Origin of the sequence: Calothrix sp. UHCC 0171 (assembly GCF_034931845.1) — a bacterium.
Taxonomy (GTDB): Bacteria; Cyanobacteriota; Cyanobacteriia; order Cyanobacteriales; family Nostocaceae; genus Brunnivagina.
The window spans coordinates 57672-99544 of sequence record NZ_JAYGHN010000025.1; the positions used below are offsets into that span (position 1 = coordinate 57672).

General features: G+C 39.5%; 29 protein-coding genes and 1 pseudogene (1 of these 30 only partly in view). 13 read left to right on the top strand and 17 right to left on the bottom strand.

Annotated features, from left to right (window positions below; translation table 11 throughout):
* Window positions 1–538, top strand: the 3' portion of a protein-coding gene (locus VB733_RS18250; protein WP_323341485.1) for a CAP domain-containing protein. It extends 233 nt beyond the left edge of the window; the window shows 538 of its 771 coding nt (coding positions 234–771); its start codon lies beyond the left edge, outside the window; its stop codon occupies window positions 536–538.
* 350 nt (window positions 539–888) lie between these two features.
* On the opposite strand, the gene VB733_RS18255 is transcribed toward VB733_RS18250, so the two are convergent.
* The 4 genes from VB733_RS18255 to VB733_RS18270 form a co-directional block, all read right to left on the bottom strand.
* Window positions 889–1866 (bottom strand): XDD3 family exosortase-dependent surface protein, encoded by a 978-nt coding sequence (locus VB733_RS18255; protein WP_323341486.1) that lies wholly within the window; start codon window positions 1864–1866, stop codon window positions 889–891.
* A 411-nt stretch (window positions 1867–2277) separates the two neighbouring features.
* On the bottom strand, window positions 2278–5043 hold the full coding sequence (locus VB733_RS18260; protein ID WP_323341487.1) for a CHAT domain-containing protein: 2766 nt from the start codon (window positions 5041–5043) through the stop codon (window positions 2278–2280).
* Window positions 5044–5158: 115 nt separating this feature from the next.
* On the bottom strand, window positions 5159–8116 hold the full coding sequence (locus tag VB733_RS18265) for an S-layer family protein (RefSeq protein WP_323341488.1): 2958 nt from the start codon (window positions 8114–8116) through the stop codon (window positions 5159–5161).
* Between the two features lie 154 nt (window positions 8117–8270).
* Entirely contained in the window at window positions 8271–8513 is a 243-nt protein-coding gene (locus tag VB733_RS18270) for a helix-turn-helix transcriptional regulator (RefSeq protein ID WP_323341489.1), read from the bottom strand.
* On the opposite strand from VB733_RS18270, the gene VB733_RS18275 reads away from it, so the two are divergent.
* Complete coding sequence (locus VB733_RS18275) at window positions 8512–8649, top strand: hypothetical protein (protein WP_323341490.1); 138 nt, start codon at window positions 8512–8514, stop codon at window positions 8647–8649. The two genes, VB733_RS18270 and VB733_RS18275, sit on opposite strands and share 2 nt — an antisense overlap.
* 287 nt (window positions 8650–8936) lie before the next feature.
* Here the strand turns inward: VB733_RS18275 and xisF (VB733_RS18280) are convergent, their stop codons facing one another.
* Window positions 8937–10283 (bottom strand): fdxN element excision recombinase XisF, encoded by a 1347-nt coding sequence (gene xisF / locus VB733_RS18280; RefSeq protein WP_323341491.1) that lies wholly within the window; start codon window positions 10281–10283, stop codon window positions 8937–8939.
* A gap of 36 nt (window positions 10284–10319) precedes the next feature.
* Here xisF (VB733_RS18280) and nifH point away from each other — a divergent pair.
* The 3 genes and pseudogenes from nifH to VB733_RS18295 form a co-directional block, all read left to right on the top strand.
* Window positions 10320–10595 (top strand): annotated as a pseudogene (gene nifH, locus VB733_RS18285) (nitrogenase reductase); the annotation flags it as partial.
* 36 nt (window positions 10596–10631) lie between these two features.
* Complete coding sequence (gene xisF / locus VB733_RS18290; protein ID WP_323341492.1) at window positions 10632–12068, top strand: fdxN element excision recombinase XisF; 1437 nt, start codon at window positions 10632–10634, stop codon at window positions 12066–12068.
* 550 nt (window positions 12069–12618) lie between these two features.
* On the top strand, window positions 12619–13323 hold the full coding sequence (locus VB733_RS18295) for a DUF6714 family protein (protein ID WP_323341493.1): 705 nt from the start codon (window positions 12619–12621) through the stop codon (window positions 13321–13323).
* Window positions 13324–13355: 32 nt separating this feature from the next.
* Here VB733_RS18295 and VB733_RS18300 read toward each other — a convergent pair whose 3' ends face one another.
* Complete coding sequence (locus tag VB733_RS18300) at window positions 13356–14816, bottom strand: 2-polyprenyl-6-methoxyphenol hydroxylase-like oxidoreductase (protein WP_323341494.1); 1461 nt, start codon at window positions 14814–14816, stop codon at window positions 13356–13358.
* 99 nt (window positions 14817–14915) lie between these two features.
* Between VB733_RS18300 and VB733_RS18305 the strand changes: the two genes are divergently transcribed.
* Together VB733_RS18305 and VB733_RS18310 are read left to right on the top strand one after the other, a co-directional pair.
* Complete coding sequence (locus tag VB733_RS18305; protein ID WP_323341495.1) at window positions 14916–15896, top strand: ATP-binding cassette domain-containing protein; 981 nt, start codon at window positions 14916–14918, stop codon at window positions 15894–15896.
* Between the two features lie 78 nt (window positions 15897–15974).
* Complete coding sequence (locus VB733_RS18310) at window positions 15975–16757, top strand: ABC transporter permease (protein ID WP_323341496.1); 783 nt, start codon at window positions 15975–15977, stop codon at window positions 16755–16757.
* 334 nt (window positions 16758–17091) lie between these two features.
* Here the strand turns inward: VB733_RS18310 and VB733_RS18315 are convergent, their stop codons facing one another.
* A complete protein-coding gene (locus VB733_RS18315) occupies window positions 17092–18243 on the bottom strand; it encodes an alanine--glyoxylate aminotransferase family protein (RefSeq protein WP_323341497.1) in 1152 nt (383 codons plus the stop codon).
* A 228-nt stretch (window positions 18244–18471) separates the two neighbouring features.
* Here VB733_RS18315 and VB733_RS18320 point away from each other — a divergent pair, with 228 nt between their 5' ends.
* Window positions 18472–19368, top strand: a complete 897-nt coding sequence (locus VB733_RS18320) for a type IV pilin-like G/H family protein (RefSeq protein ID WP_323341498.1) — start codon at window positions 18472–18474, stop codon at window positions 19366–19368.
* A gap of 7 nt (window positions 19369–19375) precedes the next feature.
* On the opposite strand, the gene glcD is transcribed toward VB733_RS18320, so the two are convergent.
* On the bottom strand, window positions 19376–20866 hold the full coding sequence (gene glcD, locus VB733_RS18325) for a glycolate oxidase subunit GlcD (protein WP_323341499.1): 1491 nt from the start codon (window positions 20864–20866) through the stop codon (window positions 19376–19378).
* A 712-nt stretch (window positions 20867–21578) separates the two neighbouring features.
* On the opposite strand from glcD, the gene VB733_RS18330 reads away from it, so the two are divergent.
* Window positions 21579–21782 (top strand): hypothetical protein, encoded by a 204-nt coding sequence (locus tag VB733_RS18330; RefSeq protein ID WP_323341500.1) that lies wholly within the window; start codon window positions 21579–21581, stop codon window positions 21780–21782.
* A 351-nt stretch (window positions 21783–22133) separates the two neighbouring features.
* On the opposite strand, the gene VB733_RS18335 is transcribed toward VB733_RS18330, so the two are convergent.
* Complete coding sequence (locus VB733_RS18335) at window positions 22134–22856, bottom strand: rhomboid family intramembrane serine protease (protein ID WP_323341501.1); 723 nt, start codon at window positions 22854–22856, stop codon at window positions 22134–22136.
* Window positions 22857–23122: 266 nt separating this feature from the next.
* Between VB733_RS18335 and VB733_RS18340 the strand changes: the two genes are divergently transcribed.
* Window positions 23123–23821: a Uma2 family endonuclease gene (locus tag VB733_RS18340; RefSeq protein ID WP_323341502.1), complete on the top strand. Its 699-nt coding sequence runs from the start codon at window positions 23123–23125 to the stop codon at window positions 23819–23821.
* 309 nt (window positions 23822–24130) lie between these two features.
* Here the strand turns inward: VB733_RS18340 and VB733_RS18345 are convergent, their stop codons facing one another.
* The 3 genes from VB733_RS18345 to VB733_RS18355 form a co-directional block, all read right to left on the bottom strand.
* Window positions 24131–24844, bottom strand: a complete 714-nt coding sequence (locus VB733_RS18345) for a pirin family protein (protein WP_323341503.1) — start codon at window positions 24842–24844, stop codon at window positions 24131–24133.
* 326 nt (window positions 24845–25170) lie between these two features.
* On the bottom strand, window positions 25171–26163 hold the full coding sequence (locus VB733_RS18350) for an AraC family transcriptional regulator (RefSeq protein ID WP_323341504.1): 993 nt from the start codon (window positions 26161–26163) through the stop codon (window positions 25171–25173).
* Window positions 26164–26665: 502 nt separating this feature from the next.
* Window positions 26666–27271 (bottom strand): hypothetical protein, encoded by a 606-nt coding sequence (locus VB733_RS18355; protein ID WP_323341505.1) that lies wholly within the window; start codon window positions 27269–27271, stop codon window positions 26666–26668.
* Between the two features lie 124 nt (window positions 27272–27395).
* Here VB733_RS18355 and VB733_RS18360 point away from each other — a divergent pair, with 124 nt between their 5' ends.
* Complete coding sequence (locus VB733_RS18360) at window positions 27396–28751, top strand: D-alanyl-D-alanine carboxypeptidase (RefSeq protein WP_323341506.1); 1356 nt, start codon at window positions 27396–27398, stop codon at window positions 28749–28751.
* A 64-nt stretch (window positions 28752–28815) separates the two neighbouring features.
* Here the strand turns inward: VB733_RS18360 and VB733_RS18365 are convergent, their stop codons facing one another.
* Window positions 28816–29883, bottom strand: coding sequence for a sigma-70 family RNA polymerase sigma factor (locus VB733_RS18365; protein WP_323341507.1), 1068 nt, complete (start codon window positions 29881–29883; stop codon window positions 28816–28818).
* 286 nt (window positions 29884–30169) lie between these two features.
* Here VB733_RS18365 and VB733_RS18370 point away from each other — a divergent pair, with 286 nt between their 5' ends.
* Entirely contained in the window at window positions 30170–30466 is a 297-nt protein-coding gene (locus VB733_RS18370; protein ID WP_323341508.1) for a hypothetical protein, read from the top strand.
* A gap of 156 nt (window positions 30467–30622) precedes the next feature.
* Here VB733_RS18370 and VB733_RS18375 read toward each other — a convergent pair whose 3' ends face one another.
* Window positions 30623–30793: a hypothetical protein gene (locus tag VB733_RS18375; RefSeq protein ID WP_323341509.1), complete on the bottom strand. Its 171-nt coding sequence runs from the start codon at window positions 30791–30793 to the stop codon at window positions 30623–30625.
* A 244-nt stretch (window positions 30794–31037) separates the two neighbouring features.
* Here VB733_RS18375 and VB733_RS18380 point away from each other — a divergent pair, with 244 nt between their 5' ends.
* Entirely contained in the window at window positions 31038–31805 is a 768-nt protein-coding gene (locus VB733_RS18380) for a hypothetical protein (RefSeq protein WP_323341510.1), read from the top strand.
* Window positions 31806–32156: 351 nt separating this feature from the next.
* Here VB733_RS18380 and VB733_RS18385 read toward each other — a convergent pair whose 3' ends face one another.
* The 3 genes from VB733_RS18385 to VB733_RS18395 all read right to left on the bottom strand — a co-directional run.
* Window positions 32157–33104 (bottom strand): hypothetical protein, encoded by a 948-nt coding sequence (locus VB733_RS18385; protein ID WP_323341511.1) that lies wholly within the window; start codon window positions 33102–33104, stop codon window positions 32157–32159.
* A gap of 446 nt (window positions 33105–33550) precedes the next feature.
* The gene (locus VB733_RS18390; protein WP_323341512.1) at window positions 33551–39538 is read right to left on the bottom strand and encodes an AAA family ATPase; all 5988 of its coding nucleotides are present in this window, start codon (window positions 39536–39538) and stop codon (window positions 33551–33553) included.
* Between the two features lie 72 nt (window positions 39539–39610).
* The coding region (locus VB733_RS18395; protein ID WP_323341513.1) for an ATP-binding protein at window positions 39611–41873 on the bottom strand (2263 nt) is incomplete at its 5' end.

The window sequence follows — 41873 nt, forward strand, 5'->3', positions numbered from 1 at the left end:
CCCGAACTCCTATATTCCACTCATGGAAGAGTATAAAACACGCTTCCAAGGAAATAGGGTTCGAGTTGGCAAACGTCAAGTCATGATAACAAAAGAAGGTATCGCTGTTGTTAACGAAGCGATTGAATTTTTGAAACAACAAGCTCCAGTTAGTGAACTTTCTCCTTCACAAGGAATGTCTTTAGGAGCGAGAGACCATGCAAAAGACCAAGGTGAAAACGGCTTATTCGGTCATTATGGAAGCGATAAAAGTGACCCTTTTATTCGCATTGGACGCTATGGAAAGTGGAGAGCGATCGCAGGAGAAAATATAGCCTATGGTTACACCACGGCAGACAGTATCGTCATGCAACTGATAATTGATGATGGTGTACCTCATCGCGGTCACAGAAAAACTATGTTCAATCCTGATTTTAAGATTGCAGGAGTTGCGATCGGCGACCATTCGGTATACAGAACTGTCTGCGTAATTACCTATGCAGGTGGATATGAGGAAGGTGTAAAATCTCAAGAGCAATCTTTACAAACCGAATTTTGAAAACAATAATTTTTAACTTTCATTGGGAGGTCTAATTCCCCTGCAACTATCGTTTCAGCGTGTTTTGTGTCGGGGTTAAATCCCCGTTACAAAACATAATTGCGTAGCATGATCACTCGCAGGGTACTGCGAATTGCGAATTGTTTTAATGTTACATTCTGAAAATTTCAAATCATTGCAAATGCTAAACTCTGCCCATAATGGTCATGTGTAATTAATTTTCAACAACCACTTAGTCGGTAGTGTGAACGCTCCACATCAAGAGTAGGATTATCTAATTAAAATTGAAATAGTAGGGTAGATATTATGTCTACCCTACTATAAATTTGGCTGAATTGAGTTACTTATAATTAAATACGTTTTAATCGCAAAACTCGCTTTCCTCCAAGCAATGCAACCATTATCAAACCAGCGATCGCAGATGGTTCAGGTACAGATTCAATTGGTGGTAATGTGACTGGAGGCTGTGGAGGTGTCACAATTTTAGGTATAGGAACATCAAAGCGACCTCGTAGCGCGATCGCATCATTTAAACACTCTTCAAATAAGCTAGCTATAAAATTACCGCTTGGCAAAAGAGATCGAGAGAACTTAAAGCCAAATAGCTGAGAACCTTGGAACAGACCTTGACCAAACCCTGCTGCATATAGCGAGTTGCTATCTAAAAGCTCAACATCACCAATGCGATCGCCTAAAGCAATAACATTAGGGACTGCTTCTCTATTCCCAGAATATGTGTAGCGACTACCCCAGTAGGAGTCATTCCAAGCTAAATCTCCAACATTAGTTGTTTGCTTTTGCTGTTGAGTTGGTAGGGAATTGTAGTGACGACCAAAATTCAGATAACCTGCGTTTTGACCCTGAACTCCAACACCATACACATTGTTGTAAATACCAAGTCCAACTTTGGAATCATTTCCAGGTGCAAATCTCACACCAAATAGCTGCCGATTATCGTTAGAAGTACCAAATTCACGATTACCAGAAAAGTCGAAGAATAAGTCACCCCAACCGATATTACCATTTGATATGTTATAACATTGCCCTCCACTACAGATTCTTTGGGAAACATTGTAACCATCTCGACTCATATTGGAGTTGATACCAACAAATACATTATCACCATCATCTTTAATCCCAATTCCGAAAATGTCATAATCACGAGCAGTACTCGAACTCAGATAATCGCCTACAGCATCACGAGCATACATCCAATCAGCAGCAAAAGAAGCTTTTTGTCCAGCTAATATAAATGCTAAAGGTAGTATGAAAAAAAGTGAATTTATTAATTGCTTTGACTTGGTTTGATGATTGCAGTTTATAGGCATAGTAGATAGATCAAACTCTTTGATAAGTGATTTTAAGTCCAGATAAATTCAGGCAAATTGTTTTCAAATTTCGAGAAGATTCATTGTTGCCCGATAAGTCAAAGTTAATTGATTTTTACAAATTTTGCAATTGAAAAAATGTGAATTCCAATGAAGAGTTTTTAAAGATGAATTGATGCTTTATAAGTTTAAATTCACATTCATATTTGAGTAGATATCTATGAATTTATAGCCTTTTTTTTAAGTCTGACTTTCACTACCCTCATATTTCACTTAAAGTGTTCCCAATGTATTCCTAATGTTGATATTTAATGCCAGTCTATTAATATCTTTAAGTGCAGCGGATGGGGAGGTGAAAATTAATAATTTTAGTGAGTTAAATCCTAATTCTATAGAACCATAATTTATGACTCAAAACCAATTCCCGACTAATGTATAAGCTGCCCAAAAATATGGGTTTTGATATTCTGGTTGCGCCATCAGTGCCTTTTGGGCGCGATGTAATGCTTCAGCTTTACTAACTCCGCTTTTCTTCAACTCAGTATAAAATTGCACCATGAGCTTAGAGGCTGAATCGTCGTTTACTTGCCACAATGTTGACAAGGTACTGTTAGCACCTGCTCGTAATGCCAACCCCGCAAAGCCTAAGACGGCGCGATTGTCGCCTTCTGCTGTTTTACAGGCACTCAGTACCAGTAATTTAATAGTGTTGGAATTGACTTGATTATTCCGCAGCAAGTTATCTAAATCTCTGGCTTTAATTAGTTGTTTGTAGGCAAGTAGATATGTTTCTTCGGGGTTGGAACTGAAGTTTCCGTGGGTAGCAATGTGAACTACCGAAAATTCTCCGGTTCGCATTTGCTTAGATAGATTATCTTGGGTGAATTGCTCGTTTATTAGCAATTTACTTGGTACTAGTTTGGCAATTTGTTGCAGTTCGTCGATGTTGAGTTGGTTAAAAATGCCTGTGGTTTCAGCTATATTCTCTTGTTTTTCGCTGATTCCTGCGGCTAAAACTCTGAATTTCCCAGTGGTTTGAGGATTTAGGTTAAATAATTGGGAGTTGGGAAGTAATGCGATCGCATAATCTTTCTGAACTAAATATTCGTTTTTGGTTTTGTCATATAATAATCCCATTGGGATGTTACGTAACTCGCCATCTAAGGTAAATACTAAGCTTTTAATATTAGTTTTAATATCAGCTTGTTGTTGGAGATATGGTTCTAGGGGTGCGATTAACCAACTATATAGCTCCTGGGATTTTTCGCGAATTTTGCTGACGTTGCGGCTAAATATTGCGCTTCGCAGATGTTGGATTGTTTGTTGAACTTCTCTACGTTTGATTTGCTGGGTATGGTGTTCTAAGCGTTCTCCTGGCAATTTATAGATAACTTCTAATCTATCTTCGAGGATGATGGGATAGATAAATGCGGTGTTGGTATCTATATTTTTGTTGGGATTATTGTTTGTTTTCCGCGAAATTGGTAATAATTGCCCCAGATTACATTTTAAAAAATTCTGCAATTCGGCAAGCTGGAGTGCGTCAATGTTCTCTATTGCTTGGGTAAGATTATCGTTGGATGCTTGGGCTGGAAAACGTAAAAGTAAATCAACCAACCCTCGATATACGGGTTCGACGTTATCACGGTAGGAAAATTGGACATCTGAGTTGATTGATAATAAATCACTGCGGACAATATTCAGGCTTTCTACAGCAGCTTTATAATATTTCACCGCTTCTTTGTTGTTTCCCTGTGCTGCAAAAATTCTCCCCATTTGCCATTCCCATTGGTAAGCAATGTCTGGTGCAGTGATGCTTTGGGTGAGGAGTAATGCTTTTTGTGTCAGCTTTTGGCTGGTTTGGAGATATGGGGAGTTTCTCTGTTGAGTAGCTAAATATTCATAGAATCCAGCACGATTCCCAATTGCGTAAGCCAAAGCACGGGTATCGTGGAGTTGGTTAGCATTTTCAATTGCTGATATGAGTAAGTTATCAATAGAGTTGGTAAAATTTTCTTCTTGCTGCTGATTTGGGAAATTTTGAGCAATACAAGCTAGATTTTTGGCAATATTGATATGTGCATATACCGACTGACGACTATTTGGCAATTCGGAAAGTTTGATTTTCTGCCAGAATTCCTGCGCTGTCGAAAATTCACCAGTTTTTACCAATAAGCTCAAGTAATTAACCTGTGTTTGCAGATGTGTTGATGGTGACGATGGTGTAGCTGCTAATACCTGCTGATATTTTATCGCTGCATCTCCGTATGATTTTAATGCTGTGTTGGGAAGTTGTTGTTGGCATTGCCAAGGAGTGTTACCATAATCACGTTCCTTTTCACTAATGCGGTAAGCGGAGCTATCCCGCAGGGAATCGCGCTCTAAGTTTCCTTTCACCACCAGGGTATTGGCTAAACTTAGCAGTGTGGCATTTTTGATATTATGATTAATAGTTGATGGTGGTAAATTGTCAGCCAATGCTAAACTCTGACTTAAGACAGAGTGCGATCGCTTCAAATCACCAATTGCACGCAGCACACTACCCAAACTCAAATATCCTTGAATTTTCACGGTTGAGTCGGAAATTGTCGACAATTTTTGCTGAATTTGTTCGATTTGTTTATATGCTTGTTGCTGCAATCCCAATGCTTGTAGGACTTGGACTTGGTTGATGGTATTGGCAATTTTTCCGACTTCATCTCCTAAATTTGTATAGATGGCTGCGGATTGTTGTAGGCTTTTTAATGCAGTTTCTGGTTTCCCATGCATATACCAGAGACGACTTTGAATATCTAAAGATTGGGCATATATTTTAGAAGATTGGGAGTTTTCTAAAAGTTTCAAACTCGCTGCAATCTGCTTTTGTGCTGTTTCCCAATCACCAAGTTGCTGATAGGCTAAAGATAAATTACTCAAAATCACAGATTGAGTGGGCTTGTCATAATTGTTGGCAGTCAACTTGAAACCTTGCTCTAATAAATTAACAGCTTCCTGATAACGCCCTAAATTATATGCCTCACGTCCTTGATTTACTAAACTTTGAATATCTGATGTAACTTGATTGCTTCGTCGTGGAAGTGTTTGGGCAAATACCTGGGATGTCGTAAATGCAAACAGTATGACTATGAGGATAAATCTGATAAACTTTTTTTTCCCTCCTCTGTGTAAGATTTTCATTCAGCAGATACCCTTTCTGATTGAAGCATTAATTAAGCATTTGTATAATAGTTGACAACGGTAAGAAAAGCTCTAGGAATTGGCAAAATGGCACCGAAAACTAACTGTTCTTAACTTATCTCCCTTGACAATTCTGATTTTTGCTCTCCACGTCTTTGCGTCTTCCGCTTACTTTTAGAGTTTCCGTAGGGTAACTTGCCGGAAAAATAAATCTCTCAGCAAGTTCTCTTTGCATAAAACTCTCATCTAGGAGATTCGAGTTCAACTTATTTTCTCCATCCAAATCAACCCAACCTGCAATAAATATTTCCGGATTCAGAGGTTCTTCTGGACGCGATACAACTCCTCCATGCCCTCTATTGACAAATCGCACATTTTCCCCATTTATTGAACTTGCTTGACAACCTTCACTAATTCCAACGCTACGGGGAACGCTTGGTAAATTCATCAATCCTTGAGTTGGATCAATCTCTAGTGTATTAATTTCAATCACACCATTTAACAAAGGATTCGTTTGGGAAAATGCCGTAATATCACTTTTGGGAGTGAGTTGTGCGTTCTTGGTAAACCCAAAAACTCCAAAAGTATTAATATCAATAAAACCACCCTTGCCCTCAAAAGCATTAGCAATAATATCGTTATTTTCTTGAGAGACTGCAACAATAAAGCCATTTCTCGCATCAACTTTGATGTTGCCACCATTTCCAGGAGCCTGTCCAGTCCCCGCAGTGGTGGATATCAAACTATTTTGACGCATCAAAAGTAAATCCTGTACCTGTAATTGAATATTTCCCCCATTAGCAGATCGCGTTTCTGCGGCGATCGCACCTTCATTTTGCAGACTAATATTATTGGCTGAAACTTGAATATTACCTGCAATACCAGAACCTTGACTACTAACGCTAATCGAAGACTTATCTTTTATAAATAAATTCGGTGTCGTGACATATATATTACCTCCATTTCCTGTTGCTTTCGTATCTGTGCTTGCGAGTAGTCCACTAGCGGCACCTTGATTTGTAATAATATCTACACCAAGTTTCAAAATTCCTAACGCACGCTGATTAAATATAGGGTCACTACCCGAAAGAGTAACTTGATTTGAGAGGTTAAGTTTAATATCACCAGCATTACCTTGGTTACGTGTAGCGGTAACTATTTGTCCTCCAGTCGCTATTTCTAAATTAGCAGCATTAACATTAACAGTGCCTCCGTTATAGGCATTTTCCGTGATGACATTAATGACTGCTCCATCTTGGATTTTGAGATTACCGGTATTAACTGTAATTACTCCACCTTTACCAGTTGACGCTGGTTCGGTATTACTATAGAGTCCACTTGAATATCCATGAACGCCATAACCAGCTAAAGTCACTGTGTCTACCGCATTAATTAAAATATCTCCTCCATCTCCTTGTCCGCGAGTCGTTACATGAACGACTGCTCCCCTACCCAAAGTTAGAGTATTTGTGTTGATTGTAATACCTTTACTATTCCCTTGTCCTCTTCTTCTAACATTGCTATACGCACCACTGGATGCAGAGAATCCAAATCCTGGTGTACTGTTATATTTACCTTCACCGTCAAAGACAATATCATGAGCCTTAATATTGACATTTCCCGCATTTCCCTTCGCGTCGGTACTAGTGGTAATTAGTCCACCATTAGTAGCTTTGAGGGTTGTGGCAACGATATTTATGTTCCCAGAATTTCCTACTGAACCAGGCTCGGCTCGACTGTATGCACCACTGGAAAAGATAAAACTTTGAACTTTTCTTAAATCTGGAGCATCTCCATCAAATATCACCGTATCGCTACGAACGTTAATATTACCTGCATCTCCTTTCCCATAGGTGCTAGCTTCTAATTGGGCACCGTTAGTCACGGTAAGCGATTTTGCGACAATATTGAGATTACCCGCTTTCCCAGTGCCATTAGTTTCAACACGATTAAAAGCGCCACTATTGAAACCACTATCCGAGACTCCATCAAACAAGATGCGATCGCTAACATTGATATTCACATTGCCCACATCCCCTTCACCGTAAGTCGCAGCAAATACAGAACCACCTCGATCGACAATCAACGAACCAGCTTGAATATTAATATCACCAGCTTTCCCCCTGGCATTAGCCATTACTGAATTGGAAATAAAACTATCACCACCACTTATAGTTATTTCCCCTGTTGCGTCAACATCAATATTTCCCGCTTTACTATTAACAGAGCCAAGTCCAGATGCAATCCCTGCCCTAAACCTACTGTCCCCCAAAATATTCAAATTTCTGGTATTGACAATAATATCTCCACCTCTCGTGGCTCGCACATTCACCTCAGAACCATCATTCAGGGAAACATCACCCCGTTGTATACCTAAAGGATATTGAAAACTACCATTAGGTTCGATGGCTACTATACCAGCTTTCTGTAATCCACCCAACTCTACACGACCACCAGATGCAATTATCGTTGCACCATCCAAGCTGACATTGCCACCCACTAGAGCTAAATTTTTACCTGGTAGCATTTGCAACCGAGCATTTTGTAAACTAATTGCTCCTGGTATATCCTCAAATTGCAAGCCAATTGGAATTTTAATCGTTAATAAAGGTGGTGCTTGCGGGTTAACAGCACTAAATGTGATTCCGTCTGCAAAGATGATACCACTTGCTGTACTCGCTACAAACGAACCATTAACATCCAACTTCGCATTTGCCCCAAAAACAATTCCATTGGGATTAATCAAAAACAAATTAGCGTTTCCCGATACACCCAAGATTCCAAATATCTGCGAAGAATTTCTTCCCGTGACTCGGTTAATAATATTCTCAATTCCAGCCGGATTGGTAAAATAAGCTCCTCGTCCTTCACCAATATTAAATTCTGTAAAACTGTGGAAAAGATTAACACCGCGAATCGCTCCACCATCAATCTTGTCAACTTGAGGATTTAATGGTTGGATTTGCGAGCTTTCAATACCAAGAGTGGTATCTGGGGTAATATTGTCGGGGGTAACTTGAGCGATACCTTCGGCAAGGTTCGCTAACGCACCCTTCCCCGCAAAAATTAACATCCCACTTAACACTACAAAAATTATTGTTCTCAATTTCCAGTACCAATAATTGCTAGCATCGACTGATTGCAAGGGTTAACACCAAAAAACAGCGTGTGATTGATAATCACATTATTTAAAACTAATATCCGCAAAAGCACTTCCGTATAATTACTTAAAAAACTGATGGATTTTCATAAGCAAGTGATGAAGATCGATAATTTTTTGGTGTTTGTCCTGTCCAACGTTTGAAAGCACTCGGTTCGGAAAAACCCAGGAGAAATGCAACATCATGAATCGATATTTCCAGATTATTTAAATACTGTAGGGCTAGTTCCTTGCGAGTTTTATCCAGAATTTGCTGGTAGGATGTATTCTCGGCTTGCAATTCCCTTTGGAGTTGGCGGATACTGACCATGAGACTACGTGCGATCGCCTCAATTATTGGTACTTCCCCCTGTAAATTTTGGGCGTTTCTGAATCAAAGCATGAATCATGCGATCGCTTCAAAATTGCGAATGTGTAGTGTCCATAGCGCCTCTGAACCGTACTGAAAACAATAAATTGTGAGTTTCGGAACAAAGAAAAGCGATCGCTGCTAACAGAAATTCTCAGGCGACCAATTAACCTGGAATCAGAACGCCACAGAAATATGATGCAGCAAGAAACAGTACCCCAAATCCTTTTGAGAACCGCGCTACGATTTCATCAAATTAAGGACTTGTCATCTCCTGAGATTAAGGAATTGATGCCATTAAGTGAGGTTGAATTTCAGAAACGCCTGGGAGAACTTTGTTCACAAGATAGTTCCCCCAGGGCATCGAGTTCTCAAATTTCCAAGTCAGACCCGCAAAAAAATGGTCAAAATCTTCCCGTTAGCAACGATAACCTTTTCCACCAACTCTAAATACACCTTGCGCTTGTCGGAGTTGGGCAAATTTTCCCAATATTTGAGATCGGCAAAAGTTGCCGTGAGTGAATCCACCAAATCGGCATCGAACGCTGTTTGGGTGGCTTGTTGCTGTCTGAGTCGTTCGATTTCCGTGGTTGTTTGGGCGATCGCAGCCTTGATAATTTCATTTTCAGGCATAGATTTGAGATTTTGCAATTGTTGCCTCAAGTCGATAACCTCTGGAAGTTCCCGCTCGTTTTCAACTGCGGCAGTTGCCAGAATGGCTATTTCCTGCATCCGCTTGGTCAGAGCATCATCCACCGATGCCATAATATCTGGTAAGTATGTAGCTTGAGCATTGGCACAAAAAGAATTGCCTTGGATGTCATGTTGCTTGCATCGTACCCGGTAAGTTGCCCATTGGCGTTTGAGAATAAAGCATTTATAACCGCAACAACCGCAGATTAATTGTCCCTGGAGGGGTAATGGTTCTTTGACCTCTTTATTTACCCCATATGCAAATCGCGTTCTATTTTCTTGCAAACGTCGCTGTATATTTCGATATGTCGCCTCGGAAATCATCGGGGTATGGGTGTTGTGGTGAATTTCCCATTTTTCGGGATGATGGAGATTTTCTCGCATTCCGTAGGCAGTGTGTCCTCGCAATACAGGGTTGCTCATCCAGTAGCGCAATCCTGGGAGAGTTATTTTTTTTCCAAACTCCGACAGAGCATAATTTGCGGTACTCCGCAATGTGGCATTATCGGTAAGAAAGAAATTAATGATTGCGATCGCCTTGTCCCAATTTTCCGGATCGGGTGCGTATTTCTCATTTACCCGAATAAAACCAAATGGTGGTTTTGGTGCTGCTTTTTTCTGCTCTCGAAAATATGCCATCCCATGCTTAATTCGACTCGACAGCAACCGACTTTCAAACTCGGCTAATTGGGACATTTGAGAGGCGCTAAACCATCCAAAGGGACTGGAAACATCATCAATAGGTGCATCTAAAATATTTAACTTGATGCCCAAAGCCTCAAATGTTTTCAGGGTTTTATGGGCAGTGATGACGCTCCGAGCCAAGCGATCGATGCGGGTGATGATTACCTCTGTCACCCCACCTTTCTTGCACAATTCCAGCATCTGATTAAATTGGGTGCGCGAGTCCTTCCGTCCCGATTCCACATCTGAAAAAATTAAAATAGCTCCCGCACGTTTTACCCGTTCGGTTTGTTGATTCAAAGCGTCAGTTTCCGATTGCTCGATGGTTGAAACCCTTACATAACCTATCTTCATTTTTATTTGTGCTACTGTCTATATTCACAATACCACTCAACCCGTTTAATGCTTCACTCGAAGGCACAAACCACCGTATTGCACTTGGCTGCTGAACGCGGTGCAGTAGAAGACCTCGAACTCGAAGAAGTCATGCTTACTGGTTTCCGTGGCGTTAAGTGCGTAGAATCTGGTGGTCCAGAACCCGGTGTAGGTTGTGCAGGTCGTGGTATTATCACCGCGATTAACTTCCTCGAAGAAAATGGCGCTTACCAAGACCTCGACTTCGTATCTTACGACGTATTAGGTGACGTTGTATGCGGTGGTTTCGCTAACTACAACCAAATATATCTCAAACATGTACTATGATTGGGAAATCGTCTTTTTGCACTTGTGATGCGGGATTTATCAAGAGCATTGGGTTATTGTCGAGTTTCCACCCAAAGACAGCATACAGAGGGACATGGGTTGGAACGTTATATCGACAGATTAAAGCAATATGGTTTAAATGATGAACAAATCCATTGGGATATTGAATCGGGTGCTAGCGAGAAGCGTAAAGGATATAATCGGGTGTTGGAATTGGTGCGATCGCGCCAAATCGATCAAATTATCGTGCCATGTTTTGACAGATTCACGCGATCGGCTTTGGGCTGGGAAGTTGCCCGTCAGGAGTTACAAGCATTTGGGGTGGAGTTGGTATTTCTCGAAGGTGGCAGTTTCGACTTAGAAACACCAGAGGGGTTATTTACCAGTCGGATATTAGCAGCGATGTCTGCACAGGTTCGGGATAAAAATAAATACAACGCTACCCAAGGACATCGGTATTTTCAAGAGAAAAGGAAGATTTACCAAGCTATATTTGGTTTCATCAAAGATGGGGATAGTGTGATTCCCAATACTAAGCAATATCGGAATACCAATAAAACCCATGCAGATATTGCTCGTGAATGTGTGTCCATGTTTATTGAGTCGGGGGAATTATCGCAAACTATTAGAAGACTAACGCAGAAATATGGGTTAGAGCGGGTTGGCAAGTATAAATTTGAAGATTTTCCCAGAGATGTGTCTGCATTTCGTCGATGGCTAGAAAACCCCCAATTATGTGGAATGATTTGCTATTACCCATTCGACTCGGAGAAAAGATTAATTCTAGAATCAGACCATGAGGGGATTATATCGATCGCCCAACATCAGCAAATCATCCAAATTTTATCTACCCATCCCTGTGGTAGACGTAAATATATCACAAATCCGTTGGTAGGCTTGTGTAAATGCGCTCAGTGCGGTTCGACAATGGAAAAGCGATCTTCACAAATCAATGGCAAAATCTACGAATACTTAAAGTGCCCAGGTGCTTATCCAAAACCGAGTCAACCGAAAAAATGTAGCGTCAGAACTTATTTTCGCTTAGAAGTTGCGATCGATGTGGCAATTCAAGCATTAAAGGAAAAAGCAGAAACCATAGCCGAGCAGATGCCAGTGGAAAGCACGGAGGTAGTGCTAGTTGAAGTAATAGAGTTGCAACAGCAAATTATCAAGCTGAAGCAACTAAATGACCCCGATTTTCACAGCACGATCGCTATTAAACAACAAAAATTAGAAAGTTTAATCAAAGCCTCAGAGCTAAATGTAGTTGCCGATGCCAGCAGAAGCCAAGTTTTGCGTGGCATTGCCATGAGTGAGGGGTTTTGGAAGGTTGTCACTAGGGAAGAACTAACTGCAATCTTTCACGAATTAGTCGAGGAAGTGCTTTGTTCGCTGGTAGGGGGAACACAATTCTTCTCTGTACGACTCAAAATTTGATTTCGTTCTGCCTCTGTCAGAGAGGCTAAGTACCTCTCTGCTACTGTCAACAGGATATCTGCTACTTTTTTGGAAATTGTCATTTGTTCTGCATCGATCCGATATTCTTAGGTTAGTTATTCGGTCGAAAATTTCTGTTAGTGGAGAGCTATTACGATGCCCTTGGCAACCATCTTCGTTCCGCTTTGTGGTTCCCGCTTTCTTTGGTATCGCATGAGGAATTATATCATGTCCGGTAGCACAACCATAATAAAATAATCTTAGACTCTTTGCTGATTAATATCTTTGCATAAGTTTTACTACGGGTATGTAGGCGGACATGATATCAAAGATAAATAACCAACCAAAATTCAACTCCAAACGGGCTAAATACGACTCTAATTGCTCAATTCCCTCCGCTTGGGGATCACGCTTGGTTGTTTAAACTTTGTGGCGGCAAACTAGTATAAATTATAACGTGCTTTATACTGAGTTGTAATCGCCGAGTTTTGACTGCGCTCAATGCTCAAAACGAATAATTCCGCCTTCCTACTTATCTATAACTGGTAATATGAATATTGAGAAGCTCTACCCTTGCCCTTGTTGTGGCTACAGAACTTTGAACCTTGAGCCACCAGGAACATACCTCATTTGTCCAATATGCTTTTGGGAAGATGATGGGGATATGGGAGCAGCCTGTGGATATAGCTGGGCGGGATCTAATCAAGTCTGTCTGCGGCAGGCGCAACAAAATTTTATTGCCTTTGGAGCTTGTGAGTTGCAATGGTTGAAGGATGTTCGTTCTCCAACGCCTAATGATGTGCGAGACACCAATTGGCAAACAATTGATGACTACGCTGAAAAAACTCGATTGGAGCTAATTGAAAAGATTAATGTTGCTTTTAAAGATGTAGTTCTTGAAGATGGAGTCTCACTGCATGAAGCACGGGCGTTAGATGATTATGAAGATTCGATGCAGGCGCGTCAAATTGATTGTAAAGTGCCATGGCAGGAGATTCCCAATGATTGGATTGAGAAATTCCATGATGTTTTTGCATTCATGGATGCCAAAGGCTTTCGACATGCTGTTCCTGCATATATGACTTGGTGTCTGAAGTACAATAGGCATGATACAAATTCCTTTGCTTTGACGGTTACATCCTTGAAGTCCCACGATTACCGTAGTAAATTTTTTAGTCACCTGGACACAACTCAAGAACAAGTAATCTCTGAGTTCCTGGAATTTATTGATACCTTCGTTTGGTCAGTTGCGTAGATTTATTGATCGCACTTCGTTATGGAGATGCTTTACTCGAAGGATGGGAAACGTTGTGGTGATGGCTGGGATTTGTGAGCAAAAACATCTCGTAGCCAGCGTTTTGCTACAGTTAGCACCACGTGGGGATGAAAAAAAGCAGTGGGTGGTTCGACTAGGTGAAAAACTTCAATAAAAAGTTGGTGTATTTCCGGGTTTTCTGCACCTGTAAGTAGGATTTGGTCGCTGTAAGATTGCATTATCCGCTCGATAAAACTCTGTTTGCCCCCTTCGGTGCTTTGCCAGCGAAAATCTTCACCTGTCGCCATCATCCAGGGTACATCTACAGTTTTACTCAATTTGCGGTGGAAGGTACGCGAAAAACCTGGCATCGGTATAGAATTAGCACCCTGGGAAACATATTTTTGCAAGCATTGATCTAATGTAACTGCCTCCAAAGCCGCAACTGTCATTCCTTGCCCATAAACGGGGTTAAAACAGCAAAATGCGTCTCCCATAACAATCAAACCATCGGGAAATTTAGTTAATTTTTCGTAATGTCGGCGGCAGTTTTCAGTATTTTTATACCCGTAAATTGGTGATATTGGTTGAGCATCAGCAATTAATTCGTCTAGGTAGCGGGGTACTCCCACAGGAGCAATTTGCTGCGATCGCAAACTTTTGGCAAATTCTAAAAATCCCGCTTCATCTGTGGGAGGATAATCTTTGGCGATACCTGCCAATGTAATGACAAGGCGATTTCCCTCGACTACTAACCAAACTGCACTGCGTTTCTTGTCGGGTGCTTGCGATAACGTCATCGCACCTTTGACACCTGGGCACAGTGATTCTTTATACTCATACCAACGAGTGGCGTATCCTAAGAATGGGTTGATTTTGGTTTCTTTTGGAGGTACATAACCCATTGCCGTCAACCACTTTGGCGTTTGGGAATTGCGCCCACTGGCATCTACGACTAAGTTAGCAGCTTGCTCGGTTTCGTTGCTTGTTTCCTGTTCTTTGTCTGGGATAACTCGCCACTTAACTCCTGTGATATTTTCTTGGGAGTCTGTCAGTAAACCTGTTACGATTCCCCGAACAAATTTAACTTGAGGATTTGCTTCTACACGGCGACGAATGAGATGCTCTACCAAATTCCGACTACACAAATGAATAGTAAAATCCGATGAGAATTGCAGATGTAAACCTCGCCAACCAAACCATTGAAAATCCTTTGTCACATCCACAAGTGGCGCACCTGCGGCAGTTAATTCGCCTTTAAAACCCGGAAAAATTTCTTCGAGAATATTTTGCCCCTGTTTGAGGAAAGCGTGTAAATGTTGGGATTGGGGAACACCATGACGGGATTCGGGTTGATTGGGAAGGCGATCGCGTTCGATAATTATCACTTGATGGAAATATCGTGATAATGTTTGTGCTGCTAGCAACCCAGCAATACTTCCACCAATCACAATTGCCTGAGTTTGATTTTTGATATCGCTATCAGCGTACATTTGACAACTCTCCTGTTTGCAAACTACTGTTGCTGCAAAGAATATATTACTATTACTAATAGAATCAATTTTGCTTGTGCATCGCTGCCGAACAAATATATGTCTATAATTATTGCTCAAAATTTGAGCAAATCATACCCCATAGCTGTCAAAGAGCCAGGGTTTCAAGGTACAGTATCCCATTTTTTTCGGCGCACTTACCGTCAAATTCGCGCGGTTCAAGATGTGTCCTTTGAAATTACCCCTGGTGAGGTTGTTGGCTTTTTGGGACCAAATGGTGCGGGAAAAACGACGACGTTGAAAATGCTCACGGGGTTAATTCATCCCACTAGTGGCAATGTCAGAGTGGCGGGACATATACCATTTCGCCGACAAGAGGGTTTTTTGCAAAAAATTACCCTGGTGATGGGACAAAAGCAGCAGTTGATTTGGGATTTACCAGCGTTGGACTCGCTGAAAATTAATGCCGCAGTCTATGGACTTAGCGATCGCGAATTTTGGGAAAGGGTGGGAGAATTAAGTGAGATGCTGTCATTGGATGGCAAGCTTGTTCAACCAGTACGCAAGTTATCTTTGGGCGAACGGATGAAAGCTGAGTTACTGGCAGCATTGTTACACCGTCCTCAAGTTCTGTTTCTGGACGAACCGACTTTAGGCTTGGATGTGAATGCTCAAGTTAGTGTCCGCGAGTTTCTCCGCCAGTATAATCAACGTTATGGAGCCACGGTACTTTTAACTAGTCATTACATGGCTGATATTACTGCCCTCTGTGAACGAGTATTAATGATTCATCAAGGCACTTTGATGTACGATGGCAGCTTAGATGGGTTATTGGAACGCTTTGCTCCGTATCGGGAGATACATGTAGAGTTGGCAGAGCCAATATCTAAAGAAAAACTGAAATTTTACGGTGATATCAAGCATGTTGAAGGGCGATCGGCTTGTTTTATCGTCGCCCAGGAACAATTAACCGGTGTAGTATCACGGATTCTTTCTGATTTTGAGGTAATGGATTTGACTGTGACAGAACCTCCTGTTGAGGAAGTAATTGGTAGAGTATTTGCAGCTGGAGTTGTTTAAGCAAGTTCTGAGTAACAACTGTTGGCTTATGAGTAGAGAAGTACCTGTTTCCAATTAACCATTAACGATTAAGCAAATATGATTTGGAAGAAAGCAAAAACACTATTATCGGTTTACTACGCTTACATGGTAGAGTACCGGGCTGAATTGATTTTATGGGTTTTGGCGGGTTCGCTACCAATTATTTTAATGGGGGTATGGATTCAGGCATCACAAGGTGGACAATTTGGATTGACTCCTGTAGATTTTGCCCGTTACTTTCTGGCTGTTTTTTTGGTGCGGCAATTTACGATGGTATGGGTGATTTGGGAATTTGAACGGGAAGTTGTTGAAGGTAAGCTCTCATCTCGATTATTGCAGCCTTTAGACCCAGCTTGGCATCATGTGACTTCCCATATCTCTGAGCGTGCTGCCCGAATGCCGTTTATAATATTATTAATCGCTCTATTTTTTCTCCTTTACCCCCAGGCTTTTTGGATTCCGAGTCTTTCACAAATCTGCCTATTTACAATCGCAATCCTGTTAGCATTTACTCTACGTTTTGTGATTCAATATACTTTTGCCATGTTTGCTTTCTGGACGGAACGGGCAAGTGCTTTAGAGAATTTTTGGTTCTTATTTTATTTATTTTTATCAGGGTTAATTGCTCCTTTGGAAGTATTTCCTGAACCTGTACGTGCTGCTGTCTTATGTACACCTTTTCCTTATCTAATTGATTTCCCCGTCAGCATTTTGGTGGGATTGCCCACAGATATTGGGAGAGGATTTGCAATGATGATAGGTTGGACATTATTATTTTTGGGTTTAAATCGAATTTTGTGGCGTGCAGGTTTGAAGAGGTATTCAGGCATGGGGGCTTAGGAGTTATTTATATCAGGTTGCCTAAATAATTATGAGAAAACTGACGCGGAGATTGGGAGATAGGGGGACGCACAGAAAAATTAATAATAACTGAGTTAACTGAACTTAATATTAATAGACTTTATGTATCAAATCAGGAACGGAAATTTAATAACTTCCTATTCTGAAGGAATACGAAATAGTGCGTGATGTTGCGCTAACATCACTCTAATTTTGCACTGGATTTAATTCACATTTCTAAATTTAAGACTAAAGAAACTCAGTTTATGCTGATGTAGTAGCGCTAAAGCACTACAAATATTTTGAGCAAAGACAGCGCTACTACAAAAATTTCCTATGACTTCGGTAAAACCTGGCGCAACACATCAACCAAAGTATCCACACTTTCAGGACGGCTATTATAACCCATCAAGCCAACTCGCCACACCTTACCCGCAAGTTCTCCCAAACCACCACCAACTTCAACATTATACTCATCCAATAACCGACGTGCGATCGCTTTTCCATCTGCACCCTCAGGAATACGAACAGTTGTCAGTGTTGGCAGACGGTATTGCTTGTCCACATGCATTGTTAAACCCAGACTTTCCATGCTTTCCCACAGATATTCTGCATTCTTTTGATGACGCTGCCAGCAATTTTCAATCCCTTCTTCTGCAATTAACCGCAATGACTCCCGCAAAGCATAATACATATTAATAGGCGCAGTATGATGGTATACCCGCTCATTACCCCAATACTTACCCAGCAAATTCATATCAAGATACCAGTTTTGCACCTTTGTCGGGCGGTTTTGTAACTTCTCCATTGCCTTAGCACTCATTGTGAATGGTGATGCACCCGGAGGACAACCCAAGCCCTTCTGACTGCAACTATAGGCTAAATCCACGCCCCATTCATCGAGGAAAATCGGCACGCCACCCAAGCTGGTTACTGTATCAATTAATAACAATGTCCCGTATTTTTGACATAGTTCAGCCACCCCTTCCATCGGCTGACAAGCACCTGTTGAGGTTTCGGCATGGACAAGGGCGAGAATACGAGGGCGATGGGTTTCAATGGCAGTTTTTAGCTCGTCTAAACTAAAAACTTGTCCCCAAGGTTTAGTAATGGTTCGGACATCGGCTCCATAACGCCCCGCCATATCTACCAAGCGATTACCAAAGTAACCCATGACACCTACAAGTATCACATCACCCGGTTCAATAGAATTGGCAATAGTCGCTTCCATGGCTGCGGTTCCCGTACCGCTAACTGCAATCGTCATCGGGTTATCAGTTTGCCACACATACCGTAGTAGCGATTGTATCTCATCCATCAGAGCTAAAAATGTGGGGTCGAGGTGTCCTACTGGTACTGTATTCATAGCTGCAAGTACCGCCGGGTGAGCATTTGAAGGACCAGGACCCAATAACAAACGGTTCGGCATGTTGAGGGGCTGGAGGTTTAATTTTTGACTTGTTTTCAGAGAAATTGCTTGTGTCATGAGATTGAAAAAAAAGTTGTATCTGTGCAAACTATTTTGACGATATCTTAAAGTTGGTCATAGTAAATATGAGAATTCCCCAAAACTCAGTTATGTTACGCATATTTAACTTAATGAACTCAAACATCAGAAGTTGATGTCATATTTGTGTGAGTCCTGGTAATATTGCGATCGCAATAGTTATTTTCTTGCCAGCAAAGTAACCAATTTTACTAAGTTTAATCAGTTATGATGCATCTGTATCGCTTTCTAGTAATTCCCCTCAGTATAAATTGGGTCATGGTATCGCAAATTAGCCTCAGTCAAGCACAAACTAACATCAACGCCACTCAAAACTATGCTCAACAAATAGTTGTGGCGATGAACCGTGCCCAACAAGCTTATTATGTCAAAAATAATCGCTTTACTAATGACATCAAAGCACTAGCAGTAAATCCTGTGGACACAGTTGATAACTCTTACCAATTTCGTGTTTTTTTACACCCCCAGCGCAATGCAGTGATGCAAGCTGCCGTACCTAAAAGCAATGGATATAAAAGCTATATCGGCTTAGTCCGTACTTATAATTTCAGACTGCAAAATAAAACGGAAACCACCACCTTAGCAACTTTGTGCGAAAGTCGCGAAGCTAAACCTCAACTTCCCATCTGGGCAAATTATCAAATACCTGCAAATGATACTCCTGCTTGCCCAGTTGGATTTAGAGTTTCGATGGGCGGAAATCAACCTATCTCCGCCATAGAAAAAAAATCGCCCCCAGAACAAGCTTTAAGCAAAATGCTAGCAATGGCTGAGGAACAAGTGAGATATCACAGAAAACACAATCGTTTCAAAAAAGATTGGCAAGATATTCCTAGCGAAACAGATAGTTATCTTTACCGCAGTTTTATACATCCGAGTGGGAAAGCAACGATGGCAGCAGCTATTACCAAAGGCTCTCGTTTTAAAAGCTACATCGCTTTAATTCACACCTTAAAGTCTAAAGGCAATAAATCGAACTTAGCTTCAATTCAGTGTATCAGTAAAGAGAATAAAGGGATTTTGCCCAAATGGTCAGATATTCAATTTTCTGAAGACAAACCAGCCACCTGTCCGACTGGGTTTGAAGTGGAGAGGAGAAAATAATCAAAATTCAATACCTTTCCACACCTGGAATCGTTCCCAATTTTTTGGATACACTCGCCATTGCCTGTGCTGCCTCCCCACAAGTACGTGGTGTCGGAAAAATCTTACCAGGATTTGCTAAACCTTGAGGATTAAAAACCTCTCGTACCCATTGCATTGTTTCTAAATCTGCATCAGTAAACATATCTGGCATATAACAGCGTTTTTCGGCACCAATCCCATGTTCTCCGGAAATGCTTCCACCCACTCGCACGCACAGCTTGAGAATTTCGCCACCAACTGCTTCTACTTTTTCTAACTCGCCGGGAACCGCATTATTGTAGAGAATTAAAGGATGTAAATTACCATCACCCGCATGGAAAACATTCGCAATCCGATATCCCGACTTTTGACTTAATTCCTCAATTTCCTTCAATACATAAGGTAACTGTGTACGCGGAATTACCCCATCTTGAACATAGTAATCGGGGCTGATATGTCCAGCTGCAGCAAAAGCAGCTTTTCGTCCTTTCCACAATTTTAAGCGCATCTCAGCATCGGCAGCCGAAGTCACATTTCGCGCCCCATTTCGTTGACAAATCTCCATTACACGTTGCTTATTCGCTGCAACTTCAACTTCCAAACCGTCGATTTCTACTAATAAAATCGAGACAGCATCGCGAGGATAGCAATTTGTTTTCACAACATCTTCTACCGCATTAATGCTGAGATTATCCATGATTTCCATCCCACCGGGAATTATCCCGGCGCTGATAATATCAGCAACGCTTGCCCCAGCAGCTTCAACGCTGGTAAAGTCAGCCAGTAAAACACATATAGATTCCGCAGTTTTCAGGATTCGTAGCGTAATTTCCGTCGCAATACCTAAAGTTCCTTCCGAACCGACAAAAATACCCGTCAAATCATAACCAGGCATTTCCGGAACTTGTCCACCCAAATCGACAATATCACCTTCCGGTGTGACAATCTTCAAGCCGAAAACGTGGTTCGTTGTTACACCATACTTCAAACAATGGACTCCACCCGAATTTTCTGCCACATTCCCACCAATCGAACAAATAATTTGGCTGGAAGGATCAGGTGCGTAGTAAAAACCAGCACCACTAATGGATTGTGTCACCCAACTATTAATGACTCCCGGCTGAACAACAATACGTTGATTTTCCAAATCAGTATTCAAGATTTGTCGCATCATGGAAGTAACAATTAACACACAGTCTTCAACGGGTAAAGCACCACCTGACAATCCCGTGCCCGAACCGCGTGCAATAAAAGGAAGATTGTATTTATTGCATATTTTCACTGCGGCGGCGACTTGTTCGGTAGTACGAGGAAGTACCGCCAGTGCCGGACGTTCGCGGTAACTAGCTAACCCATCACACTCGTAGGTAATCAGTTCTTCTTGACGTTTAATGACGTTTTTAGCACCTAATGCCACTTCGAGTTCTTTAATGATGGGTTTCCAGTTACGTTGCTGAATTTTTACTTGGGTTTGCATAGATGATTATCTTTTGCTGTTTTAGTTTGATCATATGGGTGTTATTAACATTGTGGCAGGTAAAGACAAGTTAGATTTTTGTCGTCACTAAAAAATAGGTATGGTAGTGATAGCCCACAATAACAGTAGTAAGACAATCAAGACACAAACTTTCCAAAATATATACTTGCCAATGAGGTCATATACTGAAGCGTCAAACATAATCGCACCTCCGTCTTCGTCTTTCAACAAGCAATTCCAGGCAATAAATCATGACTCCTGACACTAATTAAAATATACAACCAGAATTTGAGGAAATTGTGAAGGAAGCTTGATTCGGTATTACTCTCAATACAGTTCAGTTAAGAATAAAATCAATTACTGCAAATAAAACAGATCAACTTTTTTGGAGGGGGCTTGGGGGACGCAACCGTCCCCCAATTGGGGGTTTGGGGGAGAATCCCCCAAGTCTTGGTTCTCAACAAATCGATTGACTGATAACCTTAACTGAACCGTATTGGTATTACTCTTAACTTCTCCGAGGGCAATTTGCTGATGGGATGCTGATGATTACAATACATATCGTAAAGTTAAGAAATATTGTGAATCCTTTACAAAAGCAATACTCTTCACAACTTCCTCACATTTAGAAAATATGGTTAATCATATACAAATGATGAAGCAGTTTCAAAAGTTTCTAATTTGTATGGTTGTCATAATTTGAGTTTTAGCCATGAGTAATTGTCCTTGTTGTTCCAACGTTTTGCTACGACACATTCGTGGAAATGAAGTCTACTGGTTTTGCCGTAATTGCTGGCAAACCATGCCTATATTGCCGGAAAAGGAAGGATACTACGCATCAAAAGTTGTTAGTTTGGAATCAAAACGACCAATTTACTTTAAACAAAAACATCGAGAAGTTTTATCAGCAGTTTAATCCCTCAATCTCAGTGTTGAGGGATTCATGGGTGCGAGCAAATAAAAGATATTCTTTTTTCAAGCAGAGAAGTGACACAATTAAACATTTGCAATTTTTCTGAACCAGAAAACAAATTAACTTTAGAACATTTCAGTCAAATAAATATCAAATTTAAAACCCTCAATGTATATTGAGGGTTTGCTTAACAAATATTGTGCTGATTATGCTCATTTTTTACTTATTGATGATATTAGTTTGAGAGGGGGAGATGCACTATCATTAGTTTTCCAGCTTGTTAAATGCCTTAATTAACCAATTACATAAAACTGAAATTGTCATGCATCTCTATCTCTACAATCATACTGATATTTACTTGTACAAATACTCCTCTTCTGGTTTTTTATCGCTAAACAAGCCCAATATAGGAGCAAGAATGGCACCAAAAACAAAACCACCTGCATGTGCCCAATAAGCAATACCACCACTTTCCATGCCGATATTTGTAGGTGTTTCTAAACTAGCGAAACCATACAATGCTTGCTGGAGAAACCAAAAACCTAGAAAAAAATATGCAGGGACTCTAAAAGTAGGAAAAAAGATGCCTAAAGGAACAACACCGATAATTTCAGCTTGGGGGAAACGTAGGATATACGCACCCATGACACCTGCGATCGCACCACTTGCACCTAAGTTGGGAATATTTGAACCTTGGGCAAAGTACCACTGTGTCAATGATGCTAGAATACCACAACCTAAGTAAAAAATTAAGTATTTAATATGACCTAATTTTTCTTCAACGTTGTTACCAAAAATCCAGAGAAATAACATATTTCCGCCTAAGTGTAGCAATCCACCATGCAGAAATTGAGCGGTAATTAATGTCGCCCATTCGGGAATTGGTTGATTGACAGCAACACCAGTAAAGCTGAGGCTAAGTTCGCGGGGAACAACAGCGAACACATGCATGAATCCGTTTAGGTATTGTGGCGGCAGGCTCGACTCATAAATAAAAGCAAGTACATTAATTGCAATTAGCCCAAAAGTGACATAGGGTGTAATTGTCGTGGGATTATTATCGCGAATTGGAACCACAGGCGTTTTCCTGATATGCAAGCAACAAGGTTTAGATTACTTGATTTTTTAGGCGATCGCTTCTAGCTAAGGTATGGAAATAATGCTATCTGAGGGTTATTTACAAATGAGTTATGTTGTTTCTGCCAAAATCTGGCAACACATCAAATAAATTTCTGTCTCTCCATGCCTGCGTTATTTTTGAAAACAATAATTAACCATGTCATCGAAACTAGATAAACTATAAATAACACCCGACTGCAACTCTTAGCGTAGTGCGATCGCATATGATAATCACACAAGATTCTGCAACTAATATCATCTACCCCGATAGCGACGGACAACCAATAGCTGATAATACCAAACAGTTTCAATGGATAGTCACAATTAAAGAGAATCTCGAAATTCTATTTGCGTCGCAGTCGGATGTATTTGTTGCTGGTGATTTGTTGTGGTATCCCATCGCTGGAGAAACAACTCGTCAAGCTCCTGATGTCATGGTTGTTTTTGGAGTTTCCAAAGGAGATAGGGGTTCTTATAAACAATGGGAAGAGGGAAATATACCCGTACAAGTAGTATTTGAAATTCTCTCTCCTGGTAATACCCTCAAGGAAATGGCAAAGAAGTTTAAATTTTACGATCGCTATGGAGTTGAAGAATCTTATATCTACGACCCTGATAAAATTGACTGTAATGGCTGGTTGCGAAGTCAAGAAGCGCCGCAAAATAGTTTAGAAGTAATTGAAGATATGCATGGTTGGGTTAGTCCTCGTTTGGGTATACGTTTTCAACTCACACCTCAAACCTTGGAAATTTATCGCCCCGATGGAGAAAAGTTTCTCACCTCTGTTGAACTTGCACAACTACGAGAACAAGAACGTCAACGTGCTGATACTGCACTTTTACAATTAGAACAAGAAAGACAGCGCTATCAAGATTTATTACAAAAATTGCAGGAAAAAGGTATTAATCCAGAGCAATTATAGATTGTTATTATCTGCATGTAAATTTCCGGGAGAAACTACTGTTGACCCAAGATTCCATCAGCAGCCAAAAACAACTTACCAATAATCAACACATTTTCTATTCTGTTATTTACTGTAATACTAATGTATACTTTGCTGATATTAAAACCGCCAAAGATTTGAATTATTCCAGCATGGATGACCAATAATTTTGGCGATTGATTCTGCAAAAACACATGAACATATATGTGTTATTTATCTTTGTGACAATAGTTTTATTTAATTGACAATGTCCCCCAAAGTGTCGAAAAATACATAAATAAAATTACTTTATGGCATATCAAACAACAAAAATTCAGCAGAGAATTCGCTTGTAATGGTTAATGGCTGTGAATCAATAATTTGTACACTATCACCCATTACTAACAATTTACGATTAAATACAGCAACTCCTCGCACCATGTATAACCAACCATAACGATGGGGTTTTACATTATATTTGATATAATCTCCCGCCTGTAAATAACAGCTATATATTTGAATATCTTGGTTAATTTTCATCAACGCATTACTGTTATCAGAGGCTGCTAATAGTAATAGTTTTCCACTATTCTCCTCTATCGGTAAATATTTATGTTGATATTTTGGTTGAATTTGATGATTAGTATTAATCCAAATATTGAGAAAGTGAGTTGATTTGAACCTACAAGGGTTCAATACTTTATAACTCATACTTGTTGTTGCAGTAGAGATTCCCACTTCTCCAGCTTCAATTAATGACTTTTTTCCCCAACTATCTTGATGTTCAAGTGTTCCTTGTACTACGTAAGTGATAATTTCTGTATTGCCATGATTTTGACAAGAAAATTCATGTCCGGGATAGAGATAATTATCATTAATTACTTGCAAACATCTAAATCCCATCTGTTCCACATCAAAAAAACCGCCAAAAGAAAAGGTGTGCTGACTCTCCATACATCTCATTTTACTGTTGCCACGTTTCCAATATTTGTGGATGATATTTTCTGTGGTGTTCGCAAGCATATCTAACTCCCGATATTTGGATGGATGTTGATAACAATGAGGGAGAAAACCCCTTTTTTACGCTCATGCGCCAAAAAAAGGAGAAATGGGAAGAACTGATTCTTGCACCTGGGTGAAAAACCAAGGCTGCGCGTTAAAAACTCAATTTTTGGTTAATAAACCCGGTTTTTGGTTTTGTTGAGAATGACGCAAGATGTTCAGTTTCAGAATATATCCGTCACACTTTTTGTTTAAGTTTATATTCGCTATACAACAGTTTAATGATGCAACGATAACCCTAATTTAAGAGTTATCATGGCAAGTTGTATAGAAAAATGCTGCTCTTTTTAGAATGAACTTGCGATTTTCCCAAAACTCATTCGCGGCAATAATAACTGAAGGTATTGACAGTTTGTGGATGTCAAATGATTTGTATGTAAGCTGTTTCGCATTGCTTGGGGGGTGACACCAAATTGACGTTTAAAATAACGTGTAAAATGACTTTGATCGGCAAATCCGCAACGCGCAGAAATTTCACCGAGAGCTAAATCTTGATGTTTTAGCATTTGCTTTGCCCGCTCCAAACGTTGTTCAATCACATAATTGTAGGGAGTCATCCCCATCGACTGTTTAAAAAGGCGAATGAAATAATATTGACTCATGCCAACTGCTGCGGCAATTTCCGACAACTTGATATTTTCTTCCAGATGGGCTTGAATATAGTCGATCGCCTGCTTAAGCCTGTAGCTAGATAAACCTTCTGTATCGCTTGGCAACTGTCGTTTTTTGACACTGTAGTGTTTTAACAAATGTACTGTTAAAGTTGCAGCTAGAGATTCTGCGTAAATATTTCCCAGTGAATATTCGGACTCAATATCGGCTTTTAGGGCTAACATAATATGCTCGATTAGAGAGTCGGTAATGGCAACTTGGGCAATTAATTCCATATTACTGTCATCCATCAATTCATGAAATACTTGCTTCACAAATTCCGGACAAAGTGCCAAAATTAAAAACTCGGCATTCTGATTCCATGCCATCCAGTTTTGGATATTTGCTGGTACTATGCCGATACTGCCGCGACTAATTTCGTACTTGCCAAACTTACCACCCAAGCGTGACTTAAGTTGTAATGAACAATCTTGATAATTTAAGTTTAACCACAGCAGATGATGGGAATAATAATGTTCTGGACATTCGTGGGCTGAAGTTTGATAGTGAGCCAGAAAAATATGGTTCCAACCTGCACTCTGACTTGACAATGTAGGTAAATGAGACAGCAGTCGGTTTGAGTCCTCTGATTTTTTGATGTCCAGAACTAAAGCGTTGTCATTAATCATAGATTGCACCTGAATTATTGCGTGCGATACTGCTGCTTGAGTCACAGTTTTCCTCGCTAATTGGTAGTTACAGCATGGAATGGAAACAAATCAATCCAAATTGGGGAACACAATGCTAAACCAACTAACAGCGAGACTTATACAAGATAATTGCAGCAAGCATAACAAAAAAACTTCAGTGCGGGGATTTTTTTTAATATAAAAAATTAATGCCACTAATCATCTTAATTATTTACATAAGTAAATAGACAAAATACCCAAATTATGATTTTTACGTAATCATCATGTTTTGCTTTAATTTATTTTTTATTTCCGTAGTTTATTAGCTAAAAAAATAACTTGCTGACATTTGAGATTATTATAAAACTATTGATTTTGATGATTTATTGATAAATAATTTTTATTGCGATCGCCTGTTTTCGATTTCTGTTTTTCGGCAATTCTAAATAAGTCAACTCGAAGTATTAAAATTGAATGATACGAACAATACAGACTCGTATTATTACTGTTTAAACGTGACAGAATTAGATGCATGAAAACGCTTAAAAACGCGAAAATATAAAAATAGAGCCATATAAATCAAATTTACAGCAATAATGAGTCCTTTGCTTATCAAAGATTGCTGTAGCGGGAAAATATAAATACTGGCGATTAAAACTAATAACTTCTCTATCAGACTGACTATTTTACCGTGATGTTTGACATCCCAGTAGGAAATGGGACTAATAAATCGGTAATTACTGAAAGGGTAAAAATGCCTATGGGCATCATCATGATGAACAGGCAAGTCACCAAGACAATGTAGCAAAGCGCTAAGGAGAATCATTTCAATTTGTCCAAAACCAAAATGATGTGCAACAACTATCCCCATCAAGATTAGGGGGAGGGAATGAAATCCGTGAGTTATATTTTGCCAAAAAGGGCTAAAGTAGATTTCCGTCCAAATTCGTGTTTCCGGTTGACGACGGATGATTTTTGCCCAAAAATACATCAAAAACATGGGTAAATCTGGTAAAACTGCACCAACAACGATGGCAATTGTGGCTTGGGGTTGTGTGGGTGCAATCAGAATTGCTAAATTAGCGATCGCATGACTCGGTGTATTCATTGAGGTTATGGGTGATTAGATATTATTTTCCCTTTTTCCTTTTCCCTTGTATTATTTGTCATGAACTGGGCGATCGCCAACTGACTCCTGTGGATTATCGCTGAAGTAACCCAAATCCCAAATTATGCACAAATCCCTTAGTTTTACTACTGCGCTATCTTGTGTATTGCTGGCACTTGCGGGCGGATGTTCGCTGTCGGATTCATCTGCGAAAAAATCTCCTTCACAACAAAATGTCGTGAATGCCGTCGCACCTATCCCCAAACCGGAATTACCTTTAATTTTTCCCCCGGATAATTCCAACCCAGCAACAAATGCGAAAGCTTTACAATACGTTAAATCCCTCGCTCCCTACGGCTCTGCTCAACAAAGCCACGGAATTTGGATGCAGTCTGGCGAGCAACTCTTGGCAAATCATCAAGGTACTACCCCAATTACTGCTGCCTCTATCAGTAAAGTCGCCACAACCTTAGCAGCATTAAAAACTTTCGGAGCAGAGCATGTATTTGTCACGCAAGTGGGCACACCTGGTATAATTGAAGATGGAATCCTTAAAGGCGATTTAGTGATTCAAGGTGGCGAAGACCCATTTTTCGTTTGGGAAGAAGCGATCGCTTTAGGTAATACCCTCAAGAAAATGGGTATCAAAGAAATTACAGGTGATTTAATTATTGCTGACAAGTTTTATATGAACTTTAGTCGCAATCCATCCACAGTTGGTAATCTCCTCAAAATGGCATTAAATAGCCAAACCTGGAATAGACAAGTTGTTAACGCCCATAAATCATTACCACCGGAAACACCCAAACCCCAGATAGTTATCAATGGTAAAGTTAAAGCCTTAGCCACAGCACCCGCAAATATTCAACTATTAGTGCGCCACAACTCCTATCCCCTAGCTGAATTATTGAAAAAAATGAATAATTTCAGCAATAATGCGATGGCGGATATGCTTGCCGACTCAGTTGGTGGAGCACCAATGGTGGCTCAAATAGCCGCAACCACCGCAGAAGTACCGCAAAATGAAATTTATCTCATCAACGGTTCCGGGTTAACCTACGAAAACAAAATTTCTCCCCGTGCAGCGATTGCCATGTTTCGGGCAATTGAAAAACACCTCAAACAGCAAAATATGACTGTTGCAGATGTCTTTACAGTCATTGGCGAGGATGAAGGAATTTTGAAACCCCGTGGCATACCAAAATTTGCCGTCGTCAAGTCAGGTAGTTTAGATACCACTAGCGCCTTAGTTGGGGCAATCCCAACACAAAAACAAGGTACAGTCTGGTTTGCAATTATGAATTTTAGCGGCGACTTAGTACAATTCCGCAAACAGCAGGATATATTTTTAACTAGTTTAGTCAAAGATTGGGGTGCAGTCAGTGTAGCACCCGCAGAGTTAGCTGCCAATCCAGGCAGAAAGGATAAAATTTCCAATACTGAAATAGTTGTGACACAGCAGTCAGCAGTTAGTCGGTAACGTTTAAATACAAAAGTAGGGTGCCGTTAGCGGAGCGTAACGCACCATTCCCTATCTAATTACCTTAACAGAGCCAATTTTCTTTATTCAAAGGAGTTTTCCACTCATTAATCAACGTTGACGCAAACTCATGACGGGGAGGATTTCCCTCTGGAGAATTACTCAAATATGCGATTTCGAGTGCAGTCTTTAAGCCATGCTCACTATTAATATCTTTGTAACATTCAATATACCGATGACAATCATATACACCCTGCATAGGTTCAGATGTCCGTGTAGTATCCCCCACATAAAGAACAATATTGGCAGTGGCATCACAAATAAAGTATAAACATGCTTGACCTCGAAAATCTTTGTCTCGCAACAGCGAAGCGGATATTGATTTTCGCGGCAGAAAAAATGGGTTAACAGATACAGATGTTGTGGGATAGCAGTTTTGATTCTCGCAGGCATACCTTTGGTAAGCTGAAATTATATCCTTCCAACGTGTCAATGTATCTTTGTTTAACCTCTGCCTCATCGGTGCAGATTGAATCATCTTATGACTTGATTCCAAGTGATAAAGTTGGTTTTGAATGATGATTTGCAGTTCCAGCGAATGATATATTTTGCGAAGCCGTTTCAGAATGCGTTCTTTGCGTTTACGTAATGTACCTTCGCTAACATCGGTAAAACCTCGATCCTGATATCGCTCAACAATTTCTTTCCAGGATAAATTATCAATTATTTTCAGTGTCAATAACTCTTGCTCATCTGGATTGAGCATTGTTAATGCCATTTCTACCCACTGGAAATTTTCTGTCAATTCCTCATTGGCTGTAACTCCATTACTGGCGGAAGACTCTAACCAACTTTCTTCCAATTGTAAGACCTTTGCCTTACTGCGACTACGTTCCCGAATGATATTAAACGCAGTTGCTCGAATCCAAGCAAGGGGATTTTCAATTTGCTCGCCTCGTTCAATTCGTTCGACACCGCGCATAAATGCATCGCTGAGAATTTCTGAGGGGCTATAGCACTCAAGTAAGTTAAACTGTTTGAGGCTGCGTTTAATAAACGCTAGCATGGATATGCCAGAAGGACTTCCAGAATTAAGTAAAACCTGGAACTCTTCAAAAAAGCGCTCCATCATTAGTGTGGACTCCTGGTTAAATTAATCAAATCAAAGCAAAGACAAGTAAAAATGATTGAATCTTCACAATTTAGTGATTTTTAACCCATTTTTGTGACCTAGATAACCAAAATTCATATCCATAGCCGTCACAAATCATCTTGAACATTCACTATATTAAGGTGACATACAAACAGCATTTCACAGTTAAGGCGATCGCCTACAGGATACTACGCAGCGTCAAAGCATAATTTTTTGCATTGCGCCAGTCCATAATGCACATTAATTTTGAGAAAGGTTCTCCATAATGCTAATAGACATCAATAATTCGAGTTTTTCATTGACTGTAGAAAATCAACAACTTATTCAAGAATATTTTCAACTAGCGTTATTAGAAACATTATCTGAATCTGAAGCGCAGCGAATTTTGGAAATTATCGAAATGGCTCAACATGATGAATTTTTAAGCTTTTGGCTCAATGAAGCTGATCACCTCATCGGACATCAATTAAATCTCATTGATGAAAATGAATGCAAAAACCAGCAAGCTATACTCCAGGAATATCTTGATGCCAAATATTTAGAAATCAAGCAATTGACTTAAAAAACAACCCATGCTGATTAGGGATAAAAACTTATAAATCAGTGTGGTTTTGTCTTTTTATATAGTGAGTCTTGACTGACTGGTGTGACATGCTCAAGCTGAAACCAAAATCATAGTAGCTTGCTGTGAATAGGCTAATTAAGTCAAATTCGATTCTTAAACATATGGCTGATTCCAGATGTCATAACTAACACAAGGAAAATCGCAAATATTCATGAGTGCATCCACTCTGATAGACTCCACAGGAATTGCGGGGCTAGCAACAAAACTCATCCCCAGAGTCATACCAATGGTTAAAGCAGCAATTTTGACACAATTGTAAGTCATACATCCTCACAGAAAAATATGTAAATACATATAACCTTAGACACCCACCCTGAGTACATCATGGAGAAAATACTGGATGGAAAATCAAAATAACTTAATAAATCATGAATGGGGCTGTGGGGTTGCACCCTTTTTACCGCAACAGGGTGTAAAGTGCTTAACTAATACATTCTTTAAAAATGCAGTTATTTTGGCGATATTTACGGGAACTCTATAACTAGAGCATCGTTATTCTTAATTGCATATGAACACAGCTGCAACACCTTATGAATTTTCCATTTTGGGTGTTTCCACCCAAGAAAAAATTGCTAGTCGTAGTTTAGCTAACAGTTCCGATACTGATGCAGATACGTTGAAACAGTTAGCAAATCATGACGACTTTTATGTGCGTCGTGCTGTCGCCACGCATTTTAATACACCAGTGACAGCATTAAAGCAGTTAGGCAATGATGTAGAAGAACAAATCCGTTTTTATTTAGCAGCAAATCCACAAACACCAGTAGAAGCACTAGAAAAATTAGCATTGGATGAATCTGGTGATGTGCGATCGCAAGTTGCTGGTAATATGAGAACACCGATTAAAATTCTGGAACAGCTAGCTAATGACAGCTACATAGAAACCCTGCGTCAATTAGCTGAAAATCGGGTAACTTCTGCCGAGATTTTACAAAAAATCGGTGATCAAATGTTGGAGATTACAGCAGATAAAACCCTATCAGCCTTGGAAGCTGCCGTATTGCGGGGAATCTCGGTTCATAGCAATACCCCTGTGGAAATTTTAGACAAAATCTGTGCGATCGCAAATCCCCATAATTACAATTGGCTATTCCCCCTTGGTGTTGCTAAAAATCTTCAAACACCAGATTATCTACTAGATAGATTAGCTAGTCATGATGATTATGATGTGCGTTTTGCTGTCGCTAATAATCCCAGCACTCCTATTTTTGTTTTAGAAAAATTAGCCACTGATAAGGAGTATTCTATTCGTCAAACTGTGGCAAATAAAATCTAATTTCTTATTTAATCTGACATCGAATCAATTTTTGTAGAGATGCGCTTCTCGGCTGTGAAAGCGTGCTAGTATCAGCCACTATGCGTCTCTACCTCAGCATCTACAGTATTATCCAAGTTTAATATCAAGTCCGTCTAATCAGTTATTATTAATTTGTCTCCGCGTCTCCCAATCTCCCAATCTCCGCGTCGATTTTATCGTAATTATTTAGGCGAACCTGATATGATTCGATTCCCAATTATAAATGTTTTGGGTAGAAACTAATGCCTACCCAAAAATATTAAACAGATATTCAACATAATTACCATTCAGCACGCCAAGCCACTTCAAAGCGAAAATTAAAAGCAAAAATTACATTACAGGGCGACGTATAAATCTACCAATTGCAGAAGCAATAAGTAATGCCAGTTGTTGCTGTTTATGTTTGATGGAGGAATAAAGCTGAATTGGAGTTTGTGAATTTTGCCAATATAATTTATCGGTGATTGTCGGAGCGCTACCATCTAAAACACTCCGAATAAACTTTTTGCGCCACGGTTTAACATTAGGTGCGATCGCATGGGACATAATTGTACCACCGGGCAGAAAATCCATCCCTTCAGGACCAATTGTACTTAATGGTTCTGTACTCAACATGAGCGCCAAATTCATGTATGTTTGGTCACTATACAAATAAGGATAACCATCCGTATAGTCATCGTAATCAAAAAGACTTAAATCACTGATTTTTTGCTTATCTCCTGTTTCAATTAGTTTTTGCCATAGAGTCAAAAAATCGCGATGATTGCGATGGACTCCAATAAAACCAGAGTTGTAATGATATTCTAAATCTCGCTGGCAAGTAAAGCCTTGGGATTCCGCAAATTCTTGCCATGCAAGTCTTCGGGGGTCATTTGCTGCTACTAGATACCAACAATCTCCACAGATGGCAATTCCTCGCTGTACCCAACGTTGGTAAAAATTCCAATGAGCTTTGTTGACAATATCTGGATCAAAATAAAAAACGGCATCAACCTCAGGTGCATATTGTTGTAGTATTTGCCACATGAAATCTGGTTTATAAAAAGCAAAGTGCTTGGGAGTATCTAATTCGACAAATCGGATTAAGCAACCTTCACCAATACTTAACTCGTGATAATTTTTAACTGCCTCTCCAGACTCTGCCCAACTGGGTAATTTCCCTCGGTATCCTACCCACATTACACCACGGAAGCCTCGCTGATAGAGCGAATTCGTTAAGACTCCAACTCCATAGTGATAGTCTTTTTCGCACAAAGTACATACAGTTGCGTTTAACATAGGTTCCACAATTATTGAATCTATTGTTATTTAGTGATGCTAGCAACTGTATCCTGCGTATAAATAATAAATTTATTAAAGTTTGTATGAATTTGAAATTTCCGACTAATTTGTAACAAGATGTAAATGTATTAATTATTACATTTTTTCTAAGTGGATTTTAGTGTAGTTTCCGGTGGGAAATTCCAGACAAGCCGAGAGCGATTTTTGTAGATATTTTTAGTCTCGACTTGTTTGTTTTGGCGTTAGGAATCATATAAAAATAAGTAGTGCAAGCGTCTCGCTTGCTATTTCCGATGGGCAAGACTTCGGTGTGAGTGCGCCTCGACTGACTTGTACTGAGCTTTGCCGAAGTAGCGCTCGCCGAACGTCTCAGTTAAATGCTGCCCACTTGTTCAATTTATTCTTACACGAATACTTAGATAAAAAGGGCTGTGCGGAAAATTTTATTTGGGAATTTGAATCTCAAACTCAGTACCTTTACCAAGCGTCGAATGAACTGTAATCATACCAGAATGTTTTTCCATAATAATTTGCCGGGCGATCGCTAATCCTAACCCTGTACCTTTACCGACTCCTTTGGTAGTAAATAGATGGTCAAATATTTTCTGTTGGACTGATTCACTCATTCCCTTACCATTATCAGTAATATTAATTTTCACGTTGTCATTTTGGACTGAGGTTTTAATGGTGATTTTGTTAGGATTGGCTTTAATTTCCTCAAAACTACGCCCTGAATTTGACTCATCTAAGGCATCAATGGCATTAGCGAGGATGTTCATAAATACCTGATTTAATTGACCAGGAAAACACTTTACTTGTGGTAAATCTCCATATTCTGTGACTACTTCAATAGCTGGACGTTGGTCGTTGGCTTTGAGTCGATGCTTGAGGATTAAAATTGTGCTGTCGATGCCTTCGTGTAGGTTAAATGCAACTTGATGATCTTTATCGGCACGGGAGAAAGTTCGTAAACTGGTGCTGATATTTTTTAATCGGTCACATGCCATCACCATGGCATTTAGCATTTTTGGTAAATCTTCCAGGCTATAATCTAGGTCAATTTCCTCGGCATGTTCAATAATGTCCTCACCTGGATTTGGTAGACTTTCTTGATATAGTTTCAGGTGTTCAACAATATCTGTAAATACAGGTTTGCTTTGTTCAAGGCTGGCAGAAATAAAACCGAGAGGATTATTCATCTCGTGAGCCACACCTGCTACTAAGTTACCCAGTGCCGACATTTTTTCATTTTGTACTAATTGCAGTTGGGTATCTTGGAGATGTTGCAGAGTTTCTTCCAGTTGGGTTGCTTGTCGGCGAGTTTCTAAAAGTAAATCGGTTTGTTGGAGTGCAACTCCCATTTGTACAGCGATTTGTTTGGCAAATTCAATTTCCGCAGATTCCCATTCACGTGAGCGATCGCATTGATGAATGCAGAGTAAACCCCAAAGTTCCTCACCTTGCATAATTGGTACAACTAATGAGGCTCTGACATCAAATTTTTGTAAAATTGCTCGATGACACTCTAAAACTTCGGCATTTTCTACATCTGGCATTGCACAGAAACGTCCCTTTTTATAGAGGGTGGCGTAGTTTTCCCCAAAACAGTGGTCTTGAATTTTGATTGCTAAAGCCGAAGTAAATTGAGGTAGTACATCTTCAGCGATAAATTCCCCATATTGGTAATTTTCTCCCAGATGAAACTGATATATGCCGACGCGCGAGGCATTGAGAATCCGACGAATATTTTGGGTTACTGCAATGAAAATCGCCTCTAAATCTAGAGATTCTCGTATTTGAGTTACAACATTAAATAAGGTTTTTTGTTGCTGGAGAGATTGTTGGAGTAATTGGGCTTTTTCTTGAGATTCTTGATAAAGGCGGGCATTTTCTAAAGATATAGCTGCTTGGGCTGATAGCATTTGAATTACTTTGATGCGATCGCTTGTAAAGACTCCTGGCACTAGTTTATTTTCTAGGTAGAGAATACCGATTAAATGTCCCTGATTAATAATTGGTGTACAAAATACACTCTTGGGTTGAAATTCGAGTAAATATTCGCCAATTAACCCAGGAATATCTGGTTTGCAGTTGTCGATGACAACTGTTTGTTGAGTATTTTTGACATAATTGATAATTTTTATCGGGATATCTTGACAATTTTCTAGGGGCTGTGATTTGAGAATAGTTTGGATTTGAGTTGGAGAATTGTCTTGATGATTAATAAAAGTAATTGCCTTAACTTGCAAATTACCATTTTCTGACAGAATTAATGCTGTTTTTTTTGCACCAGAGTTTTCGAGAATAATTTGTGTCAGACTCGCAATTAGTTGATCTAATTCGATACTACCAGAAATAGCTTGAGCAGCTTTGAGGGTGGAGATAAAATCTAGGTTCTCAGAAATATTGGTATGAATGGGAGTGGAAGTGTGGTTAGATATGGATGTTGCGCTGTGGGCAATAGTGGCAATGGTTTCTAGGGGATTAAAGCTAAATTTTTGTTGTTGGAGGATGGGTTGGAGTAACTGCGGATAGAGTTTTTCTAAGTCCTCTGTTTTTGCTTTTGCACCCCAGTGAGCGTAGCAATAATATGCTGCTTGCATATATCCTTGGGCGGCTTTTTCCTTGCCTAAGTTTAAATAAAATTTAGCCGCCAGTTCGTTGGCAATTGCTTCATCACGCATATAGCCATTAACTTTGGCTCCAGAAATTGCGCGATCATATGCTTCTGCTGCTTCCCATTTCTCACCAAGTAGACGATGACGTTCTGCCTCTACTAATTCAAATTTGTAGAGACAATTCATGGGAGCATTATCTGCCCAATTTTTCATCTTTTGTTGATTTGCTTCTATGCGTACAATCAACTCATCTGGATTATTTTGTTGAGTTTCTGTATATGTAGCAATACGTGCAAGGGAGTCATAAAAATAAAATATGGGGATGTAGGGAAAACCAACAGCCCCATCTAAATATTGTTCGGCGAAATCTGCATCTATGATGGCTTGTTGGTAATTACCAAATAGGTAATTTAAGAGTAATTTGTGACAATAGAGGTAGAATATGCCCATGCGTTCATTAGATTGCAAATAGTTGGGCAAGACACTTTCTTCATCGAAAAAATTCCCTTGTAAGTATTGGACTGAGCTTCTACCTTCTCGGCAATCATGTATTGCTTGTTGCAACATTTGAAAATAATATACTGAAGTCATTTGTTTGACTTGTTCGATAGAATCTTTCAAAGCAAATACTTCTTGTTCGAGTTCTGATAATTCCTTTTCTATTCCTGCAAGATAGGTATATCCACAGTACATAACTGCGGAATATCCAGCGAATTGTAAATCTCCTGTTTCTAAGCCACTCAAATAAGCATCTCGCAGAGGAATTAAACTTGAACTAATAGCATCTTGCCAATGTTTGATAAAGCCATAAAACATGCAATGGATTTTACATTGTAGTTCCTTAGCATTCAGTTCCTGTAATAAATCTAAAGCAAGTTGTCCAAATTTATAACCAGTTTTTACATCTCCCAAGACTCCACAGAGAATCAAACCATAGGATACATAACTATGGGTAGAAATCGAAGTATTTCCATATTTGACTGATCTTCTTACTCCCGCAAATGATAACAAGGTGTAAAGTAGGGGAGATGAAATGTAAGCTGCTGAGAAGATACTAGAAATAAGTCGCATAATTGCCAATTGAGTAGGATCAGTCATCAATGGCAGGTTAATTAGTTCTGATATCTCTCGCCCTTGATAGCTTAATTGTGTTTCTTGTAATGCTGCACCAATGTCATTAGGAGTTGGATTTTCAGGAAATTCTACACCCAATAATTTCAGAATTTTTAAGCCCGTATTTACTGCTTTTAATGGTTGATTTTGAGCCGTGAAAGCTTGGTTTTTAATCTCATAAATTTTGATTTTATCCAAGAGTGTTTTTGCTTGTTGGATAACTACTTCTGCAAGCCTTTCCATTTCCTCAAAGTTACCAATCAGATAGGCTGCTTCTAGTGAGGTTTCGTATAGTCTTAAAGTCAAATCATATTGACTTTGCCAACTATGATCAGGTAAAAGTTGCAGTCCTAATGTGCAGTATTCCCATGCTGATACATAAGCTGTTGATGCTTTTGCCTTATCTGCCACCTTCAGATTTAACTGTGCTAATTCCTGCCTTTGTTCGGGTTTAACTAGTAATTTTATGCCTCGATTTAGTTGATTAACAATTTCAAATATTTTATCTTCCTTTTGGGCTTCTGGAGTATTGATTAATAACAATTGCCCAATATGCAAATGAGTCGATTGTTTATCTGTTTCCGGAATCAAAGAATAAGCAGCTTGTTGGATGCGATCGTGTAAAAATTTATAGAGAATAATTTCAGCATTTTCTTGATTTACAGCTTGATTTTCCGAACCAACAAAAAACTTATAGACCTCAGTCTGGGGTAAAATTAAGCCCTCCTGCAACGCAGTCCATAAATAACCTGCTGTTTCAACTTGAGATTTTTCGCAAACAATAGCTAACGTTTCTAAATCGAATTGATTACCAATACAAGCAGCTAGTTTTATGACATTTTGAGTTGATTTTGGCAATTTTTGTAACTGCATTGCCATAAATTCAACTACATCCGCAGTCAGCGCTTTTTGATTGATTTTTGTGATATCACATTGCCAATATCCTTCCTCATAATTGAAATAAATGAGTTTATCTTGATGTAATGCTTTGAGGAACTGTGTGGCAAAAAATGGATTACCGTGAGTTTTCTGATAGATAAGTTGTGAAAGGGGAGATGCTAATTTTTCTGTACAAATTAAAGTATCAGCAACTAAATTATTCAATGTAAATTCATTGAGCGGTTTGAGAGTAATAGTATTAACTGCCGCACCTATTTTCTCGATTTCATCTAATACCAGCATTAAAGGATGTATAGATGATACTTCATTATCTCGATATGCACCTATTAATAATAAATAACCAATATTTTTTTCACTCATCAACAAATGTATGAGTCTCAATGAGGCAGAATCAGCCCATTGTAAATCATCCAAAAATATCACCAATGGATGTTCTGGATGAGTAAATAAATTAATAAATCTCTGGAATAGTAAATTAAATCTACTTTGTGCCGCAGTTCCCGATAGCTCTGGTGCGGGTAGTTGCTTGCCAATAATTCGCTCTAATTCCGGAATAACTTCAATAATTACCTGGGCACTATCTCCTAATGCTTCTGTAATTTGATTTTGCCACTGTTGAATTTGTTGCTCGCTTTCGGTGAGTAATTGCCCCATCAAATCACGAAAAGCTTGTACAAATGCGGAAAAAGGAACATTTCGATTAAATTGGTCGAATTTTCCTTTAATAAAATATCCCCGTTGTTTGACAATTGGTTTATGAACTTCGTTAACTACGGCAGTTTTACCAATACCAGAGAAACCTGCGACTAACATCATTTCGCTGTTTCCTGTGGACACCCTCTCAAATGCTGCTAGTAGTTCCTCAACTTCTGTTTCCCTGCCATATAATTTTTCGGGAATAATAAATTTGTCACATATATCTCTCTTGCCAATTTCAAAATACGTAATTTTTCCAGTTTCTTTGATTTGCTCTAAACATATTTCTAAATCATACTTTAATCCCAAAGCACTCTGATATCTATCTTCGGCATTTTTCGCCATTAATTTCATGACGATATCAGCAAGTAACTGGGGAATATTTTCTCTGTTTGCTAATCCTTTAGGTATTTTGGCAATATGACAATGTACCAACTCCATCGGATCATCTGATGGAAATGGTAATTCTCCAGTCAGTAATTCGTAAAATGTTACACCAAGAGAATAAAAATCACTGCGATAATCAATTCCCCGATTCATTCTTCCAGTTTGTTCAGGAGATAAATAAGCAAGAGTCCCTTCTAATAAATTAGGATTAATTATTGTTTGAGTTTCTTTCGGAAGAAGAGAAGAAATACTAAAGTCGATTAATTTTACTTGCTTTGTTTCGGGATGAATCAGAATATTCGCAGGTTTAATATCTTTATGAATAACATGATGACGATAGAGACAATCTAAAGTATCACATAGAGATATCGCAATTTGTAAAAACTCTTGTAGGGAAGTTAAATGCAAAGTCCCATTGGTGAAATAATCCTTGAGAGAAATTCCCCCAAAGTCTTCCATCACTAATATATAACCATTTTGGAACGGTTCTAGGCTGTAGGTTTGAATAATTCCCGGAAAATTGAGATTTTTAGCGATCGCATATTGATTACGGAATTGTACAAGTTCGCTAAAGCTGGGATACGGATTTTTTAGTAGTTTAATTACTACTTCTAACTTGTCATTTTCTCGATATCCTCGATAAACCTGGGTTCTGCAACCATCATAGAGTTGTTCACTAATTTGATATCCGGGAATACTTGTTTGAGTGCTAATCATACTACGTTCATATTACTGTTGCATTTAGTATGCCCTGATGAGGCATAATCATTTGCCAAAGAGTAAAAATATTTACAGTGGAATCTGAATCACAAACTCAGTACCTTTTCCTGGAGCCGAGATACAGCTTAACTTACCTCCATGTTGTTCTACTACAATCGAATAGCTAATTGACAGTCCTAAACCTGTACCACTACCTACAGGCTTTGTAGTAAAAAATGGTTCAAATATCTTATTTTGTACTGATTCTTCTATCCCCATTCCATTGTCGATAATGCGGATAGCTACATATTTTTGCTCTTGGATTTCAGTACGAATTGTAATAGTCGGTTTGTGATTTATATCTAATTCTTTTAGGGCATCAATAGCATTGCTGAGAATATTTATGAATACTTGATTTAAAGCAGATGGATAACAATCAACTAAAGGTATTTGGCTGTATTCCTTAATTAGTGAAATTTCTGTACTTTTACTACTGCTTTTGAGCCGATGCTGTAAAATTAACAATGTACTATCGATACCTTCGTGAATATCAACTGGTTTGATTTCGGCTTCATCTAAACGAGAAAAGTTACGCAACGAGAGAACAATTTGGCGGATGCGGTCTGCTCCTAATTTCATCGATTTAAACAGCTTTTGTAAATCATTCACTAAAAAATCTAGTTCCATATCAGCAATTTTATCTTCAATTTCTGGGATTGGTTGCGGATAATTTTTCTGATATAAATGATTTAATTCAATTAAGGATGTAACGTATTCACTTGCTGGTTGCATGTTGCCATAGATAAAATTAATCGGATTATTAATTTCGTGGGCAATACCAGCAACTAATTGTCCCAAACCGGACATTTTTTCCGCTTGAATTAGTTGGGATTGAGTACGTTGCAGTTCTTGCAAAGTTGATTCTAGCTGCGTTGCTTTTTGTGTGAGTTCTTGGGTGCGTTCGGAAACTTTTTCCTCCAAACTATGGGAATATTCCTCTAATTGGCAATACAACTGGGCATTTTCCAAGGAAATAGAAGCTTGGGCTGTGAGGAGTTGAATCACTTGCAGGCGATCGCTCGTAAATGCACCCACGGTTAAGTTATTCTCTAAGTACAGGATGCCAATTAGTTTTCCTTGCTGAGTTATGGGAGTACATAACACGGATTTGGGTTGGTGAGTGGAAATATAGTTATCACCTGCAAATTGCACTACTGTACTCAAGTTGTCAAATACAGCCACCTTTTGACTCCGTAGCACAGAATAAATTAAACTCTGGGGAAGTTCTTGACATTGAGCGAGGAGAATTTGTAACCTTTGTGTCCGTTCTGAATCAGATCGAACCACTAGTAACCATTGTTCATCTTGACGCAGAATTAAATACCCTTTTTGCGCGCCAGCATTAGCGATCGCAATCTGGATTAAAGTGGTGAGTAATTTATCTAATTCAATTTCCTGGGAGATAGCTTGTGCTGCTTTGATTACTGCCGGAACATCTAACCATAAATTCTGGCTGGTGTTGACGTTAGTTAAACTTCCCATCTGGGTTGCAGTGATGGTTCCTTCATTGGTAATACCAAGAATCCCAGGTTGAAGAATCGCCCCTAGTAGTTGGGGATAGTTTTGTTCTAAATGGGTGATTTTGGCATTTGCACCCCATTTTGCATAGCAATAGTAAGCGGATTGCATATAGCAGTAAGCAATTTTTTCTTTGCCCCAGTTGAGATAGAATTTGGCGGCGAGTTCGTTGGCTAATCCCTCCTCTTGGATGTATTCGTTGGCTTTAGCTCCGGCAATAGCGCGATCGTAATAATCTCCTGCTTCATACTTTTTCCCCAATACCCGATATCGTTCTGCTTCAACCAGGTCGTATTTGTGTTGAAAGTTCATCGGTGCATATTTGGCACGATGTTGCAGCTTTTTCTGGTTTGCCGAAATGCGAGCAAGTAACGCCATTTTGTCTGCTGCTTCGGGATACTCAGCAAGTGCCGTAAGGGAATCGTAGAAGTAAAAAACGAATTCGGAAAAGAAACCGGCTCCACCTGCCAAGGTTTGACGGGCTTGTGCTGCATCCTGACTTGCCTGCAATGTTTCACCAAATAAATAGGAAACTGTTAGCCGACATACCCAATAGAAATGTAAACCACTTAAGTCATTGGCGATGGTTAATGCGCGATGTAGTTGTTCGACTTGAATCGCCAACTCTGCTTGACTTTGATTACCTTGTAAGCGTTGAATTGTCTGTAAAGCAGCATAACTGTAATTTAAAGCAACGGTTAAATTGTGCTGCGATAGGACTGCCAGATAGGGTTCAGCTTCTGCAACTAGCGTCGTTAAGTTTTTACCCAGATGG

Coding starts and splice junctions, on each gene's coding strand:
- VB733_RS18380 (WP_323341510.1), top strand. CDS start 31,038: ATGAACACAGCTGCAACACCTTATGAATTTTCCATTTTGGGTGTTTCC.
- VB733_RS18330 (WP_323341500.1), top strand. CDS start 21,579: ATGAGTAATTGTCCTTGTTGTTCCAACGTTTTGCTACGACACATTCGT.
- VB733_RS18310 (WP_323341496.1), top strand. CDS start 15,975: ATGATTTGGAAGAAAGCAAAAACACTATTATCGGTTTACTACGCTTAC.
- VB733_RS18300 (WP_323341494.1), bottom strand. CDS start 14,816: ATGTACGCTGATAGCGATATCAAAAATCAAACTCAGGCAATTGTGATT.
- VB733_RS18275 (WP_323341490.1), top strand. CDS start 8,512: ATGAGACTACGTGCGATCGCCTCAATTATTGGTACTTCCCCCTGTAAA.
- VB733_RS18385 (WP_323341511.1), bottom strand. CDS start 33,104: ATGTTAAACGCAACTGTATGTACTTTGTGCGAAAAAGACTATCACTAT.
- VB733_RS18255 (WP_323341486.1), bottom strand. CDS start 1,866: ATGCCTATAAACTGCAATCATCAAACCAAGTCAAAGCAATTAATAAAT.
- VB733_RS18365 (WP_323341507.1), bottom strand. CDS start 29,883: ATGATGGAGCGCTTTTTTGAAGAGTTCCAGGTTTTACTTAATTCTGGA.
- VB733_RS18315 (WP_323341497.1), bottom strand. CDS start 18,243: ATGACACAAGCAATTTCTCTGAAAACAAGTCAAAAATTAAACCTCCAG.
- VB733_RS18355 (WP_323341505.1), bottom strand. CDS start 27,271: ATGAATACACCGAGTCATGCGATCGCTAATTTAGCAATTCTGATTGCA.
- VB733_RS18270 (WP_323341489.1), bottom strand. CDS start 8,513: ATGGTCAGTATCCGCCAACTCCAAAGGGAATTGCAAGCCGAGAATACA.
- VB733_RS18370 (WP_323341508.1), top strand. CDS start 30,170: ATGCTAATAGACATCAATAATTCGAGTTTTTCATTGACTGTAGAAAAT.
- VB733_RS18375 (WP_323341509.1), bottom strand. CDS start 30,793: ATGACTTACAATTGTGTCAAAATTGCTGCTTTAACCATTGGTATGACT.
- VB733_RS18320 (WP_323341498.1), top strand. CDS start 18,472: ATGATGCATCTGTATCGCTTTCTAGTAATTCCCCTCAGTATAAATTGG.
- glcD (WP_323341499.1), bottom strand. CDS start 20,866: ATGCAAACCCAAGTAAAAATTCAGCAACGTAACTGGAAACCCATCATT.
- xisF (WP_323341491.1), bottom strand. CDS start 10,283: ATGAAGATAGGTTATGTAAGGGTTTCAACCATCGAGCAATCGGAAACT.
- VB733_RS18295 (WP_323341493.1), top strand. CDS start 12,619: ATGAATATTGAGAAGCTCTACCCTTGCCCTTGTTGTGGCTACAGAACT.
- VB733_RS18345 (WP_323341503.1), bottom strand. CDS start 24,844: ATGCTTGCGAACACCACAGAAAATATCATCCACAAATATTGGAAACGT.
- VB733_RS18265 (WP_323341488.1), bottom strand. CDS start 8,116: ATGTTAATTTTTGCGGGGAAGGGTGCGTTAGCGAACCTTGCCGAAGGT.
- VB733_RS18305 (WP_323341495.1), top strand. CDS start 14,916: ATGTCTATAATTATTGCTCAAAATTTGAGCAAATCATACCCCATAGCT.
- VB733_RS18360 (WP_323341506.1), top strand. CDS start 27,396: ATGCACAAATCCCTTAGTTTTACTACTGCGCTATCTTGTGTATTGCTG.
- VB733_RS18350 (WP_323341504.1), bottom strand. CDS start 26,163: ATGATTAATGACAACGCTTTAGTTCTGGACATCAAAAAATCAGAGGAC.
- VB733_RS18390 (WP_323341512.1), bottom strand. CDS start 39,538: ATGATTAGCACTCAAACAAGTATTCCCGGATATCAAATTAGTGAACAA.
- VB733_RS18340 (WP_323341502.1), top strand. CDS start 23,123: ATGATAATCACACAAGATTCTGCAACTAATATCATCTACCCCGATAGC.
- VB733_RS18260 (WP_323341487.1), bottom strand. CDS start 5,043: ATGAAAATCTTACACAGAGGAGGGAAAAAAAAGTTTATCAGATTTATC.